At 54.3% G+C, this 57,671-nt stretch carries 50 protein-coding genes (2 of these 50 cut by a window edge); 32 read left to right on the forward strand and 18 right to left on the reverse strand.

Features of this window, described 5'->3' with window-relative positions; all coding sequences use genetic code 11:
• The 3 genes from leuB to leuL form a co-directional block, all read right to left on the reverse strand.
• Window positions 1–72, reverse strand: partial view of a 3-isopropylmalate dehydrogenase gene (leuB, locus tag AC1MDE_RS12220; RefSeq protein WP_058960908.1) — the start only. It extends 1,020 nt beyond the left edge of the window; 72 of the gene's 1,092 nt are visible here — the first part of the coding sequence; it begins with the start codon at window positions 70–72; its stop codon lies beyond the left edge, outside the window.
• Window positions 73–74: 2 nt separating this feature from the next.
• Complete coding sequence (gene leuA / locus AC1MDE_RS12225; protein WP_034826001.1) at window positions 75–1,637, reverse strand: 2-isopropylmalate synthase; 1,563 nt, start codon at window positions 1,635–1,637, stop codon at window positions 75–77.
• Window positions 1,638–1,735: 98 nt separating this feature from the next.
• Window positions 1,736–1,819: a leu operon leader peptide gene (gene leuL, locus AC1MDE_RS12230; protein WP_101749442.1), complete on the reverse strand. Its 84-nt coding sequence runs from the start codon at window positions 1,817–1,819 to the stop codon at window positions 1,736–1,738.
• Window positions 1,820–2,552: 733 nt separating this feature from the next.
• Here leuL and ilvI point away from each other — a divergent pair.
• The 22 genes from ilvI (at window position 2,553) to mutT (ending at window position 28,328) form a co-directional block, all read left to right on the forward strand.
• A complete protein-coding gene (gene ilvI, locus AC1MDE_RS12235; RefSeq protein ID WP_034825999.1) occupies window positions 2,553–4,277 on the forward strand; it encodes an acetolactate synthase 3 large subunit in 1,725 nt (574 codons plus the stop codon).
• Window positions 4,278–4,279: 2 nt separating this feature from the next.
• Window positions 4,280–4,771 carry an acetolactate synthase small subunit gene (ilvN, locus tag AC1MDE_RS12240; protein WP_034825997.1) on the forward strand — a complete coding sequence of 164 codons (492 nt, stop codon included), beginning with the start codon at window positions 4,280–4,282 and terminating at the stop codon, window positions 4,769–4,771.
• 198 nt (window positions 4,772–4,969) lie between these two features.
• Window positions 4,970–5,980, forward strand: coding sequence for a catabolite repressor/activator (cra, locus tag AC1MDE_RS12245; protein WP_058960907.1), 1,011 nt, complete (start codon window positions 4,970–4,972; stop codon window positions 5,978–5,980).
• A gap of 493 nt (window positions 5,981–6,473) precedes the next feature.
• Window positions 6,474–6,932: a division/cell wall cluster transcriptional repressor MraZ gene (mraZ, locus tag AC1MDE_RS12250; RefSeq protein WP_038649082.1), complete on the forward strand. Its 459-nt coding sequence runs from the start codon at window positions 6,474–6,476 to the stop codon at window positions 6,930–6,932.
• 2 nt (window positions 6,933–6,934) lie between these two features.
• On the forward strand, window positions 6,935–7,876 hold the full coding sequence (gene rsmH / locus AC1MDE_RS12255) for a 16S rRNA (cytosine(1402)-N(4))-methyltransferase RsmH (protein WP_034825988.1): 942 nt from the start codon (window positions 6,935–6,937) through the stop codon (window positions 7,874–7,876).
• Entirely contained in the window at window positions 7,873–8,193 is a 321-nt protein-coding gene (ftsL, locus tag AC1MDE_RS12260) for a cell division protein FtsL (RefSeq protein WP_034825986.1), read from the forward strand. Before rsmH ends, ftsL begins: the two co-directional genes overlap by 4 nt.
• A 20-nt stretch (window positions 8,194–8,213) precedes the next feature.
• Window positions 8,214–9,980, forward strand: a complete 1,767-nt coding sequence (locus AC1MDE_RS12265) for a peptidoglycan glycosyltransferase FtsI (protein ID WP_058960906.1) — start codon at window positions 8,214–8,216, stop codon at window positions 9,978–9,980.
• Window positions 9,967–11,454, forward strand: a complete 1,488-nt coding sequence (murE, locus tag AC1MDE_RS12270) for a UDP-N-acetylmuramoyl-L-alanyl-D-glutamate--2,6-diaminopimelate ligase (protein WP_058960905.1) — start codon at window positions 9,967–9,969, stop codon at window positions 11,452–11,454. The genes AC1MDE_RS12265 and murE overlap by 14 nt, the downstream gene beginning before the upstream one ends.
• A complete protein-coding gene (gene murF, locus AC1MDE_RS12275) occupies window positions 11,451–12,812 on the forward strand; it encodes a UDP-N-acetylmuramoyl-tripeptide--D-alanyl-D-alanine ligase (RefSeq protein ID WP_058960904.1) in 1,362 nt (453 codons plus the stop codon). Before murE ends, murF begins: the two co-directional genes overlap by 4 nt.
• Window positions 12,806–13,888 (forward strand): phospho-N-acetylmuramoyl-pentapeptide-transferase, encoded by a 1,083-nt coding sequence (mraY, locus tag AC1MDE_RS12280; protein WP_034829683.1) that lies wholly within the window; start codon window positions 12,806–12,808, stop codon window positions 13,886–13,888. The genes murF and mraY overlap by 7 nt, the downstream gene beginning before the upstream one ends.
• 2 nt (window positions 13,889–13,890) lie before the next feature.
• Window positions 13,891–15,207, forward strand: coding sequence for a UDP-N-acetylmuramoyl-L-alanine--D-glutamate ligase (gene murD / locus AC1MDE_RS12285; RefSeq protein WP_182056973.1), 1,317 nt, complete (start codon window positions 13,891–13,893; stop codon window positions 15,205–15,207).
• Entirely contained in the window at window positions 15,207–16,421 is a 1,215-nt protein-coding gene (gene ftsW, locus AC1MDE_RS12290) for a cell division protein FtsW (RefSeq protein WP_034829677.1), read from the forward strand. The genes murD and ftsW overlap by 1 nt, the downstream gene beginning before the upstream one ends.
• The gene (gene murG, locus AC1MDE_RS12295) at window positions 16,418–17,476 is read left to right on the forward strand and encodes an undecaprenyldiphospho-muramoylpentapeptide beta-N-acetylglucosaminyltransferase (protein ID WP_058960902.1); all 1,059 of its coding nucleotides are present in this window, start codon (window positions 16,418–16,420) and stop codon (window positions 17,474–17,476) included. The genes ftsW and murG overlap by 4 nt, the downstream gene beginning before the upstream one ends.
• A 69-nt stretch (window positions 17,477–17,545) precedes the next feature.
• Entirely contained in the window at window positions 17,546–19,021 is a 1,476-nt protein-coding gene (murC, locus tag AC1MDE_RS12300; RefSeq protein WP_058960901.1) for a UDP-N-acetylmuramate--L-alanine ligase, read from the forward strand.
• The gene (locus AC1MDE_RS12305) at window positions 19,014–19,934 is read left to right on the forward strand and encodes a D-alanine--D-alanine ligase (protein WP_058960900.1); all 921 of its coding nucleotides are present in this window, start codon (window positions 19,014–19,016) and stop codon (window positions 19,932–19,934) included. The genes murC and AC1MDE_RS12305 overlap by 8 nt, the downstream gene beginning before the upstream one ends.
• Before the next feature lies 1 nt (window position 19,935).
• Window positions 19,936–20,775 carry a cell division protein FtsQ gene (ftsQ, locus tag AC1MDE_RS12310; protein ID WP_045816937.1) on the forward strand — a complete coding sequence of 280 codons (840 nt, stop codon included), beginning with the start codon at window positions 19,936–19,938 and terminating at the stop codon, window positions 20,773–20,775.
• Window positions 20,772–22,028 (forward strand): cell division protein FtsA, encoded by a 1,257-nt coding sequence (gene ftsA / locus AC1MDE_RS12315; protein ID WP_013507861.1) that lies wholly within the window; start codon window positions 20,772–20,774, stop codon window positions 22,026–22,028. Before ftsQ ends, ftsA begins: the two co-directional genes overlap by 4 nt.
• Before the next feature lie 71 nt (window positions 22,029–22,099).
• On the forward strand, window positions 22,100–23,254 hold the full coding sequence (gene ftsZ / locus AC1MDE_RS12320) for a cell division protein FtsZ (protein WP_034829667.1): 1,155 nt from the start codon (window positions 22,100–22,102) through the stop codon (window positions 23,252–23,254).
• A gap of 101 nt (window positions 23,255–23,355) precedes the next feature.
• Window positions 23,356–24,273 carry a UDP-3-O-acyl-N-acetylglucosamine deacetylase gene (gene lpxC / locus AC1MDE_RS12325; protein WP_058960899.1) on the forward strand — a complete coding sequence of 306 codons (918 nt, stop codon included), beginning with the start codon at window positions 23,356–23,358 and terminating at the stop codon, window positions 24,271–24,273.
• A 267-nt stretch (window positions 24,274–24,540) separates the two neighbouring features.
• Window positions 24,541–25,041, forward strand: coding sequence for a secA translation cis-regulator SecM (gene secM, locus AC1MDE_RS12330; protein WP_058960898.1), 501 nt, complete (start codon window positions 24,541–24,543; stop codon window positions 25,039–25,041).
• 74 nt (window positions 25,042–25,115) lie between these two features.
• Window positions 25,116–27,821, forward strand: a complete 2,706-nt coding sequence (secA, locus tag AC1MDE_RS12335) for a preprotein translocase subunit SecA (protein WP_058960897.1) — start codon at window positions 25,116–25,118, stop codon at window positions 27,819–27,821.
• Between the two features lie 111 nt (window positions 27,822–27,932).
• On the forward strand, window positions 27,933–28,328 hold the full coding sequence (gene mutT, locus AC1MDE_RS12340) for an 8-oxo-dGTP diphosphatase MutT (protein WP_058960896.1): 396 nt from the start codon (window positions 27,933–27,935) through the stop codon (window positions 28,326–28,328).
• A gap of 29 nt (window positions 28,329–28,357) precedes the next feature.
• On the opposite strand, the gene yacG is transcribed toward mutT, so the two are convergent.
• The 3 genes from yacG to coaE are packed head-to-tail and all read right to left on the reverse strand — an operon-like array spanning window position 28,358 to window position 29,919.
• Window positions 28,358–28,555, reverse strand: a complete 198-nt coding sequence (yacG, locus tag AC1MDE_RS12345) for a DNA gyrase inhibitor YacG (protein ID WP_034829659.1) — start codon at window positions 28,553–28,555, stop codon at window positions 28,358–28,360.
• 7 nt (window positions 28,556–28,562) lie between these two features.
• Window positions 28,563–29,306: a cell division protein ZapD gene (gene zapD / locus AC1MDE_RS12350; RefSeq protein WP_034829657.1), complete on the reverse strand. Its 744-nt coding sequence runs from the start codon at window positions 29,304–29,306 to the stop codon at window positions 28,563–28,565.
• A gap of 4 nt (window positions 29,307–29,310) precedes the next feature.
• Window positions 29,311–29,919, reverse strand: coding sequence for a dephospho-CoA kinase (gene coaE, locus AC1MDE_RS12355; RefSeq protein WP_058960895.1), 609 nt, complete (start codon window positions 29,917–29,919; stop codon window positions 29,311–29,313).
• Window positions 29,920–30,138: 219 nt separating this feature from the next.
• On the opposite strand from coaE, the gene AC1MDE_RS12360 reads away from it, so the two are divergent.
• On the forward strand, window positions 30,139–31,179 hold the full coding sequence (locus tag AC1MDE_RS12360) for a GMP reductase (protein ID WP_058960894.1): 1,041 nt from the start codon (window positions 30,139–30,141) through the stop codon (window positions 31,177–31,179).
• Between the two features lie 166 nt (window positions 31,180–31,345).
• On the opposite strand, the gene hofC is transcribed toward AC1MDE_RS12360, so the two are convergent.
• The 4 genes from hofC to nadC all read right to left on the reverse strand — a co-directional run bounded on the left by hofC (window position 31,346) and on the right by nadC (window position 35,444).
• On the reverse strand, window positions 31,346–32,545 hold the full coding sequence (gene hofC, locus AC1MDE_RS12365; protein ID WP_058960893.1) for a protein transport protein HofC: 1,200 nt from the start codon (window positions 32,543–32,545) through the stop codon (window positions 31,346–31,348).
• Entirely contained in the window at window positions 32,538–33,926 is a 1,389-nt protein-coding gene (gene gspE / locus AC1MDE_RS12370; protein WP_058960892.1) for a type II secretion system protein GspE, read from the reverse strand. Before gspE ends, hofC begins: the two co-directional genes overlap by 8 nt.
• Window positions 33,926–34,369 (reverse strand): prepilin peptidase-dependent pilin, encoded by a 444-nt coding sequence (gene ppdD, locus AC1MDE_RS12375; RefSeq protein ID WP_058960891.1) that lies wholly within the window; start codon window positions 34,367–34,369, stop codon window positions 33,926–33,928. Before ppdD ends, gspE begins: the two co-directional genes overlap by 1 nt.
• A gap of 178 nt (window positions 34,370–34,547) precedes the next feature.
• On the reverse strand, window positions 34,548–35,444 hold the full coding sequence (nadC, locus tag AC1MDE_RS12380) for a carboxylating nicotinate-nucleotide diphosphorylase (RefSeq protein ID WP_058960890.1): 897 nt from the start codon (window positions 35,442–35,444) through the stop codon (window positions 34,548–34,550).
• Window positions 35,445–35,625: 181 nt separating this feature from the next.
• On the opposite strand from nadC, the gene ampD reads away from it, so the two are divergent.
• Both ampD and ampE read left to right on the forward strand, forming a co-directional pair.
• Window positions 35,626–36,177, forward strand: coding sequence for a 1,6-anhydro-N-acetylmuramyl-L-alanine amidase AmpD (gene ampD, locus AC1MDE_RS12385; RefSeq protein WP_058960889.1), 552 nt, complete (start codon window positions 35,626–35,628; stop codon window positions 36,175–36,177).
• A 16-nt stretch (window positions 36,178–36,193) separates the two neighbouring features.
• Window positions 36,194–37,048: a beta-lactamase regulator AmpE gene (gene ampE / locus AC1MDE_RS12390; RefSeq protein ID WP_058960888.1), complete on the forward strand. Its 855-nt coding sequence runs from the start codon at window positions 36,194–36,196 to the stop codon at window positions 37,046–37,048.
• On the opposite strand, the gene AC1MDE_RS12395 is transcribed toward ampE, so the two are convergent.
• From AC1MDE_RS12395 to aroP, 3 genes are all read right to left on the reverse strand, one after another.
• Window positions 37,030–37,983 carry a glycoside hydrolase family 43 protein gene (locus AC1MDE_RS12395; protein ID WP_058960887.1) on the reverse strand — a complete coding sequence of 318 codons (954 nt, stop codon included), beginning with the start codon at window positions 37,981–37,983 and terminating at the stop codon, window positions 37,030–37,032. The genes ampE and AC1MDE_RS12395 overlap by 19 nt on opposite strands.
• Window positions 37,980–39,386: a glycoside-pentoside-hexuronide (GPH):cation symporter gene (locus AC1MDE_RS12400; RefSeq protein WP_058960886.1), complete on the reverse strand. Its 1,407-nt coding sequence runs from the start codon at window positions 39,384–39,386 to the stop codon at window positions 37,980–37,982. Before AC1MDE_RS12400 ends, AC1MDE_RS12395 begins: the two co-directional genes overlap by 4 nt.
• A 162-nt stretch (window positions 39,387–39,548) precedes the next feature.
• Window positions 39,549–40,904 (reverse strand): aromatic amino acid transporter AroP, encoded by a 1,356-nt coding sequence (gene aroP, locus AC1MDE_RS12405; RefSeq protein ID WP_034829625.1) that lies wholly within the window; start codon window positions 40,902–40,904, stop codon window positions 39,549–39,551.
• A gap of 513 nt (window positions 40,905–41,417) precedes the next feature.
• Between aroP and pdhR the strand changes: the two genes are divergently transcribed.
• From pdhR to lpdA, 4 genes are all read left to right on the forward strand, one after another.
• Entirely contained in the window at window positions 41,418–42,182 is a 765-nt protein-coding gene (gene pdhR / locus AC1MDE_RS12410; RefSeq protein WP_034829622.1) for a pyruvate dehydrogenase complex transcriptional repressor PdhR, read from the forward strand.
• Window positions 42,183–42,310: 128 nt separating this feature from the next.
• Complete coding sequence (gene aceE / locus AC1MDE_RS12415; RefSeq protein ID WP_034829620.1) at window positions 42,311–44,977, forward strand: pyruvate dehydrogenase (acetyl-transferring), homodimeric type; 2,667 nt, start codon at window positions 42,311–42,313, stop codon at window positions 44,975–44,977.
• Between the two features lie 14 nt (window positions 44,978–44,991).
• Window positions 44,992–46,881 (forward strand): pyruvate dehydrogenase complex dihydrolipoyllysine-residue acetyltransferase, encoded by a 1,890-nt coding sequence (aceF, locus tag AC1MDE_RS12420; protein ID WP_480344578.1) that lies wholly within the window; start codon window positions 44,992–44,994, stop codon window positions 46,879–46,881.
• Window positions 46,882–47,056: 175 nt separating this feature from the next.
• On the forward strand, window positions 47,057–48,481 hold the full coding sequence (gene lpdA, locus AC1MDE_RS12425; protein WP_034829692.1) for a dihydrolipoyl dehydrogenase: 1,425 nt from the start codon (window positions 47,057–47,059) through the stop codon (window positions 48,479–48,481).
• A gap of 144 nt (window positions 48,482–48,625) precedes the next feature.
• Here the strand turns inward: lpdA and AC1MDE_RS12430 are convergent, their stop codons facing one another.
• Both AC1MDE_RS12430 and AC1MDE_RS12435 read right to left on the reverse strand, forming a co-directional pair.
• Window positions 48,626–48,772 (reverse strand): Hok/Gef family protein, encoded by a 147-nt coding sequence (locus AC1MDE_RS12430; RefSeq protein ID WP_097118356.1) that lies wholly within the window; start codon window positions 48,770–48,772, stop codon window positions 48,626–48,628.
• A gap of 280 nt (window positions 48,773–49,052) precedes the next feature.
• A complete protein-coding gene (locus AC1MDE_RS12435) occupies window positions 49,053–49,952 on the reverse strand; it encodes a LysR family transcriptional regulator (RefSeq protein ID WP_480344579.1) in 900 nt (299 codons plus the stop codon).
• A 98-nt stretch (window positions 49,953–50,050) separates the two neighbouring features.
• Here AC1MDE_RS12435 and AC1MDE_RS12440 point away from each other — a divergent pair, with 98 nt between their 5' ends.
• The 3 genes from AC1MDE_RS12440 to yacL all read left to right on the forward strand — a co-directional run bounded on the left by AC1MDE_RS12440 (window position 50,051) and on the right by yacL (window position 54,418).
• A complete protein-coding gene (locus tag AC1MDE_RS12440; protein WP_479398025.1) occupies window positions 50,051–51,046 on the forward strand; it encodes an aldo/keto reductase in 996 nt (331 codons plus the stop codon).
• A 237-nt stretch (window positions 51,047–51,283) separates the two neighbouring features.
• Window positions 51,284–53,881, forward strand: coding sequence for a bifunctional aconitate hydratase 2/2-methylisocitrate dehydratase (acnB, locus tag AC1MDE_RS12445; protein ID WP_072017054.1), 2,598 nt, complete (start codon window positions 51,284–51,286; stop codon window positions 53,879–53,881).
• Between the two features lie 174 nt (window positions 53,882–54,055).
• A complete protein-coding gene (yacL, locus tag AC1MDE_RS12450; protein ID WP_058960881.1) occupies window positions 54,056–54,418 on the forward strand; it encodes a protein YacL in 363 nt (120 codons plus the stop codon).
• Window positions 54,419–54,661: 243 nt separating this feature from the next.
• Here yacL and AC1MDE_RS12455 read toward each other — a convergent pair whose 3' ends face one another.
• The 3 genes from AC1MDE_RS12455 to AC1MDE_RS12465 form a co-directional block, all read right to left on the reverse strand.
• Window positions 54,662–55,705 carry a cyclase family protein gene (locus tag AC1MDE_RS12455; protein WP_058960880.1) on the reverse strand — a complete coding sequence of 348 codons (1,044 nt, stop codon included), beginning with the start codon at window positions 55,703–55,705 and terminating at the stop codon, window positions 54,662–54,664.
• The gene (locus tag AC1MDE_RS12460; protein WP_058960879.1) at window positions 55,702–57,039 is read right to left on the reverse strand and encodes an MFS transporter; all 1,338 of its coding nucleotides are present in this window, start codon (window positions 57,037–57,039) and stop codon (window positions 55,702–55,704) included. The genes AC1MDE_RS12455 and AC1MDE_RS12460 overlap by 4 nt, the downstream gene beginning before the upstream one ends.
• Window positions 57,040–57,109: 70 nt before the next feature.
• Window positions 57,110–57,671 carry the 3' portion of an MFS transporter gene (locus tag AC1MDE_RS12465; RefSeq protein ID WP_058960878.1) on the reverse strand. Its footprint extends 758 nt past the window's final position, so 562 of the gene's 1,320 nt are visible here — the last part of the coding sequence; its start codon lies beyond the right edge, outside the window; the stop codon is at window positions 57,110–57,112.

The following is a 57,671-nucleotide window of genomic DNA, read 5'->3' on the forward strand; positions in this document are numbered from 1 at the left end:
GATAGCCTGCGCCATCACTTCCGGGCCGATTCCGTCGCCTGGCATTACCGCAATATGATAAGACTGAGTCATAGTTACACCGTTTCCTTCTGATCTTTAAATTTACGCTGCAATTCTTTTTCTACCTGTTTGGCGCGCCAGATGTTGTTCAGGGCGTTCACCATCGCTTTAGCAGAAGATTCGACGATATCAGTCGCCAGGCCAACGCCATGGAATTTACGACCGTTGTAGTTCACCACGATATCAACCTGGCCCAGCGCGTTCTCGCCGTGGCCTTTCGCGGTCAACTTGTAGTTCACCAATTCTGCTTCAAAGCCGGTGATGCGGTTGATGGCCTGATATACGGCGTCCACCGGGCCGTTACCGGTCGCGGCATCGGCTTTGGTCTCTTCGCCACAGCCCAACTGCACCGACGCGGTGGCAGTAACGCTGGAACCGGTCTGTACATTAAATTCGTTCAGCTGGAAATATTCTGGCTCTTCGTTCTGTTTGTTGATGAACGCCAGCGCTTCCAAATCGTAATCAAATACCTGGCCTTTCTTGTCGGCCAGCTTCAGGAAGGCATCGTACAGAGCATCGACGTTGTAGTCGGAATCTTTGTAGCCCATCTCTTCCATGCGATGTTTCACCGCAGCACGGCCTGAACGTGAAGTCAGGTTCAACTGAATTTTGTGTAAGCCGATCGATTCTGGCGTCAGGATTTCGTAGTTTTCGCGGTTCTTCAACACGCCATCCTGGTGAATACCAGAGGAGTGAGCAAACGCACCCGTACCCACAATCGCTTTGTTGGCTGGAATCGGCATGTTGCAGATTTGGCTGATCAACTGGCTGGTGCGGTAGATTTCCTGATGATGGATATTGGTGTGCAGGTTCATGATCTGCTGACGGGTTTTAATCGCCATAATCACTTCTTCCAGCGCACAGTTACCGGCACGTTCGCCCAGGCCATTGATGGTGCCTTCAACCTGACGCGCACCGGCTAACACCGCTGCTACGGCATTGCCGGTTGCCATGCCCAAATCATCATGGGTGTGAACAGACAAGATAGCTTTATCGATGTTCGGTACGCGTTCGCGCAACTGGCTGAAGATGTTGGCGTACTCGTGCGGCAAGGTGTAACCAACCGTATCCGGGATGTTGATGGTGGTGGCGCCGGCGTTGATCGCGGCTTCCACTACGCGGCACAGATCGTCGATAGGCGTACGGCCACCGTCTTCGCAAGAAAACTCAACGTCATCGGTATAGTTGCGGGCACGTTTAATAGAGGCTACTGCGCGGTCAATCACATCTGGCAAGGTACTGCGCAATTTGGTGGCGATATGCATTGGCGAAGTGGCGAGGAAAGTATGAATGCGGAATGCTTCAGCCACACGCAAAGCCTCGTAGGCGGCATCAATATCCTTATCCACGCAGCGAGCCAGAGCGGCAACGCGGCTGTTTTTCACCGAGCGCGCGATGGTCTGCACCGATTCGAAATCGCCTGGCGAAGAGATAGGGAAACCGACTTCCATTACATCCACGCCCATACGCTCCAGCGCCAGGGCGATCTGCAGTTTTTCTTTAACACTCAGGCTGGCCTGTAATGCCTGCTCGCCGTCGCGCAGAGTGGTATCGAAAATAATAACTTGCTGGCTCATGGTCATCTTCCTTTTGCTTTAACTCAACTTCGCCGGTGTAACGAGCATAAAAAAACCCGCGCATCGGCGCGGGTTCTTTAAACTTCTTCAGGTTCGAATCAGTGATTGATTCCACCCACAAGTCTACCGCGCAAACTGAATGCGTTTAGTAGTAGACCGAGTAGGCGGAAAGAATGGAACATGAATCAAACCTCGTAAATTTTGTGCTGCACATATTGATACTGGGATTGCTGTGGGAAGTCAACCCTAAGTGAAAGGGTATTTCTTTTGTCGGTTAAGGGCGATCTGCTGCGAATATCCCGCTACACAGAGCTTTGGCATTAATTAGCTGCATGCATAATGGCTTAAACAGCCTAAAAAATTTTTTATAAAAACGAATTAATTTTAAGTTATTGAATTTAATATGTTTAATAGGGGTTTTGGTACAATCATAAAAACAAGATTTGGCGGGTTGCTTAGCACAATGTCATGCAAGAAGCGGATTTTGAAGTTAATCACGCCAGAAAGTAATATTCAGGAAAAATTGTGGGCTAACCGGCCAGGCAATATGAAAATCATATTTCTTAGAACACGCTGCAAATAATCATGAAACCAGCATTTTCATCTGTGGTTGTGGGATGGCATTAGTTTAATCCTCGCGAGCGATTATCACGTGTCAGTGCCTTTTGTGCCGAAATAAGCCTGTCGCAGCCTCCTGTCGTTTGCAGGCCGGGTTTTCTGCGGTTATGGTAATCGACCTACTCTTAAAAGAATCAACTCAAGTAGATTCCCTGTACCTGGAAGGCAGAAATGAATTCTGTCATCTGAGCATAAACATAAGGTTTTGATCTTAACTGGCGAATACGGGGCTGGGTGTCAGTGACGCAGGGGCAATGCGCGTCACGGGATCTGGTTCCTCAAGCCTGGAGGCAGAAAATGGAGATGTTGTCAGGAGCCGAAATGGTCGTCCGTTCGTTAATCGATCAGGGCGTTAAGCAGGTATTCGGCTATCCGGGCGGAGCAGTGCTCGACATTTACGATGCGCTGCAAACGGTCGGTGGAATTGACCACGTATTAGTGCGTCACGAGCAAGGCGCTGTGCATATGGCAGATGGTCTGGCACGCGCGACCGGCGAAGTCGGCGTGGTGCTGGTCACCTCAGGTCCAGGCGCCACCAATGCCATTACCGGTATTGCGACGGCCTATATGGATTCGATTCCGATGGTGATTCTGTCGGGTCAGGTGCCGTCTTCACTGATCGGCTACGATGCGTTCCAGGAGTGCGACATGGTCGGGATTTCCCGTCCGGTGGTCAAACACAGCTTCCTGGTGAAAAATGCGGAAGAGATCCCAACCGTGCTGAAAAAAGCCTTCTGGCTGGCAGCAAGCGGCCGCCCAGGCCCGGTGGTGATCGACCTGCCAAAAGATATTCTCAACCCAGCGAATAAACTGCCGTACGTCTATCCTGAGTCGGTCAGCATGCGTTCTTATAACCCAACGATTCAGGGCCATAAAGGGCAGATCAAGCGTGCACTGCAAACGCTACTGGCCGCACATAAGCCGGTAATTTATGCCGGTGGCGGTGCGATTATGTCAGGCTGTGAAGCGGAACTGCTGCAGTTAGCTGAACAGCTGAATATTCCGGTCACCATGTCACTGATGGGCTTGGGCGTATTCCCGGGCACGCATCGCCAGAGTGTAGGCATGCTGGGTATGCACGGGACTTACGAAGCCAATATGACGATGCACAATGCCGATTTGATTTTCGGCATTGGTGTGCGCTTCGATGACCGTACTACCAACAACCTGGCGAAATATTGCCCGAACGCCACCATCATGCATATCGACGTCGATCCGACCTCGATTTCCAAAACCGTCAGCGCTGATATCCCGATTGTCGGTGATGCGAAGCAGACGTTGTCGCAGATGCTGGAATTGCTGGCGCAAAGCGATGCGAAGCAAGAGCTGGATAGCCTGCGCGACTGGTGGCAGACCATTGATGGCTGGCGTAGCCGTAAGTGCCTCGAGTTCGATCGCACCAGCGACAAGATCAAACCGCAGGCGGTGATCGAAACCATCTGGCGTCTGACCAAAGGCGATGCCTATGTCACCTCTGACGTCGGTCAGCATCAGATGTTCGCCGCGCTCTATTATCAGTTTGATAAGCCTCGTCGCTGGATTAACTCAGGTGGTCTTGGCACCATGGGCTTCGGCTTACCGGCTGCGCTGGGGGTGAAAATGGCGCTGCCGGATGAAACCGTCATCTGCGTGACCGGTGATGGCAGTATTCAGATGAACATCCAGGAACTGTCGACGGCGCTGCAGTACGATTTACCGGTGCTGGTGCTGAACCTCAATAACGGTTTCCTCGGTATGGTGAAACAGTGGCAGGATATGATTTATTCCGGCCGCCACTCGCAATCCTACATGCAATCTCTGCCTGACTTTGTGCGTTTAGCCGAAGCCTACGGACACGTGGGTATTTCCATCGCGCACCCCGCTGAGCTGGAAGAGAAGCTGCAGCTGGCATTGGATACCCTGGCGAAAGGGCGTCTGGTGTTTGTTGATGTGAATATCGACGGCAGCGAGCACGTTTACCCGATGCAGATTCGCGGCGGTTCGATGGATGAGATGTGGCTGAGCAAAACGGAGAGGACTTAATTATGCGTCGTGTGTTATCGGTACTGCTGGAAAATGAATCCGGCGCATTGTCTCGCGTGGTGGGTTTGTTCTCACAGCGCGGCTACAACATCGAAAGCCTGACCGTTGCGCCGACCGATGATCCAACACTGTCGCGCATGACCATTCAGACGGTCGGCGATGAAAAAGTGCTGGAGCAGATTGAGAAGCAACTGCACAAGCTGGTGGACGTGTTACGTGTCAGCGAGCTAGGGCAGGGTGCTTACGTTGAACGTGAAATCATGCTGGTGAAGATTCAGGCAAGCGGGTATGGCCGTGAAGAAGTGAAGCGCAGCGCGGAAATTTTCCGTGGCCAGATTATCGATGTGACGCCAACGCTGTACACGGTTCAGCTGGCAGGCACCAGCGATAAACTCGACGCCTTCCTCAACACGGTGCGCGATGTTGCTGAGATCGTTGAAGTGGCGCGATCAGGGATTGTGGGCGTGTCACGTGGCGATCGTGTGATGCGTTAATTCCGCAGAGTTATCATCCTGCTTCCAAGCTAACCCGGCGTAATGCCGGGTTTTTTTTATTTAATGCGCTTGTGAGTGCTGCCCGATAAAAGCGGTTGCTCAGCGTAGTGTTCTGCGGTTAGATGTTACAAATGTTTTACCCATAGCTACTCTGCGGACATTTGCCCAGCCCTGGCTTATCAGAATTAAGGTGTCATCGTGAAACTGGATGAAATTGCGCGCCTGGCGGGCGTGTCGCGCACCACGGCCAGCTACGTTATCAATGGCAAAGCGCGGCAGTATCGTGTCAGCGACAAAACCGTCGAAAAAGTGATGGCGGTGGTGCGTGAACATAATTATCACCCCAATGCTGTTGCGGCAGGCCTGCGCGCCGGACGTACGCGTTCAATTGGTCTGGTGATCCCGGATCTTGAGAACACCAGTTACACGCGCATTGCCAATTATCTGGAGCGCCAGGCACGTCAACGTGGCTATCAGCTGCTGATTGCCTGCTCGGAAGATCAGCCTGACAATGAAATGCGCTGTATTGAACATCTGCTGCAGCGCCAGGTGGATGCGATCATCGTTTCGACCTCGTTGCCGCCAGAACACCCGTTTTATCAGCGCTGGATCAACGATCCGCTGCCGATTATCGCGCTGGACCGTGCGCTGGATCGTGAACACTTCACCAGTGTGGTCGGTGCCGATCAGGACGATGCGCATGCTCTGGCGGCTGAATTGCGTCAGCTTCCGGTGAAAAACGTGCTGTTCCTTGGGGCCTTGCCTGAGCTTTCAGTCAGTTTCCTGCGTGAAATGGGCTTCCGCGATGCGTGGAAAGACGATGAACGCATGGTGGATTACCTCTACTGCAACAGCTTTGATCGCACTGCGGCTGCCACACTGTTCGAGAAATACCTCGAAGATCATCCGATGCCGGATGCGTTGTTTACCACCTCATTCGGTCTGCTTCAGGGCGTGATGGATATTACCCTTAAGCGGGATGGCCGCCTGCCCACTGACCTGGCTATCGCCACCTTTGGCGACCACGAATTACTGGACTTTTTAGAGTGCCCGGTACTGGCGGTGGGGCAGCGTCATCGCGATGTCGCCGAACGTGTGCTGGAATTAGTTTTGGCCTCGCTGGATGAACCGCGCAAACCGAAGCCGGGATTAACCCGTATTCGCCGCAATTTATTCCGCCGTGGTCAATTAAGCCGACGTACGAAATGAAATCGCGGGCAGATGGCTGCCCGCACTTATTTATCATTCAGATATTTTTCTGCCATAGGACTGGGGTAAAAAAGCGTAAATAGTCACCACTTTCCCTAACGAATTAACTGCGCTGAATTTTCTTATTTGTTTACATCTTCAGCAGTGACGCGTAGCAGAGCTGGCGCGATGGTGCTGGGCTTCCTTTCAGAAATCCCCTAAAATGCAGCCGCTGTCGCATATCCCGGGATAATTATCTTTTGCGATTAAAACGCTTTATTTTTCGCCATTTTTCAAATCGTGAAAATTTTTATTCCATTATTCATCAGGTTAATTTTTTATTTTGCCATTCATTCCCCTAAATTCCCCTCCACTAAATAATTCTCACCCTTGTAAAGAGTGATATTCACTTGTCGTTGCGGCTTGACAAGGATTTCATAGGCTCCGTAAACTCGTTTCGTGGTAAAAAGTGGGATAAAGTGGTGAAAACGGGTGATTGGGGGGTAGGACTGACATGTTCCGAGGAGCAACGTTAGTCAATCTCGACGGCAAAGGCCGATTGGCGGTACCAACGCGCTATCGTGAATTGCTTGTCGCGGAGTCTCAGGGGCAAATGGTGTGCACCATTGACCTCCACCAGCCATGTCTGTTGCTTTATACCCTGCCCGAATGGGAAATCATCGAGAAAAAACTGGCGCGCTTATCCAGCATGAATCCGAACGAACGTCGCGTGCAGCGACTGCTGTTAGGACATGCCAGCGAATGCCAGATGGATAATGCAGGTCGTTTGTTGCTGGCGAATACGCTACGGCAACATGCTAGCCTGACCAAAGAAGTGATGCTGGTTGGACAGTTCAATAAGTTTGAGCTGTGGGATGAACAGACCTGGTATCAACAAGTTAAGGACGATATTGACGCAGAACAGTCGGCTCAGGAGCCTTTATCTGAGCGGTTGCAGGACTTGTCGCTATAGCTATGCAGGATAATTTTAAACACACCACAGTGCTACTGGATGAGGCGGTTAACGGCCTCAATATCAGGGAAGACGGCATTTACATTGACGGCACTTTTGGGCGCGGCGGTCACTCACGTCTGATCCTTTCGCAACTGGGCGAGAAGGGGCAGTTACTGGCGATCGATCGCGATCCGCAAGCCATAGCCGCTGCAGCTGAAATTCAGGATCCACGTTTTTCGATCGTGCACGGACCTTTTTCGGCGCTGGCAGAGTATGTCGAAGCGCGTGGTCTCACCGGCAAGATCGATGGCGTATTGCTCGATCTTGGCGTGTCATCACCGCAGTTGGATGACGCAGAGCGCGGTTTCTCGTTTATGCGTGATGGGCCACTGGATATGCGTATGGACCCGACACGGGGCCAGTCTGCAGCAGAGTGGCTGATGAACGCCGAGGAAGCTGATATCGCCTTCGTCATCAAGACCTACGGTGAAGAGAAATTTGGCAAACGTATCGCACGCGCCATCGTCGAGCGTAATCGCGAGCAGCCAATGACGCGCACCAAAGAGTTAGCCACCGTGATCGCTGCTGCGATGCCGGTGAAGGACAAGTTTAAACATCCGGCCACGCGCACCTTCCAGGCGATTCGTATCTGGATCAACAGCGAGCTGGAAGAGATCGATACCGCGCTGAAAGGGGCGATGTCGGTGCTGGCGCCAGGCGGTCGGTTATCGGTTATCAGCTTCCACTCGCTGGAAGACCGTTTAGTTAAGCGTTTTATGCGCGATCAGAGCCGAGGCCCGCAAGTTCCAGCGGGTATCCCAATGACCGAAAGCCAGCTTAAAGCGCTAGGTGGACGTGAATTGAAAACCTTAGGCAAGCTGATTCCGGGTGAAGCGGAAGTCAACGAGAACCCACGCGCGCGCAGTTCGGTACTGCGTATTGCTGAGAGGACCGCGACATGATTGGCAACGAGCGACACAGCCTGCCCGGCGTCATCGGCGGTGACCTGCTGCGATTCGGCAAGATCCCGGTGTTGCTGCTGATTGCAGTACTTGTGTCCTCGGTGTTGGTTGTGACCACCACACACAAAACGCGCCTGTTAACGGCGCAGCGCGAACAGTTGGTGTTAGAACGTGATGCGCTCGATATCGAGTGGCGTAACCTGATTTTGGAAGAGAATGCGCTCGGCGATCATAGCCGGGTTGAGCGAATAGCAACCGATAAGCTGCAAATGCAGCATGTTGATCCTTCACAGGAAAATATCGTGGTGCAGAGATAAATAAGGAATCGCAGACCTCAATGAGCGGCGCAGGCAAAACGCTGAAGTTAAAAAAACAGGAAGATAAGGCCAGCTTTATAAGCTGGCGTTTTGCGTTGCTGTGCGGCTGTATTTTACTGGCTTTGGGCGGATTGCTGTCACGCGTGGCGTGGTTACAGGTCATTAGCCCGGATAAGCTGGTCAAAGAAGGGGATTTGCGTTCGCTGCGTGTTCAATCTGTTCCCACTGCACGTGGCATGATCAGCGATCGTGCTGGCCGTCCGTTAGCCGTCAGCGTGCCGGTGAATGCCATCTGGGCCGATCCTAAAGAGCTGATGGAACACGGCGGCGTGTCACTCGACAGCCGCTGGAAAGCCCTTTCAGATGCGTTGTCCATCCCACTCGATCAACTCGCCGCGCGCGTGAATGCCAATCCCAAAGGGCGCTTTATCTATCTGGCGCGTCAAGTGAATCCAGCGATCGGCGAATACGTCAAAAAACTCAAGCTGCCCGGCATTTACCTGCGTGAAGAGTCGCGTCGTTACTATCCAGCCGGTCAGGTCACTGCACATCTGATCGGCTTTACCAACATTGATGGTCAGGGCATTGAGGGCATCGAAAAGAGCTTCGACAAGTGGCTGACCGGCGCGCCAGGCGAGCGTACGGTGCGTAAAGACCGCTACGGTCGCGTGATTGAAGATATCTCTTCTGTGGACAGCCGCGCGGCGCACAACCTGACGCTCAGCATCGACGAGCGTTTGCAGGCGCTGGTGTACCGCGAGCTGAACAATGCCGTGGCGTTCAACAAAGCGGAGTCGGGCACTGCCGTGCTGGTGGATGTGAACACCGGTGAAGTGCTGGCAATGGCCAACAGCCCGGCTTACAACCCAAACAATCTCTCCAACACGCCAAAAGATGTGATGCGCAACCGTGCCATTACCGACATCTTCGAGCCAGGCTCCACCGTCAAACCGATGGTGGTGATGACCGCGCTGCAGCGTGGCGTGGTGAAAGAGAACAGCGTACTGAATACCGTGCCGTACCGCGTTAATGGTCATGAGATCAAGGACGTGGCGCGCTACAACGAATTGACCCTTACCGGGGTTTTACAGAAGTCGAGTAACGTCGGGGTTTCACGTTTGGCGTTAGCGATGCCCTCCTCAGCACTCGTAGATACTTACGCGCGCTTTGGACTGGGTAAACCGACCAATTTGGGGCTGGTCGGGGAAAGCAGTGGCTTATACCCTCAAAAACAACGGTGGTCTGACATAGAGAGGGCCACCTTCTCTTTCGGCTACGGGCTAATGGTAACACCGTTACAGTTAGCGCGAGTCTACGCAACCATTGGCAGCTACGGCATCAACCGCCCGCTGTCGATCACCAAAGTTGACCCGCCAGTGGCGGGTGAACGCGTTTTCCAGGAAGACCTGGTGAAAACGGTGATGCACATGATGGAAAGCGTTGCGCTGCCTGGCGGCGGTGGGGTTAAAGCCGCCATCAAGGGTTATCGCATCGCGATTAAAACCGGTACTGCGAAAAAAGTGGGACCGGATGGACGCTACGTCAATAAATACATTGCTTACACGGCAGGTGTTGCACCTGCCAGTCGCCCTCGTTTTGCGCTGGTGGTGGTGATCAACGATCCCCAGGCCGGTAAATATTATGGTGGTGCGGTTTCTGCACCGGTGTTTGGCGCCATCATGGGCGGTGTATTACGCACCATGAACATTGAACCGGATGCGCTGCCGACAATTGATAAAGACGAGTTGGTGAAGAACAGAAGTGAGGAATCAAGTGACCGATCGTAACCTGCGCGATTTACTGGCCCCGTGGGTGCCGGGTGCGCCGGCGCGTCCACTCCGTGACATGACACTAGACAGCCGCTCAGCGGCTGCTGGCGATCTGTTTATCGCCGTGGCGGGCCATCATGCTGATGGACGTCGTTTTATTCCGCAGGCTATTGCTCAAGGCGTGGCGGCAGTGATTGCCGAAGCCGAGGGCGAAGCCAGCGATGGAGATATCCGCGAGATGCACGGCGTCCCGGTTATCTACCTGGCGCAGTTGCAGCAGCGTCTCTCTGCACTGGCCGGGCGCTTTTATCAGCAGCCTGCTGAAAAACTTAAATTAATCGGTGTCACCGGCACCAACGGAAAAACCACCACCACGCAGTTGATGGCGCAGTGGGCCAATCTGCTGGGTGAAACCGGTGCCGTAATGGGTACGGTGGGTAATGGCTTATATGGCCAATTGGTGGCCACCGAAAACACCACCGGTTCCGCGGTAGATGTTCAACATGTATTGAATGATCTGGTGGAGCAGGGTGCCACGCTGGCTGCGATGGAAGTGTCTTCTCACGGCCTGGTGCAGCATCGCGTGGCGGCATTGCCCTTCGCGGCTGCTGTGTTCACGAATCTAAGCCGCGATCATCTGGATTATCACGGTGATATGCAGGGTTACGAAGCCGCCAAATGGCTGCTGTTCTCTGAGCATCAGGTTGGCGAAGCCATTATCAACGCTGATGACGAGGTCGGGCGCCGCTGGCTGGAGAAACTGCCGGATGCCGTTGCCGTCACCCTGGCTGACAACTTGCAGCCTGGCTGTCGTGGGCGCTGGCTGAAAGCCACAGCGGTGAATTATCACGATGGCGGTGCGCATATCCAGTTCAGCTCCAGCTGGGGCGACGGGGAATTTGATAGCCGTCTGATGGGCGCATTCAATGTCAGCAATCTGCTGCTGGCACTGGCCACCTTGCTGACGCTCGATTATCCGCTGGAGGCGCTGGTATCAAGCGCTGCACAGCTGCAACCGGTATGTGGCCGTATGGAAGTGTTCACGGCACCAGAAAAACCCACAGTGGTGGTGGATTATGCTCACACCCCCGATGCGCTGGAAAAAGCGTTGGAAGCTGCCCGTCTGCACTGTAAAGGCAAGCTGTGGTGCGTGTTTGGCTGCGGCGGCGATCGTGACAAAGGCAAACGTCCGTTGATGGGCGCGATTGCCGAACAGTTCTCTGACATCGTGGTCATCACCGATGACAATCCGCGCAGCGAAGAACCTGCCGCGATTGTGAATGACATTCTGACTGGCTTGCTTGATCCCGGTCGCGCCCGCGTGGTCGCGGGACGTGCGCAAGCGGTCACGAACGCCGTGATGCAGGCCAATGTCGATGACATCGTGTTGGTGGCTGGTAAAGGCCATGAAGATTATCAAATCATTGGTAACCGTCGTTTGGATTACTCCGATCGCGACACCGTCGCCCGTTTACTGGGGGTGATGGCATGATCCCGGTTTCTTTGAAAACACTGGCTGAAATCAGTGGTGGTCAACTGCACGGCGCTGATTTGACGCTGAATGATGTGACCAGCGACACGCGTAAAGTGGCTGATGGCAGCCTGTTTGTCGCACTGGTCGGTGAGCGTTTCGATGCACACGACTTTGCCAGCGATGCTATTGCTAACGGTGCCAAAGCGCTGCTGGTGAGTAAGCACTTGCCTTTAGATGTGCCGCAAGTGGTGGTGGCAGATACCCGCATTGCCTTTGGTCAGCTCGGCGCCTGGGTGCGTCAGCAATCGAAGGCGCGCGTGGTAGCCCTGACCGGTTCATCCGGTAAAACCTCCGTCAAAGAGATGACCGCTGCCATTTTGCGTCAGTGTGGTGAAACCCTCTATACCGCTGGCAACCTGAACAACGACTTCGGCGTGCCGATGACGTTGCTGCGTCTGACCCCAGAACACGAGTTCGCGGTGATTGAGCTGGGTGCCAATCATCAGGGCGAGATTGCTTACACCACCGATTTAGTGCGTCCTGAAACGGCGCTGGTGAATAATCTCGCTGCAGCGCATCTGGAAGGCTTTGGTTCACTGGCCGGTGTAGCGAAAGCCAAAGGCGAAATTTTTGGGGGATTGCCAGTACACGGCACCGCCATCGTCAATGCTGACAGCAACGACCTCGCTAACTGGCAGTCGCAGTTTGTCGATAGGACCCTGTGGCGCTTCTCGCCACAGCCGATGGCAGATGCAGAATTCCGCGCCAGCGAGATCGTGCTACGCGCCGACGCCACGCTGTTTACCTTGCATACGCCGCGCGGAGACATTGCTGTTGCGCTTCCGCTGCCTGGTCGCCACAACATCGCGAACGCGCTTGCTGCTGCTGCGCTGGCACTGTCCGTTGATGCCCCGCTAAGCGCGATCCAAACCGGTTTGAAAACACTGCAGCCCGTACCGGGGCGTCTGTTCCCGATTCGTCTGGCAGACAATCAACTGCTGCTGGATGACAGCTATAACGCCAACGTCGGTTCGATGACGGCGGCCGCACAGGTACTGGGCGATATGCCAGGGTTCCGAGTGATGGTCGTCGGTGATATGGCCGAACTGGGCGATGAAGCGGAAGCTTGCCATCAGCAGGTGGGTGAAGCCGCCAGGGCAGCAGGTATTGATTGTGTTCTGAGTACCGGCACTTTGAGTCGGTTGATCGGTGAAAGCAGCGGTAAAGGCGAGCATTTCGCCACCAAAGCCGAGCTGACTGTACGTTTACGCGCATTGCTGTCCCAACATCAGGACATCACTATTTTGGTTAAAGGCTCACGTAGCGCCGCCATGGAGCAGGTCGTCGAGAGCTTACAGGAGAAAGGAACATGCTAGTCTGGCTGGCCGAACATTTGGTCGCACTTTATTCCGGCTTTAACGTCTTCTCGTATTTGACGTTTCGCGCCATTGTCAGCCTGCTGACCGCTCTGTTCCTATCACTCTGGATGGGCCCGCGCCTGATCGCCTGGCTGCAGAAACTGCAGATTGGCCAGGTGGTGCGTAACGACGGTCCGGAATCGCACTTCAGTAAGCGCGGTACGCCAACCATGGGAGGCATCATGATCCTCACCTCCATCACCGTCTCGGTGTTGATGTGGGCGTATCCATCCAACCCTTATGTGTGGTGCGTGCTGGCGGTGCTGATTGGTTTCGGCATTATCGGTTTCGTCGATGACTATCGCAAAGTGGTACGCAAAGACACCAAAGGCCTGATTGCCCGCTGGAAATACTTCTGGATGTCGGTGATTTCCCTTGGCGTGGCTTTTGCGCTTTACGCTGCGGGCAAAGGCACACCGGCCACTCAGTTGGTGGTGCCGTTCTTTAAAGACATCATGCCGCAGCTGGGATTGTTTTATGTGCTGCTGGCTTACTTTGTGATTGTCGGCACCGGTAATGCGGTCAACCTGACGGATGGTCTGGATGGCCTGGCGATTATGCCAACCGTCTTCGTGGCAGCAGGCTTTGCTCTGGTGGCATGGGCGACCGGTAACGTGAAGTTTGCTGAGTATCTGCATATTCCGTATCTGCGCCATGCGGGTGAGTTGGTGATTGTCTGTACCGCGATTGTCGGTGCCGGTCTTGGCTTCCTGTGGTTCAACACCTACCCGGCTCAGGTCTTTATGGGCGATGTGGGTTCGCTGGCACTGGGTGGCGCATTAGGCACCATCGCCGTGCTGCTGCGTCAGGAGTTTTTGCTGGTGATCATGGGCGGCGTGTTTGTGGTTGAAACACTGTCGGTGATTCTGCAGGTGGGATCGTTCAAGCTGCGCGGCCAACGCATTTTCCGCATGGCGCCGATTCACCACCACTATGAATTGAAGGGCTGGCCGGAGCCGCGCGTCATTGTGCGCTTCTGGATTATTTCACTGATGCTGGTGCTGATTGGCCTGGCAACGCTGAAGGTACGTTAATCATGGCTGACTATCGGGGCAGAAAAGTCGTCATCATTGGACTCGGCATCACTGGCCTGTCCTGTGTTGATTTCTTCCTCGCGCAGGGCGTGACGCCTCGCGTGATGGATACCCGTGTGTCTCCGCCTGGCCTCGACAAGTTGCCTGAGGCGGTTGAACGCTATGTAGGCGGTATCAACAGTGACTGGTTGCTGGCGTCGGACTTGATCGTTGCCAGCCCAGGCATCGCGCTTGCTCATCCTGCATTAAGTGAAGCCGCGGATGCCGGTATCGAAATCGTCGGTGATATCGAACTGTTCTGCCGTGAAGCTCAGGCGCCGATTGTCGCGATCACCGGCTCGAACGGTAAAAGCACTGTCACCACGCTGGTGGGTGAAATGGCCCGTGCAGCAGGTTGGCAGGTTGGCGTGGGTGGCAACATCGGTTTACCGGCGCTAACCCTGCTGAAATCTCCGGCACAGTTGTATGTGCTGGAACTTTCCAGCTTCCAGTTAGAAACCACCTACAGCCTGCAAGCGGCGGCCGCCACCATTCTCAACGTAACGGAAGATCATATGGATCGCTATCCGTTGGGCATGCAGCAGTATCGTGCGGCGAAATTGCGCATTTATGAAAACGCCCGCGTCTGTGTGGTCAATGCCGATGATGGTATGACCATGCCGGTTCGCGGCGTTGATGCACGCTGCGTGAGCTTTGGCATCAACCTTGGTGATTACCATCTGACTCAGCAGCAGGGCAGCACCTGGCTGCGGGCGCAGGGTGAAAGGGTATTAAACACCGACGAAATGACGTTGGTGGGGCAGCATAACTACACCAATGCCCTGGCGGCCCTGGCACTGGCAGATGCGGTGAATATCCCGCGCGCTTCCAGTCTGAAAGCGTTAACGACTTTCACTGGCCTGGCGCACCGTTTCCAGCTGGTGCATGAAGCCAATGGCGTGCGCTGGATTAATGACTCCAAAGCCACTAACGTCGGCAGTACTGAGGCGGCACTCAATGGTTTGCAGGTGAAAGGCACCTTGTGGCTGTTGATGGGCGGTGATGGCAAATCCGCTGACTTCAGTGCACTGACGCGCTTTTTGCAGGGCGACAACGTGCGCATCTATTGCTTTGGTCGTGACGGCGATGCGCTCGCGGCGTTGCGCCCGGAGATCGCCACGCGCACAGAGACGATGCAGCAGGCCATGGAGCAGATTGCCCCTCAGGCGAAGGCGGGCGATATGGTGCTGCTGTCACCGGCCTGCGCCAGCCTCGATCAGTTCCGTAATTTTGAACAGCGCGGTGATATTTTCGCGCAGCTGGCGAAGGAGTTGAGCTGATGCGCATTCCAGGTGCCGGTATTGCCAGCTTCCTCTCCGTGCGTTTACGCGATTGGGTGATGGGCGGCCGTGAAAATGATGATGCGCCAGTGGTGCTGTATGATCGTACGCTGCTGTGGCTGACCTTTGGTTTGGCGATTATCGGCTTTGTGATGGTGACTTCAGCGTCGATGCCGGTCGGCCAGCGTCTCAACGAAGACCCGTTCTACTTCGCTAAACGCGACGCTTTCTATATTGCCCTGGCGGTAGGCATGGCACTGGTGACATTGCGCGTCCCAATGGATTTCTGGCAGCGCTACAGCAACGTGATGCTGATGGCGTCTGTGGCAATGCTGCTGATCGTCCTGGTGGTGGGTAGTTCGGTTAACGGTGCATCGCGCTGGATTGCCCTCGGCCCACTGCGTATTCAGCCGGCCGAATTGTCCAAGCTTTCCCTGTTTTGCTATCTCGCCAGCTATCTGGTGCGCAAAGTGGAAGAGGTACGCAACAACTTCTGGGGCTTTTGTAAGCCGATGGGCGTGATGGTGGTGTTGGCCGTGTTACTGCTGGCGCAACCGGATCTCGGAACTGTAGTTGTGCTGTTTGTGACGACGCTAGCGATGCTGTTCCTCGCGGGTGCCAAAATGTGGCAGTTCCTGGCGATCATCGGCTCCGGTATTTTTGCCGTGGTGCTGCTGATTATCGCTGAACCCTATCGTATGCGCCGTGTGACCTCTTTCTGGAACCCATGGGAAGATCCGTTTGGCAGCGGCTACCAGCTGACCCAGTCGCTGATGGCCTTCGGTCGTGGTGAATTCTGGGGCCAGGGCCTCGGCAACTCGGTGCAAAAACTCGAGTATCTGCCGGAGGCACACACCGACTTTATCTTCTCCATCATTGGTGAAGAGTTGGGTTATGTCGGTGTGGTTTTGGCGCTGTTAATGGTATTCTTCGTCGCTTTTCGCGCGATGTCGATTGGTCGCCGTGCTCTGGAGATCGATCAGCGCTTTTCTGGCTTCCTCGCTTGCTCAATTGGCGTGTGGTTTAGCTTCCAGGCGCTGGTTAACGTCGGTGCGGCCGCAGGTATGCTGCCGACCAAAGGTCTGACACTGCCGCTGATCAGTTACGGTGGCTCAAGTCTGATCATCATGTCGACCGCCATCGTGTTTTTATTGCGCATTGATTATGAAACGCGTCTGGCAAAAGCGCAGGCGTTTACCCGAGGTGCTCGATGAGTAGCAAGCGGCTGATGGTGATGGCCGGCGGAACCGGCGGACATGTGTTCCCTGGGCTGGCTGTGGCACACCATCTGATCGAACAGGGCTGGCAGGTGCGCTGGCTCGGAACCGCTGACCGAATGGAAGCGGATTTGGTGCCGAAACATGGCATCGAAATTGAATTTATCCGTATTAGCGGTTTGCGCGGCAAAGGCGTTAAAGCGCAGTTACTGGCACCGGTACGCATCTTCAATGCATGGCGCCAGGCGCGTCGCATCATGAAGCGCTGGCAGCCGGACGTGGTGCTCGGCATGGGCGGATACGTTTCCGGTCCAGGTGGATTAGCCGCGTGGAGTTGCGGTATTCCTGTGGTGCTGCATGAGCAGAACGGCATTGCCGGGCTGACCAACAAGTGGCTGGCGAAAATTGCCACCAAAGTGATGCAGGCGTTTCCGGGTGCATTCCCGAAAGCCGATGTGGTTGGCAATCCCGTGCGTACCGATGTGTTGGCCCTGCCGCTGCCTGCTGATCGCCTGAGTGGACGCAGTGGTGCGATTCGTGTGCTGGTGGTCGGCGGAAGCCAGGGCGCACGTATCCTGAATCAGACAGTGCCGCAGGTGGCCGCAGAACTGGGTGATGCCATCACGATTTGGCATCAAAGCGGCAAAGGCGCGCTGGAGACGGTGCAACAGGCCTATCTCGATGCCGGACAGCCGCAGCACAAGGTCACCGAGTTTATTGATGATATGGCGGAAGCCTATGCCTGGGCGGATGTAGTGGTGTGTCGTTCGGGCGCATTGACGGTGAGCGAAGTTGCCGCCGCAGGTTTACCGGCGATCTTCGTGCCGTTTCAGCACAAAGACCGTCAGCAGTACTGGAATGCGTTGCCGCTGGAGCAAGCGGGCGCAGCCAAAATTTTCGAGCAGCCGCAATTTACCGCGACTGCAGTAGCGGACACGTTGCGCCATTGGGATCGCGCCACGCTGCTGGCGATGGCTGAGAAAGCCCGTCAGGTAGCGATTCCTGATGCAACCGATCGGGTTGCGCAGGAAGTGGCACGCGTCGCGAAGTAATTAATAGGTCGGTTTGACCGGCTGTACCTGAATGCAGGTACGAATGCGATCAACAGGTAATTGAGACAGATGAATACACAACAATTGGCAAAACTGCGTTCCATTGTGCCCGAGATGCGTCGCGTCCGGCACATTCACTTTGTCGGCATCGGTGGTGCTGGCATGGGCGGTATTGCCGAGGTGTTGGCGAACGAAGGTTATCACATCAGCGGGTCGGATCTGGCGCCTAACCCGGTGACCCAGCATCTGGCCTCATTGGGTGCGACCATTTATTTCAACCATCGCCCGGAAAACGTGACGGATGCGAGCGTGGTGGTGGTGTCGACTGCGGTGGCTCAGGACAATCCGGAGCTGGTAGCGGCACGCGAGCAGCGTATCCCGGTGATTCGCCGTGCAGAGATGCTGGCTGAGCTGATGCGCTTCCGTCATGGCATCGCGATTGCCGGTACGCACGGCAAAACTACCACCACAGCGATGGTTACCAGTATTTATGCCGAAGGTGGCTTAGACCCAACTTTCGTCAATGGCGGCCTGGTGAAAGCAGCGGGCACCCATGCGCGTTTGGGCACCAGCCGTTACCTGATTGCGGAAGCCGATGAGAGTGACGCGTCGTTCCTGCATCTGCAGCCGATGGTGGCGATTGTCACCAATATCGAAGCGGATCATATGGATACCTATCAGGGCGATTTCGAGAACCTGAAGCAGACGTTCATCAACTTCCTGCATAACCTGCCGTTCTACGGACGTGCGGTGATGTGCGTAGATGATGTGGTGATCCGCGATTTGATCCCACGCGTAGGCCGTCAGGTCACCACTTACGGTTTCAGTGATGACGCCGATGTGCGTATCGAAAACTATGAACAACGTGGCGCGCAGGGGCACTTTACCCTGATTCGTCAGGACAAGCCGGTGCTAAAAGTGACCCTGAATGCGCCGGGTCGTCACAATGCCTTAAATGCTGCTGCTGCGGTTGCAGTGGCGACGGAAGAAGGCATTGAAGATAACGCGATTCTGGCGGCACTGGAGAGCTTCCAGGGCACCGGGCGCCGCTTTGATGTGCTGGGCGAATTTGATACCGCAGCGGTCAATGGCAATCCAGGCAGCGCAATGCTGGTGGATGATTACGGTCATCACCCAACGGAAGTGGATGTCACCATCAAAGCCGCGCGTGCCGGCTGGCCAGAGAAAAAACTGGTGATGGTATTCCAGCCGCATCGTTACACGCGAACTCGAGATCTGTTCGATGACTTCGCTAACGTGCTGTCACAGGTTGATGTATTGCTGATGCTGGATGTTTATCCGGCCGGTGAAGCGCCGATTCCAGGCGCAGATAGCCGTTCACTGTGCCGCGCGATTCGCAATCGTGGCAAGGTTGACCCGATTCTGGTCTCTGAGCACGATGCGTTGCCGGAAGCGCTAGCCCCGTTGTTGTCAGGTGACGATCTGGTCATCGTGCAGGGCGCCGGCAATATCGGCAAGATCGCCCGCAAACTGGCTGAGCTTGCGTTGCAGCCAGCTGCGAAAACGGAGGCGCGTCATGGCTGAGAAAGTCGCCGTCCTGATGGGCGGAACCTCGGCAGAGCGTGAAGTGTCGCTGATGTCGGGCAATGCGGTGTTAGCTGGTCTGCGTGAGATGGGCATTGATGCACACGGCGTGGATACCCGTGATGTGTCAGTGCTGGACCTCAAAGCGCAGGGCTTTGATAAAACCTTTATCGCTCTGCACGGTCGCGGCGGTGAAGATGGCACGCTGCAGGCGGTGCTGGAGTTCCTCCAGTTGCCCTATACCGGCAGCGGCGTGATGGCTTCTGCGATCACCATGGATAAACTGCGCAGCAAATTGCTGTGGCAGGGCAGGGGACTGCCTTCAGGCAAATTCGTCTGGTTAACGCGTCAGCAGCAGGAGCAGGGTTTAGACGCACAAACGCAGGCTGCCATTGATGCGCTCGGGCTGCCGCTGTTTGTGAAGCCAAGCTGTGAAGGTTCTAGTGTCGGCATCAGCCGTGTGAACACGTTAGAAGCCTTGCCTGCAGCGCTGGATGAAGCGTTTCGCCACGATAATGACGTGCTAGTTGAGGCATTCCTGAGTGGTGCGGAATATACCGTTGGCATCCTGGGTAATGAAATTCTGCCTTCAATCAGAATTAAAACCGCCAGCGAGTTCTATGACTATGAAGCTAAATACATTTCTGACGATACTGAATACTTCTGTCCAAGTGGTTTGAGTGCAGTTCAGGAAGCAGAATTGAAGACGCTGGTATGGGCAGCCTGGCGTGCACTGGGTTGCAGCGGCTGGGGACGCGTCGATGTAATGACAGATGGCGAGGGGAAATTCCAGTTGCTGGAAGTGAATACCTCTCCGGGCATGACCAGCCACAGTCTGGTGCCGATGGCCGCGAAGCAGGCAGGATACAGTTTCCCGCAGCTGGTGGCGCGTATTCTGGAACTGGCTGACTGATATGTCTCAGGCGGCGATACGTGTACGAAATCGCGAACCCCAGGAGCGTGCGCGCACCGGGCGTAGCAACGGTGCCCGACTGTTTGGCGTCGTATTCCTGCTGATTGTGTTGGGCATCATGGCTGCCGGTGGGCTGGTGGTGCTGAAGTGGATGAATGATGCGTCGCGTTTACCGCTGTCGAAGCTGGTGGTGACCGGGGAAACGCATTACACCACGCATGATGACATTCGCCAGGCCATTTTGTCGCTAGGTGCACCTGGCACGTTTATGTCGCAAAACGTGGACATCATCCAGCAACAGATTGAGCGTTTACCCTGGATTAAACAGGTCAGTGTGCGTAAGCAGTGGCCTGATGAGCTGAAGATTAACCTGGTGGAGTATGTTCCGGTGGCACGCTGGAATGACTCACACATGGTAGACGCCGATGGCGTCTCCTTCAGCGTCCCGGCCAGTCATATCGGTAAAGAAACATTGCCGATGTTATATGGCCCGGAAGGCAGTGAAACAGAGGTGTTGGCGGGCTATCACACCATGAGTGATGTGCTCAAAGCCGGCAAGTTTACCCTGAAGGTCGCGTCGATGACGGCGCGGCGCTCGTGGCAGTTAGTGACCAGCGACGATGTGCGCATCGAACTGGGACGCAGCGACACCATGAAGCGTCTGAACCGTTTTATTGAGCTCTATCCGGAGCTGCTGCAGCAGGGCCAGAGTCAGAACAAGCGCATTACCTATGTCGATTTGCGCTACGACTCCGGTGCCGCAGTAGGCTGGGCAGCGGCCCCGCTGGAGCCACAGGACAGTAATCAGCAACAAAACCAGGCACAGGCTAAACCACAATGATCAAGGCAACGGACAGAAAACTGGTAGTAGGACTTGAAATCGGCACCGCAAAGGTTGCCGCCCTGGTTGGGGAAATTCTGCCTGATGGTATGGTCAACATTATTGGGGTGGGCAGCTGCCCGTCTCGCGGTATGGATAAAGGCGGCGTAAATGACCTTGAGTCGGTGGTGAAATGCGTTCAACGCGCCATCGACCAGGCTGAACTGATGGCTGATTGCCAGATTTCGTCGGTTTACCTTGCTTTATCGGGCAAACATATCAGTTGTCAGAACGAAATCGGGATGGTTCCGATTTCGGAAGAGGAAGTGACTCAGGATGATGTAGAGAACGTGGTACATACGGCGAAATCCGTACGCGTACGCGATGAACATCGTATCCTGCATGTGATTCCTCAGGAATATGCCATTGATTATCAGGAAGGCATCAAGAATCCGGTGGGACTTTCCGGCGTGCGTATGCAGGCGAAAGTGCACTTGATCACCTGCCACAATGATATGGCGAAAAATATTGTTAAAGCCGTTGAACGTTGCGGCCTGAAAGTTGACCAACTGATTTTTGCCGGACTGGCATCCAGTTTCTCGGTTCTGACTGAAGATGAACGTGAGCTGGGCGTCTGTGTTGTTGACATCGGTGGCGGTACAATGGATATCGCGGTTTACACCGGCGGCGCACTGCGTCACACCAAAGTGATCCCTTATGCAGGGAATGTGGTGACCAGTGATATCGCCTATGCCTTCGGCACACCGCCAACCGATGCGGAAGCGATCAAAGTACGCCATGGTTGTGCGTTGGGTTCGATTGTTGGCAAAGATGAAAACGTCGAAGTGCCGAGCGTCGGTGGACGCCCACCGCGCAGTCTGCAACGCCAAACGCTGGCAGAAGTGATTGAGCCGCGTTACACCGAATTGCTGAATCTGGTGAATGACGAGATTCTGCAACTGCAGGAGCAACTGCGTCAGCAGGGCGTGAAACACCACCTGGCAGCAGGCATCGTGCTGACCGGTGGCGCAGCACAGATTGAAGGTTTGGCCGCTTGCGCCCAGCGTGTATTTCATACGCAGGTGCGTATTGGTCAGCCACTTAACATCACCGGCCTGACGGATTATGCGCAGGAGCCGTATTACTCAACTGCAGTCGGTCTGCTGCATTACGGCAAAGAGTCACACATGAACGGTGATGCAGAAACGGAAAAACGTGCTTCAGTGGGCAACTGGTTTAAACGTATCAATAGCTGGCTGAAGAAAGAGTTTTAATTTTTGAAAAAGGAGATCATGCAGGCAATGTTTATGATCTCCAGGCGACAGGCACATAACGGAGAGAAATCATGTTTGAACCTATGGAATTAACCAATGACGCGGTGATTAAAGTCATCGGCGTCGGCGGCGGCGGTGGCAACGCCGTAGAGCACATGGTACGCGAGCGTATCGAAGGTGTAGAATTCTTCGCTGTAAACACCGACGCGCAAGCGTTGCGTAAGACAGCGGTTGGCCAGACGATCCAGATCGGGACCGGTATCACCAAGGGTCTCGGTGCGGGTGCAAACCCGGAAGTGGGTCGAACCTCAGCTGAGGAAGATCGTGAAGCACTGCGTTCTGCGCTGGAAGGGGCAGACATGGTGTTTATTGCTGCAGGCATGGGCGGCGGTACCGGTACCGGTGCAGCGCCAGTCGTGGCAGAAGTAGCAAAAGATTTGGGTATCCTGACTGTTGCGGTGGTGACCAAGCCCTTCAACTTCGAAGGCAAAAAGCGTATGGCTTTTGCTGAACAGGGTATCGCTGAGCTGTCTAAGCATGTTGATTCACTGATCACCATCCCGAACGACAAGCTGTTAAAAGTGCTGGGTCGCGGTATCTCTCTGCTGGATGCCTTTGGTGCAGCCAACGACGTACTGAAAGGTGCGGTGCAGGGTATCGCCGAGCTGATTACTCGCCCAGGCTTGATGAACGTTGACTTCGCGGACGTGCGTACCGTGATGTCAGAAATGGGTTACGCCATGATGGGCTCCGGCGTAGCGTGCGGTGAAGACCGTGCCGAAGAAGCAGCCGAAATGGCGATCTCCAGCCCACTGCTGGAAGATATCGATCTGTCTGGTGCGCGCGGCGTGCTGGTCAACATCACGGCGGGCTTTGACCTGCGTCTGGATGAGTTCGAAACCGTGGGTAACACTATCCGCGCCTTCGCCTCTGACAACGCGACCGTGGTTATCGGTACGTCTCTGGATCCAGAGATGAACGACGAACTGCGCGTGACCGTGGTTGCGACGGGTATTGGCATGGACAAGCGTCCAGAAATCACGCTGGTGACCAACAAACCGGCTTCGCAGCCAGTGATGGATCATCGCTACCAGCAGCACGGCATGGCGCCGTTGCCGCAGGAGCAGAAGCCGGCAGCGAAAGTGGTCAACGACCAGCCAGCATCGTCCAATAAAGAGCCAGATTATCTTGATATTCCAGCCTTCCTGCGTAAGCAGGCAGACTAAGAATATCCTGAGAATTGGGATTCTCCGCTCTTTGTGCTAAAGTATTCGCCCGCTGGTAATTTATACTGGCGGTCGGATGGGTAATATTGCGAGATAATGCGATGATCAAACAAAGGACATTAAAACGTATTGTTCAGGCGACAGGTGTCGGTTTACATACCGGCAAGAAAGTCACGCTGACCTTACGCCCTGCGTCGGCTAATACCGGGGTCATCTATCGTCGCACTGACTTGAATCCACCGGTTGATTTCCCGGCTGATGCAAAATACGTGCGCGACACCATGCTGAGTACCTGCCTGGTGAATGATGAAGGCGTGCGTATATCGACGGTTGAACACCTGAATGCTGCATTGGCAGGCTTGGGTATCGACAACATTATTGTTGAAGTCGATGCGCCCGAAATCCCAATTATGGATGGCAGTGCCGCGCCTTTTGTCTACTTGCTGATGGATGCAGGCGTCGAAGAGCTGAACAGTGCGAAGAAATTTGTACGCGTTAAGCAGACGGTGCGTGTTGAAGATGGCGATAAGTGGGCCGAGATCAAACCTTACAACGGTTTCTCACTCGACTTTACTATCGACTTCAAACATCCGGCAATTGACTCAAGCTCGCAGCGTTACCAGTTAAACTTCTCGGCTGATGCGTTTGTTCGCCAAATCAGTCGTGCGCGCACCTTTGGTTTTATGCGTGAAATCGAATATCTGCAGTCTAAAGGCCTGTGCCTGGGCGGTAGCTTAGATTGTGCGATTGGTCTTGATGATTTCCGCGTACTCAACGAAGACGGTCTGCGCTTTGAAGATGAATTCGTTCGTCACAAAATGCTGGACGCGATCGGCGATCTGTTTATGTGTGGCCACAACGTGATTGGCGCTTTCTCTGCGTTTAAATCAGGCCATGCGTTAAACAATAAATTGCTGCAAGCGGTACTGGCTAAGCAGGAAGCCTGGGAATGGGCAACCTTCGAAGACGAAGCTGAACTGCCACTGGCATTCAAAGCTCCAAATTTAGTTCTGGCGTAAGTCAGTCATAAAACGGCAGTTTCCCTGACACCCTCTCCGGTCAGTGGAAGCTGCCGTTTTTTATTGCCTGTTTTTTATTCCTGCAAGACCGCTCTCAATTCTCTGCTATCACTGGCGAAAGCCTGTACAAATAAACGTGAAATCCCCCTTAAGCCCTTTAATCACTGGTGTCCTGGCCCCACATAAGTGCTATTATCTGGCGCTCATATGAGCAGGTTCGCGGATAACCGCAACGGCTTCATTACTTTATTTAACTGTGGATAGGTTGTGATCGGGATTTTCTCACGCTGGCGACAATTAGGCAGACGCTACTTCTGGCCTCATCTCTTGTTAGGGATGGTGGCGGCCAGTTTGGGCTTGCCTGCCTGTGCGCAAAGTGCGGAGTCCACGGCGACAGACTCGCCCATCAGCAGCCTGTTTGTCGGCAATGTTGTTCATTTCGATCATTTAATCCGTCTGCAGGAAAGTGCGCGTCGACCAAATTTCAATGTCGATTACTGGCATCAGCATGCCATTCGCACGGTCATTCGCCACCTCTCATTTAGCATGACGCCACCAGCAGAAGCGGAAGAAAGTCATACAGTCCCGCTGGCGGCACAAAAGCTGGCGTTAATCGATTCGCTGCAGGCGCTACTCACATCGCCAGCTCAACCCGCTATTGCATTAGAGCCGCAGGAAACGCTGCGTCATCGCGAACTTCAAATTCACACTTCTGCTGACTGGCAGGCTGCTATTCATGGCATCCGCGCCGGGCCTGCCATTGCTTAACAGTAACGATTTTCCACATCCTGTTTTAGATTTTCCAGTCCGCATGAATGCGGCTGAATTGAGAAAAATTTACCATGTTAATCAAATTGTTAACCAAAGTCTTTGGCAGCAGTAACGATCGTACCCTGCGTCGTATGCGCAAAATCGTCGATGTCATCAATAAGATGGAGCCGGATTTCGTCAAGCTCTCGGATGACGAACTGAAAGCCAAGACCGACCTGTTCCGTGAACGCCTGAAGAAAGGTGAAAGCCTTGAAAGCCTGATTCCTGAAGCCTTTGCCACGGTGCGTGAAGCCAGTAAACGTGTGTTTGGTATGCGCCACTTCGATGTACAGCTGATTGGTGGCATGGTGCTGAATGAGCGTTGCATCGCGGAGATGCGTACCGGTGAAGGTAAAACCTTAACCGCAACGTTGCCTGCTTATCTGAACGCACTGAGCGGTAAAGGCGTGCACGTGGTCACGGTGAACGATTACCTGGCTCAGCGTGATGCCGAAAACAACCGTGCACTGTTCGAGTTCCTGGGGCTGTCCATCGGTATCAACCTGCCAAACATGCCAGCGGTGGCGAAACGTGCCGCCTATGCTGCGGATATCACCTACGGTACTAACAACGAATACGGCTTCGACTACCTGCGCGATAACATGGCGTTCAGCCCGGAAGAGCGCGTCCAGCGTAAACTGCACTACGCGTTGGTGGATGAGGTGGACTCCATCCTGATCGATGAAGCGCGTACGCCGTTAATTATCTCCGGTCCTGCCGAAGATAGCTCCGAGCTGTACACCAAAGTGAATAAAATCATTCCTCACCTGGTGCGCCAGGAGAAGGAAGACTCAGAAACCTTCCAGGGTGAAGGCGACTTCTGGGTCGATGAGAAAGCGCGTCAGGCTCACATGAGCGAGCGCGGTCTGGTGAAAGTCGAAGAGCTGCTGGTGAGCCAGGGCATTATGGAAGAAGGTGAGTCACTTTACTCGCCAACCAACATCATGCTGATGCACCACGTAACGGCGGCGTTGCGTGCGCATGCGTTGTTTACTCGCGATGTCGATTACATCGTGAAAGATGGCGAAGTGATCATCGTCGATGAACACACCGGCCGTACCATGCAGGGCCGTCGCTGGTCTGATGGTTTGCATCAGGCTGTTGAAGCCAAAGAAGGCGTGGAAATCCAGAACGAGAACCAGACACTGGCTTCCATCACCTTCCAGAACTACTTCCGTATTTACGAAAAACTGGCCGGTATGACCGGTACTGCTGATACCGAAGCGTTTGAATTCAGCTCGATCTATAAACTCGATACCATCGTGGTGCCAACCAACCGTCCGATGGTGCGTAAAGATATGGCTGACCTGGTCTATATGACCGAGAAAGAGAAGATCGACGCGATCATCGAAGACATACGTACTTGCACTGCGAAAGGCCAGCCGGTGCTGGTCGGTACCATTTCGATTGAGAAATCAGAGGTGGTTTCTAACGAACTGACGCGCGCGGGTATCAAACACAGTGTACTGAACGCCAAGTTCCACGCCAGCGAAGCGGATATCGTGGCACAGGCGGGTCAACCAGCTGCAGTCACCATCGCAACCAACATGGCAGGTCGTGGTACCGATATCGTGTTGGGTGGCAGCTGGCAGGCCGAAGTGGCAGCGCTGGATGAACCTTCAGAAGCGCAGATTCAGGCCATCAAAGAAGCCTGGAAACTGCGCCATGATGCAGTTCTGGCATCGGGCGGTCTGCACATTATCGGTACTGAGCGTCACGAATCTCGCCGTATCGATAACCAGTTGCGCGGCCGTGCGGGTCGTCAGGGTGATGCCGGTTCATCCCGCTTCTATCTGTCGATGGAAGATGCGTTGATGCGTATCTTCGCCTCGGATCGTGTGTCTAACATGATGCGTAAACTGGGCATGAAACCAGGCGAAGCGATTGAGCATCCATGGGTCACCAAAGCGATTGCCAATGCACAGCGTAAAGTGGAAAGCCGTAACTTCGACATCCGTAAGCAGCTGCTGGAATACGATGATGTGGCCAACGATCAGCGCCGCGCCATCTACAGCCAGCGTAATGAACTGCTGGACGTGTCTGATGTGTCTGAAACCATCAACAGCATCCGTGAAGATGTGTTCAAAGCCACCATCGACACCTACATTCCGCCGCAGTCGCTGGAAGAAATGTGGGATGTTCCTGGTCTGGAAGAACGCCTGCGTAACGATTTTGATCTGGATCTGCCGATTGCAGAATGGCTGGATAAAGAGCCGGACCTGCACGAAGAAACGCTGCGTGAACGTATCATGAGCCGCGCGCATGAAAACTATGCGTCGAAAGAAGAAGTGGTTGGCGCTGAAATGATGCGTAACTTCGAAAAAGGCGTGATGCTGCAAACCCTGGATTCACTGTGGAAAGAGCATCTGGCGGCGATGGATTATCTGCGTCAGGGCATCCATCTGCGCGGTTATGCGCAGAAAGATCCGAAGCAGGAATACAAGCGCGAGTCCTTCTCAATGTTCGCGGCGATGCTGGAGTCACTGAAGTATGAGGTGATCAGCACCCTGAGCAAAGTACAGGTGCGCATGCCGGAGGAGGTCGAAGCGATGGAACAGCAACGCCGTGAAGAGGCTGAGCGTCTGGCACAGCAGCAACAGCTGAGCCACGTTGATGACGAAACCGCTGCGGCCGCCGCGCTGGCTGCGCAGGGTGGGGAGCGCAAAGTAGGACGCAACGATTTGTGCCCATGCGGTTCCGGTAAGAAATACAAACAGTGTCATGGCCGCCTGGCCTGATAAACGAGGAGCCTTCGGGCTCCTTTTTCTTTTGGCCGTCGCCACAGAGTTAACATTACCTGGCGACTGCATTACTATCAGCGCTCATTAATTAAAAGCGGAATTCAGCTTATGAAACACCTGCAAGTCGCAGTGGGCATCATTCGCAATGCCAGCCGTCAGATCTTCCTTGCCCAGCGTGCGGCGAGCTCCTACATGGCGAATAAATGGGAGTTTCCTGGCGGAAAAATTGAACAGGATGAAACCGCTGAACAAGCGTTAAAACGCGAATTGATGGAAGAGACCGGCATTGAGGTGACAGCCGCGAAGGCGATTGGTTTGGCCGATCATAGCTATGACGATCTGCGCGTCACATTGCACTTCTTCCTGGTGGAAGGTTGGAACGGTGAGCCGTACGGCCGTGAAGGGCAGCCACAGCGTTGGGTGGAACAGCGTGATTTAGTCGCGGAAGAGTTTCCTCCTGCCAACCACGAACTTATCGCTCGCCTGGTGACTGACGAAATTTAAGCAAAGGGGCGTAAGCCCCTTATCTCTTATTAATGCTGTTCTTCGCTCCAGTCATCGCTGTCGGTCAGATCGCTATCGCTGGGAATGCGCTTCTCTTCGGCGGCCCATTCGCCCAAATCAATCAGCTGGCAGCGCTTGCTGCAAAACGGGCGCCAAGGACTCAGCTCATCCCACATCACATCTTTACCGCAGTTGGGACAAGGTACGGTAATCATCTCTTCCTGCATAACAACCTCAACAACACGCTAATTCAAAATTCAATCGGGCTGGCACTTCACCACGCTCGCTGTCCAGTGGCAGGAATCGAATGGCATAACGGCTTTTATGGCCTGAAACCTGCGGGTACAGCGCATCTTCGAGGGTGAGCTGGAGGCGCAACAAATCCGAACCTTCGGCATTATCCTGATAAAAACCGTTCAGGCTGGTTTGATGGCGAAATACGCCTGACTGACGCACCAGATCAAGGATCATGGTCAGACTATTGCGCAGAGGAACCAGTGACGCCAGCCAGCCGTTAACCTGCGAATCACGCTGTGACTGCTGCTGGTGCAGCCAGATATGCAGGCTCGGCAAATCAAAACTGCAGCAGCCACCAGGAATGCTCAATCGCTGGCGTACCAATCCAATCAACCGATCTTCGCGCAATTGCTGGCCCATACGCGGTGCCGCATTCAGCTCGCTGGATTGCTGTTTCAATCGGTCACGCAGGCTACTGACGGTGTGCTCGTCAACACCTGGCACATCAAGCCAGGCGCGAAGTTTCTGCTGCTGGCGCTCCAGCTCTTTCAATAACTCGGTACGCATATCACCGCGCTCAAAGATATCTAACAGATCACCAATGATGCGAAATACCCCTAATGCAGAGACGGAATTCACCACGGGCACCGTTTCATGCAGTTGGTTAAGTAATGACTCCACGCGCAGCCAGGTGCGCATCTTCTCATTCAGCGGGTGTTCAAACAGAACGACTGTACTCATGATGTTAATCCTGTCCGGTTGCTGCCAGGCGTAAATAACGCTGGTGAAGTTCAGCAACGCGCGGCAACGCCTGTTCGGGCGTACCACTGTTATCGATGATGTCATCCGCACAGGCCAGACGCTGCTCGCGGCTGGCCTGTGCGGCAAGAATATTTTTTGCCTGGCTAAGTGTGATGCCATCACGCTGCTGAGTACGCCGCAACTGCGTAGCTTCATCCACATCAACCACCAGAACCCGGTCAGCCTGATGCTGTAACCCGTTTTCAACCAATAGCGGCACCACCCATAACACATAGGGTGACGTTGCCAATAATTTTAGCTGCTGCGTACGGGCATTAATAAGAGGATGAAGCAGCTGATTTAGCCAGTTTTTTTCTTTCGGCTGCTGAAAAATAATCTCGCGCAGTCGTGCCCGATACAACGCTCCTTCGGCGGTCAATATTGACTCACCATGGCGTTTAACGATCGCCTGCAGGGCGGGTGAACCAGGTTCAACCACTTCTCGCGCAATCACATCAGCATCAATAATATCAACGCCTAGCGCGGTGAAAGCGTTGGCAATGGTGCTTTTACCACTGCCAATTCCTCCGGTGAGCGCAACGGTAAAAGGCATAGCGTTCTCTCAAAATTGTCTTCATTGGGCGACCATCAGCCGCAATAAGATGAGAGCATGATCACAATCAATTTTCTCAGCTAAATTTAAGGGATTGTAGCTTAAATAAAGTGAAATTCGCAGTCTTGTCGCGGAACGAATGGCGCGTATGATAACGACACTGGAGCCGTGAGCGCTACCCGAACTGCGGTTCGTCGTCACTAACCAGGACACTCAGCTATGCGTATTGAAGAAGATTTAAAACTGGGCTTTAAAGATGTTTTGATCCGCCCCAAACGCTCCACCCTGAAAAGCCGTTCTGAGGTTGAACTCGAACGCACCTACACTTTCAAGCATTCAGGTCTGAACTGGACCGGCGTTCCGGTGATTGCCGCCAATATGGACACCGTGGGCACATTCACCATGGCCGAAGCACTGGCGGGCTTCAATGTCCTGACGGCAGTGCATAAACATTACAGCGTGGAAGCCTGGCAGGCATTTATCCAGCGCGTGCCGGCTGCAGTGCTTGGGCATGTGATGGTGTCATCCGGTACCTCCGAAGCCGATTTCGTTAAGCTCGCCGCTGTTCTCGCTTTATCGCCTCAGCTCAATTTCATCTGCATTGATGTTGCCAACGGTTACTCCGAGCACTTTGTTGAATTCCTGCAGCGAGTGCGTGAAAGTTTCCCAGGCAAAACCATCTGTGCGGGTAATGTGGTCACCGGTGAGATGGTCGAGGAGTTGATTCTCTCTGGCGCGGATATCGTCAAAGTCGGCATTGGCCCCGGTTCTGTCTGCACCACGCGTGTAAAAACCGGCGTCGGTTACCCGCAACTGTCTGCGGTGATTGAGTGTGCCGATGCGGCGCACGGCCTTGGCGGCCAGATTGTCAGCGATGGCGGTTGTTCAGTGCCGGGGGATATCGCGAAAGCTTTCGGCGGCGGTGCAGATTTTGTCATGCTCGGCGGCATGCTGGCGGCGCACGATGAGTGCGAAGGAAACATCGTCGAAGAGCAGGGCGAGCAGTTTATGTTGTTTTATGGCATGAGCTCAGAATCCGCCATGAAACGCCATGTCGGCGGTGTTGCCCAGTATCGTGCTGCGGAAGGAAAAACCGTTCGTCTGCCACTGCGCGGCCCGGTGGAGGACACCGTGAAGGATATCCTCGGCGGCCTGCGTTCGGCCTGCACTTACGTAGGTGCAGCACGCCTTAAAGAACTGACAAAGCGCACCACGTTTATTCGTGTGGCGGAACAGGAAAATCGGGTATTCACGCGCTGATGGCTGATGGCTGATGGCTGATGGCTGATGGCTGATGGCTGATGGCTGATGGCTGATGGCTGAAAGTCGATTATCGGTGGTTGAAGGTTGAAGGTTGAAGGTTGAAGGTTGAAGGTTGAAGGTTGAAGGTTGAAGGTTGCAGACAGATGCGCACCGTGCGCATCTGTCAACGAATCGCATCCCCTAAGCCAAATACCGGCAGATACATGGCAATCACTAACGTCCCGACAATTCCACCGATCACGATCATCATCAAGGGTTCGAGCGAAGCCGCCAGTGCATCAGCCCGCATCAGCGTTTGTGCTTCATGCCACTCCGCTAATCGTGCCAGCATGACATCCAGCTCCCCCGCTTCCTCACCGACACGGATCAGTTGTGCACAGAGCGCGGTGAAAAGCAGATGATGCTGCATAGCCTGATGCAGTGGTAAGCCGCCAGCGATATGCCGCTGTAACGCGATAATCGCTTCACGCCACAGTGGCGATCCCAGCGTGACCTCAACGGCTTGCAGACTTTGTAATAACGTGAGTCCAGCCTGCTGCGTTAATTGCAGGATGGCGTAAATCTGGCTGAGCTGACCACCGCGCCAGAGTGTTGAAAGCAACGGCAGACGCAATAGCCAGCGATGAACACGTATTTGCCAGTGCACAGAACCACGGTAAACCCACCTTGCGCCGAACAATAAGCACATTATCGTTATCGCCAGGGGGAGCGCTGCCTGTTGTAAAAATGCTGACAGACTCATCACGGCGGCGGTGAAGGGGGGAAGGGGGGCATCAAAACTGGCATACACGGAGACAAATTCGGGCAGCACAAACAGCAACATGCCCGCACTCACCGCCAGCGCCACCAGCAAGATAAACAATGGATAGCGTAGAGCTTTAACCACTTTCTGTCTCAAGTGCTGTTGCTTGCTTTGCTGTAACGCCAGCTGGCGGCAGCATTCATCAAGCTGACCGGTGAGTTCACCCACTTCCATTAATGCCGGAAACAGCGCGGGGAAGATCTGCGGCCAGGCGCGAAGTGCAGATGAAAATGCCTCTCCGGCCATTACCCGACGTTGCAATTCATTAAGCAGTTCGCGCCAGCCAGCATGCGGGTGCCCCTCAGCCAGCAACGTCAGACTCTCCGCCAGCGGCAATCCTGCCTTGAGCAAGGTCGCCAACTGGCGAACAAGGTCAATTTTGTGCTGCCACTTCCAGTCACGCGTGCGCCAGCATTGCCCACGCTGCCAGCTAACCGGCAGCATACCGCGATCTGAGAGTTGCTGCAGGAGCACTTCCTGACTGGCAACTAATGAGGTTCCTTGCCGTAACGCGCCCAGCGTGTCCAGCGCTTGCCAGCGATAATGGTAGAGATTAGCCATCCTCCAATCCCACAACCCGCTGAACTTCTTCAAAGGAGGTTTCACCGCGACTCACAGCCTCCAACCCGGCGGCGAGCAGGGTTTTCATCCCGCCTTCATTGGCCAGTGAGATGATGTGCTCCAGCGGCATATCGGCAGAAATCGCGTTCTGTAGCTTGTTACTCATCGGCAGCACCTCAAATAACGCCAGGCGTCCGTAATAGCCCGAGAAGCAGTGGTCACAGCCTGGGGCGCGCCATGTTTGTAAGGTGCCAGGCCAAATGCCATGTGGCAGATGTGCAATGGCCTGCGCTGGCTGGCGGCAGTGCTCGCAGAGCCGTCGTACCAGACGCTGCGCGATGACTAACTGTAATGCCGGGCCGAGCAGGTAACCGGGAATATCCATCTGTCGCAGACGCGTGAGCGTTTCCGCCGTCGAATTGGTGTGCAATGTTGATAGCACCAGATGTCCGGTCTGCGCCGCTTTAACGGCAATACTGGCCGTTTCGGCATCGCGGATTTCGCCCACCATAATCACATCCGGATCCTGTCGCAGCAGAGCCCGCAGTACACGGTTAAAATCGAGCCCGCTACGCGGTTGGATTTGCGTCTGGTTAATGCCCTCTAATGGAATTTCAACGGGATCCTCTACACTGCAGACATTTTTATCCGGCACATTCAGAGCGCTTAATCCGCTGTAGAGAGTGAAGGTTTTACCGCTGCCGGTAGGCCCGGTGACCAGTATCAGTCCCTGAGGTTTAGCCAGCGCGTGCTTCAGTAACCGGAGTTGGGTAACCGGCATGCCGAGTTTATCCAGTGCGATCGCGCTGTTTTCACTTTGCAGCAGTCTCACCACGGCTTTCTCACCGTGACTAATGGGTAAAGTAGAAAGGCGAAATGCGGCCTGTTGATCGTCAAGGTTCAGTGTGAATTGCCCATCTTGTGGCAAGCGACGCTCGGCGATATCCAGCCCGCCGAGGATTTTCAGTCTGGCAAGCACCGCAGCCGTAGGTGCATCTGGCAAATGTGACAGTTTGTGCAAGACGCCATCAATACGTAATCGGACGCGTAACCCCTGCTGCTGAGGTTCAAAATGTACGTCAGAAGCACGGCGTTGGATCGCCTGGCGCAAAATCTGTTCAACGGCATTAATCGCTGTTTCGGTAGCGGCCGGTTCGTGCAACGTCGCCGAGTCATCAGGGTTGTGCAGGAGTTGCTCCAGTCGTGCCGCTGGCCAGCACTCGACTTCCACTTTGCACTGACTGGCGAATTGCAGGGCTTCCAGCAGCAGCGGATCGGGCGTCTCGGCTACTGCGACGCGCAGTGATGTGGCGTCATGCTGAAGCATCACCGCCTGGTAACGTGCGCATAAGGTCTGGATCGGGGTATTGGGCTGTGCCATCAGTGAGTGTCCTTATCGGTGAAGCGGAACTGTTCAAGACAGCTGTCGCGCAGACTGGCATTGGTGCTGGTGCAACTGCGTTGCCAGTCCAGCGTGCCTTCCGTGGTGTTCCAGATAGGTGTCATTTCTACACTCAACCCGGTAAGACTCTCCTGACCCGTTATGGTGATGGCGCCATTCACGACACTGAGCGAGGCCACATAGCGTGAACCTTTGGCAGCAGGAATGCCGCCTGCACCCGCCTGGCATTGAGTGGGGCCGCCACGTTCAATCGCGCAGAGTTCCACGGCGGTTTTATAAGGCACCATGGTTTGCAGCATGTCAGTCAGCGCGGCGCGTTGTAGATAATTTTGGTAGCTGGGCAGGCCAATAGCACTAAGAATGGCCACAATGCCAATCACTATCATCAATTCGATGAGGGTAAAACCTTGTTGTCTATCCATTATTCAGCTCCTTGTTGTGGAGCGGCTAAGGTAGAAAACGGCGTCTGAAAGCGATAGTGAGACGGTTTAATGCTGGAAGGCAGGATGTAATGAATCGCCGCGTTTGCAGAAGAAGTATCAGTAAACAGGAAGATAACTCACAAACCGCCGCGGAGATGCGGCGGTAAGAGGAGAGAAATTAGTGTTCGCGAAAACGCATGGAGAGATCCATGGCGCGCACATGCTTGGTCAAAGCGCCCACCGAAACGAAGTCGACGCCCGTTTTAGCTATCTGCGGCAGTGTTGCTTCCGTGACGTTACCAGAGACTTCCAGCAGGGCACGTTTGTCGGTGAGAAGGACGGCTTCATGCATCATCTCGAAGCTAAAGTTATCTAGCATGATAATGTCGGCACCGGCATCAATCGCATCCTGCAGTTCCTGCAGGCTCTCTACCTCTACTTCAACCGGCACATCGGGAGCCAGCCACAGCGCTTTCTCAACGGCTTTGCGTACCGAACCGCTGGCAATAATATGGTTTTCTTTGATCAGGAAGGCATCGGAAAGACCCAGCCGATGGTTACTGCCGCCGCCACACAATACGGCATATTTCAGCGCTGTGCGTAGGCCAGGCAAGGTTTTGCGCGTATCCAGCAATTGCGTTTCGCTGCCGTCGAGCAAGTCGACATAACGACTCACTTCCGTGGCCACGCCGGAAAGGGTTTGGACGAAATTTAATGCAGTTCGTTCAGCGGTTAACAGCAGCCGGGCCGGACCTTTTAACTCGAATAGCAGCTGGTCAGCTGCGACGTTTTGGCCATCTTCGACATGCCAGACAATCGTGACTTTATTGCCAAGCTGGATAAACACTTCCTGCACCCAGCGTTTACCACAAAAAACACCGGCTTCACGCGTGATGATCTGTGCTTCGGCCTGTTTATCTTCCGGTAAGAGCAGGGCGGTGATGTCACGGTCAGCATCCACCTCACCACCCAAATCCTCCCGAAGTGCGCGCGCAACGGCTTCGGGGATGTCCTGCTCAATACGCTTAATCAGTTCCTGACGACGATGATCGGGATCGTAACGACGCGATGCCATGCTTATGCCACTCCATTAATCGGATTTAACTGCGCTCACCTTAGCCTGATTTATAGCCTGTTGCCAGTCGTGATAGCCGAAATGTTTAGTATCCTTAACACTGTTCGCCATTCGCATTAAGTCACAAGCCGAAAAGGGGAAACATGTTATTCTCAGCCTGATTTAGCCTGGGATTTAGAACATGAAACTGGAAGATGGCTGGATTTCCAGCGCGCGCAAAGTGCCCTCGCCGCACTTTAACCAACGACCGGAAAATGAAATTCCCTCGTTGCTGATTATCCATAATATCAGTTTGCCGCCGGGTGAATTTGGTGGCCCGTGGATTGATCAACTGTTTACCGGGACCTTGCCGCCGGATGCTCACCCCTATTTTGCCGATATCGCGCAGCTGCGCGTGGCGGCGCACTGCCTGATTCGTCGTGATGGTGAGTTGGTGCAGTATGTTTCGTTTGATCAGCGTGCATGGCATGCCGGTGTGTCGCAATTTGCCGGGCGAGAAAACTGTAATGATTTCTCGATGGGCATTGAGCTGGAAGGCACGGATACGTTGCCGTATACCGACGCGCAGTATAAGACCTTAAAAAAGGTCACGGCCTTGTTGCTTAAGCACTATCCGCTGACGCTGGAACGCATCACCGGACACAGCGATATCGCGCCACAGCGCAAAACCGATCCAGGCCCCGCATTTGACTGGATACGCTATAAAGAGTCTATCAGGCAGGAGAATCCCTGAAACAGCAGGAGCAGGTATGACGTTGTTTAGCTTGTTATTAGTGTTAGGTTGGGAACGCCTGTTTAAATTGGGTGAGCATTGGCAACTGGATCATCGTCTGGAGCCGCTGTTTCGCGGACGCCAGCGATTTTCACTGCTGCGCACGTTGGTGATGACCCTCATCGCGATGCTGATCGTCTGGCTGTTGGTGTGGAGTCTGAAAGGCATTCTGTTTGGCGTGGCACAACTGGCATTCTGGATTGTGGTGGGCTTGCTGTGTATCGGCGCAGGTTCTGTGCGTCTGCACTATCATCGCTACCTGAAAGCCGCCAGCCACGATGATGAAGCGGCGCATCAGGCCATGGCAGCGGAACTGACACTGATTCATGGTGTACCCGTTGAGTGCAGTGAGCGTGAGTTTTTACGTGAGCTACAAAATGCGCTGATTTGGATTAACTTCCGCTTTTACCTCGCGCCACTGTTCTGGTTTGTGGTCGGTGGCCCTTACGGACCGGTGCTGCTGGTGGGTTATGCCTTCCTGCGTGCCTGGCAAAGTTGGCTGGCAAAATACCATTCTCCACTGGAGCGCGCGCAGTCAGGTGTAGACAGCATACTGCACGTGCTGGACTGGATCCCGGTGCGACTGGCAGGTGTGGCTTATGCGCTGTTAGGCCACGGAGAGCGGGCATTGCCTGCGTGGTTTGCCTCATTGAGCGATCGCCATCGTTCGCAATATCAGGTGCTGACCAGCCTGGCACAGTTCTCGTTAGCACGTGATCCACACATGGATAAAGTGGAAACGCCACGGGTGGCCGTGGCGCTGGCGAAGCGGATATCGTTAGTGCTGGTGGTTGTGGTCGCGTTGCTGACCATTTACGGCACGCTGGTGTGATCGGCTGGCGGTACACCGAAATCTGGTGTGCCGTCTTCGCGCCATTCAATGTACTTCAGTCGTGTATGGCGGTTAGGATCCCATAACGGGTCGCCTTCAATTTCCGTGTAATTCCGCGCGTGATACACCAGCACGTCCCTGCCGTTTTCGTCCCGCATAAAGCTGTTATGCCCCGGCCCATACTGCTGATTTTCCCAGCTGGTGGTGAAGACTGGACGCGCAGATTTCTGCCAGGCAGTGCTGTCGAGCGGATCGGCCATCATGTCGATGCTGAGCATTCCCAGGCAGTAATTCTCATCAGTTGCGCTGGCGGAATAGGTGACAAACAGCCGATCGCCGTGATGAATAACTGCTGGGCCCTCATTAACGCTAAAGCCTGCACACTCCCACTCATACTCCGGCCGGCTGAGCATCACCGGTGCGCTTTTCAGCGTCCAGGGATTAAGCAATTCCGCGAGATAGAGATTGGAATTACCCGGAATAGCGGGATCCTTCTGTGCCCACAGATACCAGTTTTTGCCCTGATGCACGAAATGCGTCGCATCAAGCGAGAAAGAGTCGATTGGGGTAAACACTCGGCGAACAGGTTGCCAGTGGCCGGAAAGCGGATCGCTGTCATCACACACCAGCGCATACATGCGATGCTGAAACAGGCCATCTTTGATGTCGCGCGTTGGGGCAGCAGCAAAGTAAATCACCCATTGTCCATTGATGTGATGCAGTTCCGGCGCCCAAATTAACGCACTATACGGCCCGGTATCAGGCTTGCGCCACACCGTAATCGCCTCCGTCTCAATCAGTCCATTCAGTGTGTCAGCGTAGCGGATTTCGAGTCGATCATATTCCGGCACCGATGCCACGAAGTAGTAGCCTTCGCCATGACGCAGGATAAATGGATCGGCGCGTTGGGTAATAAAGGGATTTGGCCAGCTCATTTGATCTCTCCAGGTTGCGGGGTGACAGTCAGGGAGGCAGGGGATAATTCACGTGCGTTGGCACGGCGTAGCGCAAGATCATCCTGAATGATGCGCATGAGTTTGCGATCCACCTTCAGCAAGCGCACTACACCGGCGGTGATCAGATAGCCGACCCCGGGAATCACGGTAAACAGCAGCATGATGCCGTTGATGGCGTTGGGAGCCTGCTGCCTTGCACCCGCGTCATAGCCATAAATAGACAGCAGGAAACCAACCATCGCACCGGCCACCGCCAGACCCACTTTGAGGAAGAACAGGTTACCGGAGAAGCTCATGCCGGTGATGCGTTTCCCCGTTTTCCATTCACCATAATCATCGACATCCGCCATCAGCGACCAATGCAGAGGTGACGGGATTTGATGCAGGATATTCAGCAGGAAGTAGGCGACGACAACCGCCACAGTCGCATGAGGATCAATCCAATAGAAACCGCACGAGAAGAGTGCCAGCGCGATATTGGTCCAGAAAAACACCTTCAGCTTGCACCAGCGGTCGGTGAGGATTTTTGCCAGCGTACTGCCGAACATCATGCCAATCACACCCAGGCTAATAAACAGCGTGGCAAAATGCGTGGATTGTCCCATTACCCAGGTAACGTAATACATGGTGGCGGCCATGCGGATAAAGCCAGGACAAACATTGCAGAAGGTGAGCAGGAGAATGCGCACCCATTGATCGTTTTTCCAGACGTCGCGCAGGTCTTTCTTCAAATCATCATTACTGGGCGCGGCTGGACGGATACGTTCGCGAACCGTGGCAAAACAGAACAGGAACATCGCCAGGCCAATCAGTGCCAGCACGCTCATCGCCATTTGGTATCCGCGTGCTTTGTTGTCACCGCCAAACCACTCGGCCATCGGCAGCAGAGAGAGCGACAGGATCAGTGTCGCCACGCCCACCATCACAAAGCGGTAAGATTGGCAGGAGACGCGTTCACCGGGATCGTTGGTGATCACACCGCCCAACGAGCAGTAAGGAATATTGATGGCGGTGTAGGTGAGCGACATCAGGAAGTAGGTGACAAAGGCCCAGATAACTTTGTTGTCATAGCTCCAGTCTGGCGTGGTGAACATCAGCACGCTGAACAGCACATAGGGGACGGAAACCCACAGTAGCCACGGGCGAAAACGTCCCCAGCGGCTTTGGGTACGATCGGCGATGGCGCCCATAATGGGATCGGTGACGGCATCCAGCACGCGAACAGAAAGTAGCAGTGTACCGACCAGCGCGGGTGCGAGACCAAACACATCGGTGTAGAAATAGTTAAGGAAAAGCATGATCGCACCGCCGATCATATTACATCCGGCATCGCCCATGCCATATCCCAGTTTCTCTCTGAATGAGAGCGCTGCGCCTTTCATTGTTCGTCTCCCGCGAAAAGGTGAGACGAAATTATCAGCGTTAAATCAGTAACCTGCTGGGGAACAATTGGTCACGTAGATGGACAAAACAGGTGGGCGCAGAAAAGTGTGAGGCAGATCAGGAATGTTGCCCGACGCTGACGCGCCGGGCAAGGGCATACATTAGGCTTTTTGCACTTTATTTTTGATGGTGTAACCCACTGCCAGGATAATGATCCAGACAGGAATCAGCCACACAGAAATCGCCATACCCGGCGTCATCGCCATGATGACCAGTACGGCCGCCATGAACGCGAGGCAGAGCCAGTTACCAAACGGATAGAGCACGGCTTTAAAGCGCGTGGTCACACCCTGCTGGTCTTTCTTCTTACGGAATTTCATGTGCGCGAGGCTGATCATCGCCCAGTTGATCACCAGCGCAGAGACCACCAGTGACATCAGCAGGCCAAAGGCTTCGCCCGGCATCAGGTAGTTGATCAGGACGCACAGCGCTGTGGCTACAGCAGAGACCAAAATGGTTGCCACTGGCACGCCGCGTTTATCAACATTGAGCAGCGCTTTAGGTGCATTGCCCTGCTGCGCTAAGCCGAACAGCATACGGCTGTTGCAATACACGCAGCTGTTGTAGACCGACAGCGCCGCCGTCAGGATCACCACATTCAACGCGTTGGCGACGAAGGCATCACCCAATTCGTGGAAGATCAACACAAACGGGCTGGTCTCTTCGGTGACGCGCGTCCATGGCAGCAATGACAGTAACACTGCCAGTGAACCAATATAGAAAATCAGGATACGCCACAGTACCTGGTTAGTGGCTTTCGGGATGCTCTCTTGCGGATTGTCAGCCTCAGCCGCCGTGATACCCACCAGCTCAAGACCACCAAACGAGAACATAATGATCGCCATCATCATCACCAGACCGGTCATACCGTGTGGCAGGAATCCACCCTGGCTCCACAGGTTAGTGACGCTGGCCTGCGGACCGGCGTTGCCGCTGAACAGCAGCCAGCCGCCGAACAGGATCATGCCGATAACCGCGACCACTTTGATGATCGCGAACCAGAATTCCATTTCCCCAAACACTTTTACGTTGGTCAGGTTAATGGCGTTGATGACGACGAAGAAGATCGCCGCACTGGCCCAGGTCGGGAATTCGGGATACCAGAATTGGATGTATTTACCGACGGCACTCAGTTCAGCCATCGCAACCAGGACATACAGCACCCAGTAGTTCCAGCCAGAGGCGAAACCGGCAAAGTTGCCCCAGTACTTATAGGCGAAGTGGCTGAAGCTGCCGGCAACCGGCTCTTCCACGACCATTTCACCTAACTGGCGCATAATCAGAAAGGCAATAAATCCTGCAATCGCATAACCGAGAATCACGGCCGGACCGGCCGATTTAATCACTGATGCGCTACCCAGAAACAGGCCAGTACCCACGGCACCGCCCAGCGCAATCAGCTGAATATGGCGATTTTTCAGGCCGCGGTGCAGCGATTCGCCATGCTGTTGTTCCATACAAACCTCGTGATGTTGTTATTGTGCACCTGCAGTGCGCGCACTGTAAGGCTGTTTTACGCAATGTATTCTTTTCTTTACGGTATTTGGCGTGCTGTGTGCATGCTGAAACTACCATGGCGACCAGAATAGTGATAAGCGCGCCGCTTTGCACCTGCTTTTGCTTTTTGTGCTGAGAGATGGCTGAAAAAGCAGCACTATCCACTGGGTGTCGCTCGCGCTATTTCTGACATGAAAAATCAATAAACACGAATAGCTTTCCCTTATGGTTGCCTGTAAGGCTTAGGGCTAACTCAGTGTAAGGTTTGGTAAAAGTGAAATCTGTTAACAATTCACTTACGGAGCAAATATATGCCTTTATCACGGTAAGTTAGCGCGCTGTAACAGCGATATACCCCGGAAGTGTGATGCCTGCCATATAGACACAAGGTGAATACTTTGTTACTTTACGGGCACCATTTTTCAATTGGTATTACCAATTTACTCCGGACGTTTTCACAATAAGAAGGGAAGATGGCTTACAGTAAAATTCGCCAACCCAAGCTCTCCGATGCGATCGAGCAACAGTTGGAGTCTCTCATTATGGAAGGGACGCTCCAGCCAGGTGAAAAGCTTCTCCCCGAGCGCGAACTGGCGAAACAGTTTGATGTCTCACGTCCATCCCTGCGCGAAGCGATTCAGAGCCTGGAAGCCAAAGGCCTGCTGCTACGCCGTCAGGGCGGTGGTACCTTCGTGCAAACAAATCTCTGGCAAAGCATGAGCGATCCCTTAGTCAGCCTGCTTGCCGAACATCCAGAATCCCAGTTTGACCTGCTGGAAACCCGTCACGCGCTGGAAGGTGTTGCTGCCTATTATGCGGCGCTACGTGGCACGGATGAAGACTTGCAGCGTATTCGCGACTGCCATGTTCACATCCAACAGGCGCAGGACAGCGGCGATCTGGATGCTGAAGCAGATGCAGTGATGAAGTATCAGATCGCTGTCACAGAAGCCGCCCATAATGTGGTGCTTTTACATTTGCTGCGTTCCATGGGCCCTATGCTGGAACAAAACGTCCGTCAGAATTTCGAATTGCTTTACGCTCGCCGGGAAATGCTGGCGAAAGTGAGCGGTCACCGCGCCAGTATTTTTGAGGCGATTGTGGCTCGTGAGCCAGAACAAGCACGCGAGGCATCCCATCGTCACCTGGCGTTTATTGAGGAAATCTTGCTGGATAGAAGTCGGGAGCAGAGCCGTCGTGAACGCTCCCTGCGTCGTTTACAGCAACGTAAGGAATAACGCACGGCAACGAACGTGCGGACATAAACGACGGGCCTGTCTTACTTGTGCTGTGAACCAGAAGCAAAGCACAAGCAGACAGGCTCCTGATAATTCAACGTATTAGACACAGATAAGGAACACACCCCATGTCAGAACGTTTACAGAATGACGTGGATCCGATCGAAACTCGTGACTGGCTACAGGCGATCGAATCGGTCATCCGTGAAGAAGGTGTTGAGCGCGCGCAGTATCTGCTTGATCAGGTATTGAACGCAGCACGCAAAGGTGGCGTGAAAGTGGCTGGCGGTGCATCGGCTATCAGTAACTACATCAACTCTATTGCTGTTGAAGATGAACCGGATTATCCGGGCAACACCTCTCTTGAACGTCGTATCCGTTCCGCAATTCGCTGGAACGCCATTATGTCGGTCCTGCGTGCATCGAAGAAAGATCTGGAGCTGGGTGGTCACCTCTCATCTTTCCAGTCTTCTGCCACCATTTATGAAGTGTGCTTCAACCACTTCTTCCGTGCGCGCAGTGATAAAGACGGCGGCGATCTGGTTTACTTCCAGGGTCATATTTCTCCAGGCATCTACTCACGTGCTTTCCTTGAAGGCCGTCTGACTGAAGAGCAGATGAACAACTTCCGTCAGGAAGTGCACGGTAAAGGTCTGTCTTCTTACCCGCACCCGAAACTGATGCCTGATTTCTGGCAGTTCCCAACCGTTTCTATGGGCCTCGGTCCATTGAACGCGATCTATCAGGCGAAGTTCCTGAAATATCTGGAACACCGTGGCCTGAAAGACACGTCTAACCAGACCGTTTACGCCTTCCTCGGTGATGGCGAGATGGATGAGCCAGAATCTAAAGGTGCGATCACCATCGCCACCCGTGAGAAGCTGGACAACCTGGTGTTCATCATTAACTGTAACCTGCAGCGCCTCGATGGCCCGGTTACCGGTAATGGCAAAATCATCAACGAGCTGGAAGGCATCTTTGCCGGTGCTGGCTGGAACGTGATTAAAGTGATCTGGGGCGCACGTTGGGATGAACTGCTGAAGCAGGACACCAGCGGCAAACTGATCCAGCTGATGAACGAAACCGTTGATGGTGACTACCAGACCTTCAAATCCCGTGATGGCGCCTACGTGCGTGAGCACTTCTTCGGTAAATACCCGGAGACCGCTGCACTGGTGAAAGACTGGTCAGACGAAGAGATCTTCGCCCTGAACCGTGGTGGCCACGATCCGAAGAAAATCTACGCGGCACTGAAAAAAGCGCAGGACACCAAAGGTCAGCCGACCCTGATCCTGGCACATACCATCAAAGGTTATGGTATGGGTGACACAGCGGAAGGTAAAAACATCGCGCACCAGGTGAAGAAGATGAACATGGATGGCGTTCGCTACATCCGTGATCGCTTCAACGTGCCAGTGGCTGACGATCAGATCGAAAGCCTGCCGTACGTGACCTTCGAGAAAGGTTCTGACGAGTATAACTACCTGCACGGTCAGCGTGAGAAGCTGGGTGGCTACCTGCCAACCCGTCAGGCAGAGTTCAGCGAGAAGCTGGAGATGCCAACGCTGGAAGAGTTCAAACCGTTGCTGGAAGAGCAGAACAAAGAGATCTCGACCACCATCGCGTTTGTACGTGCCCTTAACGTGATGCTGAAGAACAAGTCGATCAAAGATCGTCTGGTGCCAATCCTTGCGGATGAAGCGCGTACCTTCGGTATGGAAGGTCTGTTCCGTCAGATCGGTATTTACAGCCCGAACGGCCAGCAGTACACCCCGCAGGACCGTGAGCAGGTTGCTTACTATAAAGAAGACGAGAAAGGCCAGATTCTGCAGGAAGGGATCAACGAGCTGGGCGCAGGTTCATCCTGGCTGGCGGCGGCGACCTCTTACAGCACCAACAACCTGCCGATGATTCCGTTCTACATCTATTACTCGATGTTCGGTTTCCAGCGTATCGGCGATCTGATGTGGCTGGCGGGCGACCAACAGGCGCGAGGCTTCCTGGTCGGCGGCACCTCAGGTCGTACGACGCTGAACGGCGAAGGCCTGCAGCACGAAGATGGTCATAGCCACATTCAGTCGCTGACTATCCCGAACTGTATCTCTTACGATCCGTCTTACGCGTACGAAGTGGCGGTCATCATGCAAGATGGTCTGGTACGTATGTACGGCGAAGCGCAGGAAAACATCTACTACTACATCACCACGCTGAACGAAAACTACCACATGCCTGCGATGCCGCAGGGTGCGGAAGAGGGTATCCGTAAGGGTATCTACAAGCTGGAAACCGTAGACGGTAGCAAAGGCAAAGTGCAGTTGCTGGGTTCAGGTTCTATCCTGCGTCACGTGCGTGAAGCGGCACAGATCCTGGCGAAAGACTATGGCATCGGTTCTGATGTTTACAGCGTCACCTCGTTCACCGAACTGGCTCGTGATGGCCAGGATTGTGAGCGCTGGAACATGCTGCATCCAACCGAAGCCCCACGCGTCCCGTACATCGCTCAGGTGATGAATGAAGCGCCAGCTGTTGCCTCAACCGACTACATGAAGCTGTTCGCAGAACAGGTTCGCAGCTACGTTCCTTCAAGCGATTATCGCGTACTGGGTACCGATGGCTTCGGTCGTTCAGACAGCCGTGAAAACCTGCGTCACCACTTCGAAGTGGATGCATCGTATGTTGTGGTTGCTGCGCTGGGTGAGCTGGCTAAACGCGGCGAAATCGATAAGAAAGTGGTGGCAGAAGCAATCACCAAATTCAGCATCGATGCCGATAAAGTTAACCCGCGTCTGGCTTAAGAGGTAAGAGAGTAATGGCTATCGAAATTAACGTACCGGATATCGGGTCAGACGAAGTTGAAGTCACCGAAATCCTGGTGAAGGTGGGCGACAAAGTTGAAGTTGAACAGTCGCTGATCACCGTGGAAGGCGATAAAGCCTCAATGGAAGTACCTTCGCCACAGGCTGGCGTAGTGAAAGAGATTAAAATCTCTACCGGTGACAAAGTGAATACCGGTTCGCTGATCATGATCTTTGAAGCCGAAGGCGCAGCGGCTGCTGCACCAGCGGCAGAAGAGAAAAAAGCGGAAGCGGCTCCTGCTCCGGCGGCTGCGGCCGTCAGCAAAGAGGTCAACGTTCCAGATATCGGCGGTGATGAAGTTGAAGTTACTGAGATTCTGGTGAAAGTCGGCGACAAAGTTGAAGCTGAACAATCTCTGCTTACCGTTGAAGGCGACAAGGCTTCAATGGAAGTGCCAGCACCGTTCGCGGGCGTGGTGAAAGAGATCAAAATCGCCACCGGCGATAAAGTGAATACCGGCTCGCTGATCATGATCTTCGAAGCAGAAGGTGCTGCACCGGCTGAGGCCCCAGCGGCGAAGCAGGAAGCGGCTCCGGCTGCAGCCCCTGCTGCTGCGGGTGGCGCGAAAGACGTCAACGTGCCTGACATCGGCGGCGATGAAGTTGAAGTCACTGAAGTGCTGGTGAAAGTGGGCGACAAAGTCACCGCTGAGCAGTCACTGATCGTGGTTGAAGGCGATAAAGCTTCGATGGAAGTGCCTGCGCCATTCGCAGGTATCGTCAAAGAGCTGAAAGTCTCTACTGGCGATAAAGTCAGCACCGGTTCACTGATCATGGTGTTCGAAGTAGAAGGCGCTGCGCCTGCTGCTGCGGCACCTGCGGCGAAACAGGAAGCGGCTCCGGCTCCAGCGGCAGCGAAACCTGCTGCAGCACCTGCGGCGAAAGCTGACGCGAAAGGTGAGTTTGCTGAAAACGACGCTTACGTCCACGCTACCCCGGTGATTCGTCGCCTGGCGCGCGAGTTCGGTGTCAATCTGGCGAAAGTCAAAGGCACCGGCCGTAAAGGTCGCATCCTGAAAGAAGACGTACAGTCTTACGTGAAAGATGCAGTGAAACGCGCAGAAGCGGCTCCGGCTGCCGCGGCAAGTGGCGGAAGCCTGCCGGGTCTGCTGCCTTGGCCGAAAGTGGACTTCAGCAAGTTCGGTGAAGTGGAAGAAGTGGAACTGGGTCGTATCCAGAAGATCTCGGGTGCGAACCTGAGCCGTAACTGGGTGGGTATCCCGCACGTTACGCACTTTGACAAGACTGATATCACCGATCTGGAAGCGTTCCGTAAACAGCAGAACGCCGAAGCGGAAAAACGTAAGCTGGATGTGAAGTTCACCCCTGTGGTGTTCATCATGAAAGCCGTTGCCGCTGCGCTGGAGCAGATGCCGCGTTTCAACAGTTCACTGTCTGAAGATGCACAACGCCTGACGCTGAAGAAATACATCAACATCGGTGTGGCGGTTGATACGCCAAACGGTCTGGTGGTTCCGGTGTTCAAAGATGTGAACAAGAAAGGCATCACTGAACTGTCGCGTGAGCTGATGGCAATTTCTAAGAAAGCGCGTGATGGCAAGCTGACCGCTGGCGATATGCAGGGCGGTTGTTTCACCATCTCCAGCCTTGGTGGCCTGGGCACCACGCACTTCGCACCTATCGTGAATGCGCCAGAAGTGGCGATCCTCGGTGTGTCTAAGTCTGCGATGGAACCGGTGTGGAACGGTAAAGAGTTTGAACCGCGTCTGATGATGCCAATCTCTCTCTCCTTCGACCACCGCGTGATCGACGGTGCTGATGGTGCGCGCTTTATCACCATCATCAACAACACACTGTCCGACATTCGCCGTCTGGTGATGTGAAGTTAATCAAGGCCGGCAAATGCCGGCCTTGTTGTAAGCATTCGGAGTTGCCGCGGTTGGCAGTTTATTAACAATTCTGTAAACTCTTGCGGTGAAATGTCCCGGTGGATTTAGGGCATGCAGAGCCTGGGATAGGCTCTACGTCTGGCCGCCGGCAATCTAATAAGAGGTCATGATGAGTACAGAGATTAAAACTCAAGTCGTGGTACTTGGGGCAGGTCCTGCAGGTTACTCTGCAGCCTTCCGTTGCGCTGATTTAGGTCTGGAAACCGTAATCGTTGAGCGTTACAGCACCCTCGGTGGTGTTTGTCTGAACGTAGGCTGTATCCCGTCAAAAGCGCTGCTTCATGTTGCGAAAGTGATCGAAGAAGCCAAAGCACTGGAAGAGCACGGTATCGTGTTTGGCCAGCCGCAAACTGACATCAACAAGATCCGTACCTGGAAAGAAAAAGTTATCACCCAACTGACTGGCGGTCTGGCCGGTATGGCGAAAGGCCGTAAAGTGAAAGTGGTAACCGGTCTGGGTAAATTCACCGGTGCTAACACCCTGGTGGTGGAAGGTGAGGGTGGCGCAACCACCATCAACTTCGACAACGCGATTATCGCTGCAGGCTCGCGCCCGATTGAGCTGCCATTCATCCCACACAACGATCCACGCGTGTGGGACTCTACAGACGCGCTGGAGCTGAAAGAAGTGCCTAAGCGTCTGCTGGTTATGGGCGGCGGCATCATCGGTCTGGAAATGGCCACCGTGTATAACGCGCTGGGTTCAGAGATCGACGTGGTTGAGATGTTTGACCAGGTTATCCCTGCTGCCGATAAAGACGTGGTGAAGGTCTTCACCAAACGTATCAGCAAAAAATTCAACCTGATGCTGGAAACCAAAGTGACCGCTGTTGAAGCGAAAGACGATGGTATCTACGTGTCAATGGAAGGCAAAAAAGCCCCGGCTGAAGCGCAGCGTTATGACGCAGTGCTGGTGGCGATTGGCCGTGTGCCAAACGGTAAAGGCCTGGATGCGGGTAAAGCGGGCGTGGAAGTGGACGATCGTGGGTTCATCCGCGTCGACAAACAGCTGCGTACCAACGTGCCACACATCTTTGCTATCGGCGACATCGTCGGTCAGCCAATGCTGGCGCACAAAGGTGTGCACGAAGGTCACGTCGCGGCAGAAGTGATTTCTGGTCTGAAACACTACTTCGACCCGAAAGTGATTCCTTCTATCGCCTATACCGAGCCAGAAGTTGCCTGGGTAGGTCTGACCGAGAAAGAAGCTAAAGAGAAAGGGATCAGCTACGAAGTCTCCACCTTCCCGTGGGCTGCTTCTGGCCGTGCAATCGCTTCTGATTGTGCAGACGGTATGACCAAACTGATCTTCGACAAAGAAACTCACCGTGTGATCGGTGGCGCGATTGTCGGCACCAACGGCGGCGAGCTGCTGGGTGAAATCGGTCTGGCGATTGAAATGGGCTGTGATGCAGAAGACATCGCATTGACCATTCACGCGCACCCAACCTTGCATGAGTCAGTTGGTCTGGCGGCAGAAGTGTTTGAAGGTAGCATCACAGACCTGCCAAACGCGAAAGCGAAAAAGAAATAATTTTTTTGCTAAATAAAGAAACGGCTCCTTAATGGAGCCGTTTTTTATTACGGGTTCTATTAAATTGAATCGATAAATAAGGCGCTGGAGCTAATGCATAAGCCCTGCCGGAAATAGCAGGGGCGAACCCCTGCTATTGAAGTGTTACGGCCTGACTTCGTAAGCCATTACCGCAGATAATTCAGCAGTGAATACCTTGAATCGTAATTCACAGAGTGTATTGCGATTCACCAGGCACAATACTAATAGCATGAGCCCGCCGATAATCAGCTTGCTGAATGATAACTTCATAATCACTTACTCCTTGCATTAGCACGAGCAAGCAACTACCCTAACATTGCTTATGTGTTGTGGGTAGTTGCTCGCTCGTGCGGTTGATGAAAATTGACCGCATGAGTTTCTCATACCACAACCCACCTCAATTGATAATGCTTGAGGCAGATTGCCTCAAGCGCCCGCAGGCAGTCTACGCGGTTTATTTCTTATTTCACGTCTAATTTATCTTTAATTTTAATTAAGCTTCTCAGTTTTATCGTTAGTATTTAATTAAAGATGTTAAGTGTTCATGTAATTAATTATTGATATCTTTAATCCAATCAATAAAATGCCTTAGCGGTGCGGAAAGGTATTTCCTGCTGGGGTAATAAAGCCAGAATCCTTCTTCAATCTGCGTATACTCAGTAAGTATTTCAACTAATTCTCTCTCCGCCAAAGCAGCGTTGACCGCGTCCTGATGTAAAAAGGCGATACCTAATCCGGTACATGCCGCTTGCAGAATGCGCTCATTATTGTCCAGCACCAGTGAGCCTTTTACCGCCACTTCCTGCTTGCGCCCGTCTTGCCAAAATTCCCAACGATAGCGACGTCCGCTCGGAAAGCGCCGTTCAATACAGGGAAACTGCAATAACTCCGCCGGGAACTGCGGAACGCCATGTTGAGCAAGAAAAGCCGGACTGGCCACCGCCAGTGCACGCATCGGCTTGCCAAAAGGCACCGCGACCATATCCTGCGCCAGTACATCGCCATAGCGCACGCCCGCATCAAAACCGCTCTCAACGATATCCACCAGCGCGTCATTGCTGTCGATCTCCAGCGTAATCTCAGGGTAGCGTTGCACGAACGGTAAAATGACGGATTGGAAAAACAGCGCCTCCGCCGAACGCGGCATGCTTATGCGCAGCACGCCACGAGGATCGCGACGCCAGTCATTTAGTTCATCCACCGCCTGTGAAAGATCGGCCAGCGCTGGCTGGATACGCAGCAAGAATCGCTCGCCGGCTTCGGTCAACGCCACTTTCCGCGTGGTGCGGTGCAGCAGACGCACTCCCAACCGTTCCTCAAACTTGCGCATGGCGTGGCTCAGGCTCGAGGGCGTGACATTTCGCTCCTCTGCGGCTTTGCGAAAACTCAAATGCTGCGCGATAGCGGCAAACATCTCCAGTTCCTGCATTGATGCATGGTAGTTGTTCATTGCTGAATTCCATTCACTAAATCAACGAAAATCGCGCAATTGTTGCTGCGATTGCTGAGGTTTATAACATTAACACCGTAAGCGAAGAGGATACATCAATGCAACAACGTCAACTGGGCAGTCAGGGATTACAGGTTTCAGCGTTAGGATTAGGCTGCATGGGCATGAGCTTTGCCTATGGTCAGAATGATGAGAAGCAGGCGTTGAATACGCTGGCGCGTGCGTTTGAACTCGGCGTCAATTTCCTCGATACCGCTGAAGTGTATGGCCCTTTCACCAATGAAACGCTGCTGGCGAAAGCAATTAAAGGCCGTAGCGATATCAAAGTGGCGACCAAGTTTGGTTTCCGCATCACCGATCATGGGGAGGGCTGGGAGCGCATTACCGGTGCCAATAGCGAACCGGCGCATATCCGCCGCGCCGTGGAAGGTTCACTCCAGCGCCTGGGGTTGGAAACCATTGAATTGCTGTATCAGCATCGTCTTGATCCAGCCGTGCCGATTGAGGATGTGGTAGGCGTGATGGCGGATCTGGTGCGTGAAGGGAAGGTGAAGTATCTCGGTTTATCCGAAGTCTCATCCGCCACGTTACGCCGTGCGCAGGCGGTGCATCCGATTTCGGCCCTGCAGAGCGAATACTCTCTGTGGACGCGCGATCCGGAGCAAGAAATTCTCGCCACCTGCCGTGAGCTGAATATCGGATTTGTCCCTTACAGTCCGTTAGGCCGCGGTTTCCTCACCGGTAAATTCCCGGCGGCGACCACGCTGGCGGAAGATGATTTTCGTCGCTACCTGCCGCGTTTCCAACAGGGCGCACAGGCGCATAACCAGAAGTTAGTGAATCAGCTTTCAGAGATGGCTGCAGGTTATGATGCGACAGCAGCACAACTGGCGCTGGCGTGGGTGCTGGCGAAAGGTGAGGATATCGTGCCGATCCCTGGTGCCAGTAAAATCGCCAATCTGGAACAGAACTGTGCTGCGGCCGCTCTCACACTTCATTCAGCCGATATTAAGGCCCTGGATACGCTATTCAATCCACAAAATATTCAGGGTGAGCGCTACAACGAAAGCGAATTCACCCTGGTCGATCGCTAATTTTTAGCCCTTCAATCACAAAATGGCAGGCTCAGGTGGCCTGCTTTTTTGTGTGACCCCGCTCAAAATCCAGATAAATCTGCTAAATAACGCGCGGATGTTGCTTTTTTGTAAACAGATTAACAATCAGCCGAAATGCTGCTATGCTGGCCGACGCGGAACCGGGCACCTCACCCTACTGTTTGACAGCTCAAGGGGTGTACCGGAAAGCTATACAATGAGAGCGAGGAGAACGTCGTGCTAGAAGAATACCGTAAGCACGTTGCCGAGCGTGCTGCCCAGGGAATCGTACCTAAGCCGTTAGATGCTTCCCAAATGGCCGCGCTGGTTGAACTGCTGAAAAACCCGCCAGCGGGTGAAGAAGAATTCCTGACCGATCTATTGGTCAACCGTGTACCCCCAGGTGTTGATGAAGCGGCTTATGTAAAAGCTGGTTTTCTGGCAGCTGTCACGAAGGGCGAAGCCCTCTCTCCTCTGGTTACTCGCGAAAAGGCAGTTGAACTGCTGGGCACCATGCAGGGTGGCTACAACATCCATGCCCTGATCGAAGCGCTTGACGATGAAGCACTGGCTCCGATTGCCGCTGAAGCCCTTTCCCATACGCTGCTGATGTTCGATAACTTCTACGATGTCGAAGAGAAAGCGAAAGCGGGTAACCCCCACGCGAAAAAAATTATCCAGTCCTGGGCCGATGCTGAGTGGTTCCTGAAGCGTCCTAAGCTGGCTGAAAAAATCACCACCACCGTGTTTAAAGTGACCGGCGAAACCAACACCGATGACCTCTCTCCGGCACCGGATGCATGGTCTCGCCCGGATATTCCACTGCACGCACTGGCGATGTTGAAAAACCCACGTGATGGTATCGAACCCGACGATGCCGGCAACATTGGGCCGATCAAACAGATCGAAGAATTGCAGAAAAAAGGCTTCCCGCTGACCTACGTCGGTGACGTGGTGGGTACCGGTTCTTCCCGTAAATCTGCCACCAACTCGGTGTTGTGGTTCATGGGCGATGACATTCCGTACGTGCCAAACAAAAAAGGCGGCGGTCTGTGCCTCGGCGGTAAAATCGCACCGATCTTCTTCAACACTATGGAAGATGCGGGCGCACTGCCGATCGAAGTGGACGTTGACCGTCTGAACATGGGCGATGTGATTGACGTTTACCCGTACAAGGGTGAAGTGCGCAATCATGAAACCGACGAACTGCTGGCGACCTTCGAGCTGAAAACCGAAGTGCTGCTGGATGAAGTGCGTGCCGGTGGCCGTATTCCACTGATCATTGGTCGTGGCCTGACCACCAAAGCACGTGAGTCTCTGGGTCTGCCGCACAGCGATGTGTTTGTGAAAGCCAAAGACGTTGCAGAAAGCACCCGTGGTTATTCACTGGCGCAGAAAATGGTTGGCCGTGCCTGTGGCGTTGAAGGTATCCGTCCGGGTGCCTACTGTGAACCTAAAATGACCTCTGTAGGTTCTCAGGACACCACCGGTCCAATGACCCGTGATGAACTGAAAGACCTGGCGTGCCTGGGCTTCTCATCCGATTTAGTCATGCAGTCATTCTGTCATACCGCAGCCTATCCTAAGCCGGTTGACGTGACCACGCATCACACCCTGCCTGACTTCATTATGAACCGTGGCGGTGTCTCACTGCGTCCGGGTGACGGCGTTATCCACAGCTGGCTGAACCGTATGCTGCTGCCAGATACCGTGGGTACCGGCGGCGATTCACACACCCGTTTCCCAATCGGGATCTCCTTCCCGGCAGGTTCTGGTCTGGTGGCGTTTGCTGCTGCGACCGGCGTCATGCCACTGGATATGCCTGAGTCAGTGCTGGTGCGCTTCAAAGGCGAAATGCAGCCGGGCATCACCCTGCGCGATCTGGTTCACGCCATCCCACTGTACGCCATCAAAGCGGGTCTGCTGACTGTTGAGAAGAAAGGGAAGAAAAACATCTTCTCTGGCCGCGTGCTGGAAATCGAAGGTCTGCCGAAACTGAAAGTGGAGCAGGCATTTGAACTGACCGATGCGTCAGCTGAGCGTTCTGCAGCGGGCTGTACCATCAAGCTGGATAAAGAGCCGATCATTGAGTATCTGAACTCAAACATCGTGCTGCTGAAGTGGATGATCTCCGAAGGTTACGGCGATCGTCGTACGCTGGAGCGCCGTGTAGAAGGCATGCAGAAATGGCTGGCGGATCCGCAACTGCTGGAAGGCGATGCGGATGCAGAATATGCGGCAGTGATCGATATCGATCTGGCCGAAATCAAAGAGCCAATCCTGTGTGCACCAAACGATCCAGATGATGCGCGCTGGTTGTCTGATGTGCAGGGCGAGAAGATCGATGAAGTGTTCATCGGTTCTTGTATGACCAACATCGGTCACTTCCGTGCTGCAGGTAAACTGCTGGATGCGCACAAAGGCCAACTGCCAACCCGTCTGTGGGTGGCGCCGCCTACTAAGATGGATGCCGCACAGCTGACGGAAGAGGGCTATTACAGCGTCTTCGGTAAGAGCGGTGCGCGTATCGAAATCCCAGGTTGCTCACTCTGCATGGGTAACCAGGCGCGTGTGAAAGACGGTGCGACGGTGGTTTCCACCTCAACCCGTAACTTCCCGAACCGCCTCGGTACCGGCGCGAACGTGTTCCTGGCTTCGGCTGAGTTGGCTGCGGTGGCATCCCTGCTGGGTAAACTGCCAACGCCAGATGAGTATCAGCAGTTTATGGTTCAGGTTGATAAGACGGCGGCAGATACTTACCGCTATCTCAACTTTGACCAGCTGGGTCAGTACACTGAAAAAGCTGACGGTGTGATCTTCCAGACCGCGGTTTAATCGGCGCGAAGGATGAAGAGGGGACGATGCGAATCGTCCCTTTTTTTATGCGCTTTTTTCCTCGAGCATGTCCAGGCATAATGCGAGCGCGATCCCACTTTATTCAGCGCGCTACGCACAAAATGCACCTAATCGGTGCTGCATGTCGCGCCATTAGCTACACGAGGCAAACCCATGGAGTATGAATTTCTGCGTGATTTGACCGGGCAGGTCAAAGTACGTATGTCGATGGACCACGAAGCGGTGGGGCACTGGTTCAATGAAGAGGCCAGCGATAATCTGGCCCTGCTGGATGAAGTGGAAGCGGCCGCGCGGGCAGTGAAAGGCACTATCAATCAGTGGCAGCGCGTCGGACATGAGTACACCATCTGGCTGGATGAAGAAGAGGTGATGATCCGAGCCAACCAGCTGGCACTGGAAGACGATGGCATGGAAGAGGGCATGACGTATTACGACGAAGAGAGTCTGTCATTTTGCGGCGTGGAAGATTTCCTCGCAGTGATCGCGGCGTATCGTCAATTTCTGGCGGGGAAATAACCCGCACGAATGCGCATGCGTTGTCGCGATCGTCTTGCACGCCAGACAGCGTAATTTTTTCGGCCTTCTGCACCCTCAGTGCTGCTTCAGCCGCGCACGGGCCGTAGCGGCGCAATGTATTGCGCTCCCCACGGCCATAGTGCTGCCTCAAACACGCACGGGCCGTAGCGGCACAATTTATTGCGCTCCCTACGACCACATTGCCGCCTCAAACTCGTACGGCCCATAGCTACCGTTGGCACATCAAACCGTGGCAATCGGTGTCGCCGGTGAACCCACTGCGCCAGGTAGCCGCAGTGGTGGGGCGGTGAGCAGAAACGCATGGCGCTGTTGCTGCGCCAGCCAATCCGCCAGCGGACTGAGTAACATCAGTTCGCCGAGATACACTCCCAGCCGGAACAGACAGAGATCGTGCAGCGGATGCGACGGATAAAAATCATCGTTCATTGGGCGTGCTGGTAAAATCTCTACCGCTGGGTTATCGGCGATCAGCGCCACCACGCCGCTCTCGACGATCCAGTTGCGCAGCTGCTCATCACTGCCATCCAGACCCGCAAAGTGGCTGTTTAAAAACGTCATATCCGGCTCGCCCTGCATCGCCAGAATCGCTTCATCCATGCCGGTGCGGAAACACACCATATCGCCCTGGCGCACCTCGATACCATCCGCCTGTAAAATCTGCTGCAGATGCTGATAACCAAAGGCAAACCGCTCGGTGCCAAAGTGACGTTTAATATCAATCATCACCGCGCGGCCTTGCATGCCGTGCTGCGCCACATTTTCGATGCCGAGTTTCTTCGCGCCCAAATGGCTGCCGTGGTCGCAGCCACAGCCGCCGCGATAATCCGTTTCCCCAACGATATCGACATTGGCTTTGTAGCCGTTGTAGAACACCATCTCGGGCTCGCCGTTGCCGTTGACATCAAACCACTGGCCCATATGCGCCAAACTGTCCCATTGCGTTGAGTATTGCAGCGCCAGCGTCACGGTATCATCGCAAATCACGTCGGTGAGCAGTGGATTATCGCGCGATAACGGATAGGTCATATTGGCATGCTCGCCGCGTCGTGTGGCATTGAGCTGCGGCGGCGGACGGCGCGGGTTCATCGCCGTGCCGCCCGGTAAGTCGAGCGGTAAACTCAGGCAGAACGTTTGCCCGGTTTTCACTTCGGCTACGCCTTCCAGCACCTTTTGCGCGGTCAGGAGATTCAATCGACCGAGTTGATCGTCGGGACCAAAATCCCCCCAGGTCGCGTGCGCCGGGCGTTGCTTCCAGCGAGTATTCATACTTCCCTCCTTAAGTTGCCTTCCAGTGCTGCGGCAGATTCGGTGCCCATCGGCTGCACACGCGGCAGCCAGAAGGCGTAAATCAGCGCTCCGACGACACCGATCACCCCGGCGATCTCCAGTGGGATCACAAAGGAGTGGGTGTATTGCATGATCACCCCGATCAGGATAGGTGAAATAATCCCGGCCAGATTGGCCGCCATGTTCTGGATACCGCCGATGGTGGCGACGTTCGCGCGGTTGGGTGCGACATCAGACGGCAGTGCCCACAGCGCGGCAGAGGCAAACGTGGCGGCGAAGTTGGCAAAGCAGAGTGCCGCCAGCGCCAGGCCAACAGTTGGGGAAAATGCCGCCAGACCGATGGTGGCACTACCCAACATGCCGCCCACCAGCGGAATTTTGCGCGCCACGCTCAGCGAGTAGCCGCGACGCACCAGTGAATCGGACAGCAACCCGCCGCACCAGCCGCCAACAATCGCTGCCAGCCCTGGCAGCATGCCGAGCAGGCCGAATTTCATCAGTGAGAGATGGAAGGTTTCCACCAGATAGGTTGGGAACCAGGTAAAGAAAAAGTAGGAAACAAAGTTAATGCAGAAGAAGCCGGCCATCATTGCCTGTACGGCACGTTGGCCCAGCAACTGTCGCACACTCATCGGCTCGCCGGTTTGCGGATCCTGGTTGGCCTCGATGAATTCCACTTCCTCAAGCGAGACGCTTTTGTGATCGCGCGGATCGCGATACCACAAGTACCATGCCAGCGCCCACACCACCGCCACCACGCCGGAGATGACAAATGTCATACGCCAGCCGACCAGCGCGATCAGGAAAGAGATGATCGGGATCGCCAGCGTGCCACCGATCTTACTGCCGTTGTTGAAGGTGGCAGCGGCAAAGCTGCGCTCCTGACGCGGGAACCAGCGCGTGACCGTCGACGAACTGGCGGGATAGCTGGGCGCTTCCACGGCACCTAAAACAAAGCGGAAGCCCACCAGAGCAGCGATGGAGCTGGCCAGGCCACAGGCGGCGGTGGCTAAACCCCAGCCCAGGCTGCTGACAGCAAAAGTGATGCGCGGGCCGAGTTTATCCACCAGCCAGCCGCCGGGTAGCTGGAACAGCACATAGCTCCAGAAAAATGCCGAGAGTAATAAGCCGCTGTCCGTGGGCGAGAAGTGCAGCTCCTGGCTCATAAACGGCATGGCGACACTCATGGCGGCGCGATCGATATAGTTGATGGCGATGCCGACTGACAGCACCGTGAGAATGACGAAACGAAATTTCCCTTTCGCTTTACTTGCCTGAATTGCAGCAGGTGATCCATTGGAATTCAGCGACATGTCGCCTCCAATTGTTTTTTATTTTCTGTAGGGGAAACGCCGCATCAGGACGATGCGGCGAGTTTGGCACTTACGCGCCGCTTACCACGGAGTGTGGATGATGCGCCTGTTCCTCATCCACGATGGGTTCGACTTTGCCCATCAGGAACAGGTAGTTAAGAATACCGATAACCACTAATACAGCAGAGAACACCAGCGCCCAGGTGAAGTGGCCTGTCGCCCCGACGATGGCACCAGTAATAATCGGCCCCACCGCACCGCCCATGTTGGATACGGTGTTTTGCAGGCCTGCCACGATCGACACGCTGTTCTGCGGTGCCACATCGCCAGGCAGTGCCCACACCTGCGAAGCCGCAACGGTGGTGCCCGATTTGGCGATACACAGCAACAGCACGGTCATAAATACCGAGTCAGTGAACGGGGCGAAGCCGATACACAGTGCCATCATCAGACCAATAGTCAGGAACAGCTTGCGCGTGGCGGTCAGTGACAGCACTTTTTTGTGCACCATGCGATCCGATGCCCAACCGGCCAGCACTTCAATCACCATGCCGCAAATCAGCGGCAGTGCAGCCACCATCCCCATCTTGAGGAAATCCATGCCTTTATCTTTCACCAGATAAGTCGGCAGC

The sequence above is a fragment of the Pantoea folii genome, from assembly GCF_056678875.1.

Bases quoted from the DNA above. Each gene is read 5' to 3' on its own strand.
- leuA (WP_034826001.1), bottom strand. From the start codon at position 1,637: ATGAGCCAGCAAGTTATTATTTTCGATACCACTCTGCGCGACGGCGAG.
- leuL (WP_101749442.1), bottom strand. From the start codon at position 1,819: ATGTTCCATTCTTTCCGCCTACTCGGTCTACTACTAAACGCATTCAGT.
- ilvI (WP_034825999.1), top strand. From the start codon at position 2,553: ATGGAGATGTTGTCAGGAGCCGAAATGGTCGTCCGTTCGTTAATCGAT.
- ilvN (WP_034825997.1), top strand. From the start codon at position 4,280: ATGCGTCGTGTGTTATCGGTACTGCTGGAAAATGAATCCGGCGCATTG.
- mraZ (WP_038649082.1), top strand. From the start codon at position 6,474: ATGTTCCGAGGAGCAACGTTAGTCAATCTCGACGGCAAAGGCCGATTG.
- rsmH (WP_034825988.1), top strand. From the start codon at position 6,935: ATGCAGGATAATTTTAAACACACCACAGTGCTACTGGATGAGGCGGTT.
- ftsL (WP_034825986.1), top strand. From the start codon at position 7,873: ATGATTGGCAACGAGCGACACAGCCTGCCCGGCGTCATCGGCGGTGAC.
- AC1MDE_RS12265 (WP_058960906.1), top strand. From the start codon at position 8,214: ATGAGCGGCGCAGGCAAAACGCTGAAGTTAAAAAAACAGGAAGATAAG.
- murF (WP_058960904.1), top strand. From the start codon at position 11,451: ATGATCCCGGTTTCTTTGAAAACACTGGCTGAAATCAGTGGTGGTCAA.
- mraY (WP_034829683.1), top strand. From the start codon at position 12,806: ATGCTAGTCTGGCTGGCCGAACATTTGGTCGCACTTTATTCCGGCTTT.
- murD (WP_182056973.1), top strand. From the start codon at position 13,891: ATGGCTGACTATCGGGGCAGAAAAGTCGTCATCATTGGACTCGGCATC.
- ftsW (WP_034829677.1), top strand. From the start codon at position 15,207: ATGCGCATTCCAGGTGCCGGTATTGCCAGCTTCCTCTCCGTGCGTTTA.
- murG (WP_058960902.1), top strand. From the start codon at position 16,418: ATGAGTAGCAAGCGGCTGATGGTGATGGCCGGCGGAACCGGCGGACAT.
- murC (WP_058960901.1), top strand. From the start codon at position 17,546: ATGAATACACAACAATTGGCAAAACTGCGTTCCATTGTGCCCGAGATG.
- AC1MDE_RS12305 (WP_058960900.1), top strand. From the start codon at position 19,014: ATGGCTGAGAAAGTCGCCGTCCTGATGGGCGGAACCTCGGCAGAGCGT.
- ftsQ (WP_045816937.1), top strand. From the start codon at position 19,936: ATGTCTCAGGCGGCGATACGTGTACGAAATCGCGAACCCCAGGAGCGT.
- ftsA (WP_013507861.1), top strand. From the start codon at position 20,772: ATGATCAAGGCAACGGACAGAAAACTGGTAGTAGGACTTGAAATCGGC.
- ftsZ (WP_034829667.1), top strand. From the start codon at position 22,100: ATGTTTGAACCTATGGAATTAACCAATGACGCGGTGATTAAAGTCATC.
- lpxC (WP_058960899.1), top strand. From the start codon at position 23,356: ATGATCAAACAAAGGACATTAAAACGTATTGTTCAGGCGACAGGTGTC.
- secA (WP_058960897.1), top strand. From the start codon at position 25,116: ATGTTAATCAAATTGTTAACCAAAGTCTTTGGCAGCAGTAACGATCGT.
- mutT (WP_058960896.1), top strand. From the start codon at position 27,933: ATGAAACACCTGCAAGTCGCAGTGGGCATCATTCGCAATGCCAGCCGT.
- yacG (WP_034829659.1), bottom strand. From the start codon at position 28,555: ATGCAGGAAGAGATGATTACCGTACCTTGTCCCAACTGCGGTAAAGAT.
- zapD (WP_034829657.1), bottom strand. From the start codon at position 29,306: ATGAGTACAGTCGTTCTGTTTGAACACCCGCTGAATGAGAAGATGCGC.
- coaE (WP_058960895.1), bottom strand. From the start codon at position 29,919: ATGCCTTTTACCGTTGCGCTCACCGGAGGAATTGGCAGTGGTAAAAGC.
- AC1MDE_RS12360 (WP_058960894.1), top strand. From the start codon at position 30,139: ATGCGTATTGAAGAAGATTTAAAACTGGGCTTTAAAGATGTTTTGATC.
- hofC (WP_058960893.1), bottom strand. From the start codon at position 32,545: ATGGCTAATCTCTACCATTATCGCTGGCAAGCGCTGGACACGCTGGGC.
- gspE (WP_058960892.1), bottom strand. From the start codon at position 33,926: ATGGCACAGCCCAATACCCCGATCCAGACCTTATGCGCACGTTACCAG.
- ppdD (WP_058960891.1), bottom strand. From the start codon at position 34,369: ATGGATAGACAACAAGGTTTTACCCTCATCGAATTGATGATAGTGATT.
- nadC (WP_058960890.1), bottom strand. From the start codon at position 35,444: ATGGCATCGCGTCGTTACGATCCCGATCATCGTCGTCAGGAACTGATT.
- ampD (WP_058960889.1), top strand. From the start codon at position 35,626: ATGAAACTGGAAGATGGCTGGATTTCCAGCGCGCGCAAAGTGCCCTCG.
- ampE (WP_058960888.1), top strand. From the start codon at position 36,194: ATGACGTTGTTTAGCTTGTTATTAGTGTTAGGTTGGGAACGCCTGTTT.
- AC1MDE_RS12395 (WP_058960887.1), bottom strand. From the start codon at position 37,983: ATGAGCTGGCCAAATCCCTTTATTACCCAACGCGCCGATCCATTTATC.
- AC1MDE_RS12400 (WP_058960886.1), bottom strand. From the start codon at position 39,386: ATGAAAGGCGCAGCGCTCTCATTCAGAGAGAAACTGGGATATGGCATG.
- aroP (WP_034829625.1), bottom strand. From the start codon at position 40,904: ATGGAACAACAGCATGGCGAATCGCTGCACCGCGGCCTGAAAAATCGC.
- pdhR (WP_034829622.1), top strand. From the start codon at position 41,418: ATGGCTTACAGTAAAATTCGCCAACCCAAGCTCTCCGATGCGATCGAG.
- aceE (WP_034829620.1), top strand. From the start codon at position 42,311: ATGTCAGAACGTTTACAGAATGACGTGGATCCGATCGAAACTCGTGAC.
- aceF (WP_480344578.1), top strand. From the start codon at position 44,992: ATGGCTATCGAAATTAACGTACCGGATATCGGGTCAGACGAAGTTGAA.
- lpdA (WP_034829692.1), top strand. From the start codon at position 47,057: ATGAGTACAGAGATTAAAACTCAAGTCGTGGTACTTGGGGCAGGTCCT.
- AC1MDE_RS12430 (WP_097118356.1), bottom strand. From the start codon at position 48,772: ATGAAGTTATCATTCAGCAAGCTGATTATCGGCGGGCTCATGCTATTA.
- AC1MDE_RS12435 (WP_480344579.1), bottom strand. From the start codon at position 49,952: ATGAACAACTACCATGCATCAATGCAGGAACTGGAGATGTTTGCCGCT.
- AC1MDE_RS12440 (WP_479398025.1), top strand. From the start codon at position 50,051: ATGCAACAACGTCAACTGGGCAGTCAGGGATTACAGGTTTCAGCGTTA.
- yacL (WP_058960881.1), top strand. From the start codon at position 54,056: ATGGAGTATGAATTTCTGCGTGATTTGACCGGGCAGGTCAAAGTACGT.
- AC1MDE_RS12455 (WP_058960880.1), bottom strand. From the start codon at position 55,705: ATGAATACTCGCTGGAAGCAACGCCCGGCGCACGCGACCTGGGGGGAT.
- AC1MDE_RS12460 (WP_058960879.1), bottom strand. From the start codon at position 57,039: ATGTCGCTGAATTCCAATGGATCACCTGCTGCAATTCAGGCAAGTAAA.